This window comes from Acinetobacter sp. FY731, assembly GCF_059515905.1.
In genome coordinates, this window is sequence record NZ_JCAKNB010000005.1 from 173,015 (window position 1) to 217,320 (window position 44,306).

Annotated in this window: 43 protein-coding genes and 4 tRNA genes; 22 read left to right on the top strand and 25 right to left on the bottom strand. The window is 36.0% G+C overall.

Translation table 11 applies throughout. The features are described 5' to 3' along the window. The first annotated feature begins 43 nt into the window (after window positions 1-43). Window positions 44-793, top strand: a complete 750-nt coding sequence (locus tag AC5YC8_RS08890; RefSeq protein ID WP_496118785.1) for a YebC/PmpR family DNA-binding transcriptional regulator — start codon at window positions 44-46, stop codon at window positions 791-793. 428 nt (window positions 794-1,221) lie between these two features. Here AC5YC8_RS08890 and AC5YC8_RS08895 read toward each other — a convergent pair whose 3' ends face one another. Together AC5YC8_RS08895 and AC5YC8_RS08900 are read right to left on the bottom strand one after the other, a co-directional pair. Then, on the bottom strand, window positions 1,222-1,692 hold the full coding sequence (locus AC5YC8_RS08895) for an Lrp/AsnC family transcriptional regulator (protein WP_496118783.1): 471 nt from the start codon (window positions 1,690-1,692) through the stop codon (window positions 1,222-1,224). A 202-nt stretch (window positions 1,693-1,894) separates the two neighbouring features. Beyond that, complete coding sequence (locus tag AC5YC8_RS08900) at window positions 1,895-2,659, bottom strand: glutathione S-transferase family protein (protein WP_496164267.1); 765 nt, start codon at window positions 2,657-2,659, stop codon at window positions 1,895-1,897. 268 nt (window positions 2,660-2,927) lie between these two features. Between AC5YC8_RS08900 and ychF the strand changes: the two genes are divergently transcribed. Further along, the gene (gene ychF, locus AC5YC8_RS08905; RefSeq protein ID WP_496118740.1) at window positions 2,928-4,019 is read left to right on the top strand and encodes a redox-regulated ATPase YchF; all 1,092 of its coding nucleotides are present in this window, start codon (window positions 2,928-2,930) and stop codon (window positions 4,017-4,019) included. A gap of 157 nt (window positions 4,020-4,176) precedes the next feature. Beyond that, window positions 4,177-4,788, top strand: coding sequence for a superoxide dismutase (locus tag AC5YC8_RS08910; protein WP_496164268.1), 612 nt, complete (start codon window positions 4,177-4,179; stop codon window positions 4,786-4,788). Between the two features lie 172 nt (window positions 4,789-4,960). On the opposite strand, the gene AC5YC8_RS08915 is transcribed toward AC5YC8_RS08910, so the two are convergent. Further along, a complete protein-coding gene (locus AC5YC8_RS08915; RefSeq protein WP_496164269.1) occupies window positions 4,961-5,503 on the bottom strand; it encodes an Mpo1 family 2-hydroxy fatty acid dioxygenase in 543 nt (180 codons plus the stop codon). 100 nt (window positions 5,504-5,603) lie between these two features. On the opposite strand from AC5YC8_RS08915, the gene AC5YC8_RS08920 reads away from it, so the two are divergent. Further along, complete coding sequence (locus AC5YC8_RS08920; RefSeq protein WP_496164270.1) at window positions 5,604-6,311, top strand: Crp/Fnr family transcriptional regulator; 708 nt, start codon at window positions 5,604-5,606, stop codon at window positions 6,309-6,311. Further along, the gene (locus tag AC5YC8_RS08925) at window positions 6,308-6,928 is read left to right on the top strand and encodes a LysE family translocator (protein WP_496164271.1); all 621 of its coding nucleotides are present in this window, start codon (window positions 6,308-6,310) and stop codon (window positions 6,926-6,928) included. The genes AC5YC8_RS08920 and AC5YC8_RS08925 overlap by 4 nt, the downstream gene beginning before the upstream one ends. A 69-nt stretch (window positions 6,929-6,997) precedes the next feature. Here the strand turns inward: AC5YC8_RS08925 and AC5YC8_RS08930 are convergent, their stop codons facing one another. Beyond that, window positions 6,998-7,477 carry a hypothetical protein gene (locus tag AC5YC8_RS08930; RefSeq protein ID WP_496164272.1) on the bottom strand — a complete coding sequence of 160 codons (480 nt, stop codon included), beginning with the start codon at window positions 7,475-7,477 and terminating at the stop codon, window positions 6,998-7,000. A 123-nt stretch (window positions 7,478-7,600) separates the two neighbouring features. On the opposite strand from AC5YC8_RS08930, the gene AC5YC8_RS08935 reads away from it, so the two are divergent. From AC5YC8_RS08935 to AC5YC8_RS08960, 6 genes are all read left to right on the top strand, one after another. Continuing rightward, window positions 7,601-8,338, top strand: a complete 738-nt coding sequence (locus AC5YC8_RS08935; RefSeq protein WP_496118781.1) for an AzlC family ABC transporter permease — start codon at window positions 7,601-7,603, stop codon at window positions 8,336-8,338. Next, window positions 8,328-8,675, top strand: coding sequence for an L-valine transporter subunit YgaH (ygaH, locus tag AC5YC8_RS08940; protein ID WP_496164273.1), 348 nt, complete (start codon window positions 8,328-8,330; stop codon window positions 8,673-8,675). Before AC5YC8_RS08935 ends, ygaH begins: the two co-directional genes overlap by 11 nt. A gap of 154 nt (window positions 8,676-8,829) precedes the next feature. After that, complete coding sequence (gene purT / locus AC5YC8_RS08945) at window positions 8,830-10,044, top strand: formate-dependent phosphoribosylglycinamide formyltransferase (protein WP_496118729.1); 1,215 nt, start codon at window positions 8,830-8,832, stop codon at window positions 10,042-10,044. A gap of 28 nt (window positions 10,045-10,072) precedes the next feature. Next, on the top strand, window positions 10,073-12,739 hold the full coding sequence (glnD, locus tag AC5YC8_RS08950) for a [protein-PII] uridylyltransferase (RefSeq protein WP_496164274.1): 2,667 nt from the start codon (window positions 10,073-10,075) through the stop codon (window positions 12,737-12,739). Between the two features lie 24 nt (window positions 12,740-12,763). Beyond that, on the top strand, window positions 12,764-13,933 hold the full coding sequence (gene dapC / locus AC5YC8_RS08955; RefSeq protein WP_496118725.1) for a succinyldiaminopimelate transaminase: 1,170 nt from the start codon (window positions 12,764-12,766) through the stop codon (window positions 13,931-13,933). A 195-nt stretch (window positions 13,934-14,128) separates the two neighbouring features. Next, complete coding sequence (locus tag AC5YC8_RS08960) at window positions 14,129-15,898, top strand: oleate hydratase (protein ID WP_496118723.1); 1,770 nt, start codon at window positions 14,129-14,131, stop codon at window positions 15,896-15,898. Window positions 15,899-15,955: 57 nt separating this feature from the next. On the opposite strand, the gene AC5YC8_RS08965 is transcribed toward AC5YC8_RS08960, so the two are convergent. Further along, window positions 15,956-16,435 (bottom strand): glutathione peroxidase, encoded by a 480-nt coding sequence (locus AC5YC8_RS08965; RefSeq protein ID WP_496118721.1) that lies wholly within the window; start codon window positions 16,433-16,435, stop codon window positions 15,956-15,958. Continuing rightward, entirely contained in the window at window positions 16,432-16,851 is a 420-nt protein-coding gene (msrB, locus tag AC5YC8_RS08970) for a peptide-methionine (R)-S-oxide reductase MsrB (RefSeq protein WP_496118719.1), read from the bottom strand. Before msrB ends, AC5YC8_RS08965 begins: the two co-directional genes overlap by 4 nt. Before the next feature lie 228 nt (window positions 16,852-17,079). Between msrB and AC5YC8_RS08975 the strand changes: the two genes are divergently transcribed. From AC5YC8_RS08975 to AC5YC8_RS08990, 4 genes are all read left to right on the top strand, one after another. Beyond that, window positions 17,080-18,510, top strand: a complete 1,431-nt coding sequence (locus tag AC5YC8_RS08975) for a pyridoxal phosphate-dependent aminotransferase (RefSeq protein ID WP_496164275.1) — start codon at window positions 17,080-17,082, stop codon at window positions 18,508-18,510. A 194-nt stretch (window positions 18,511-18,704) separates the two neighbouring features. Continuing rightward, entirely contained in the window at window positions 18,705-19,763 is a 1,059-nt protein-coding gene (locus AC5YC8_RS08980; protein ID WP_496164276.1) for an asparaginase, read from the top strand. 119 nt (window positions 19,764-19,882) lie between these two features. Further along, on the top strand, window positions 19,883-20,614 hold the full coding sequence (gloB, locus tag AC5YC8_RS08985) for a hydroxyacylglutathione hydrolase (protein ID WP_496164277.1): 732 nt from the start codon (window positions 19,883-19,885) through the stop codon (window positions 20,612-20,614). A 375-nt stretch (window positions 20,615-20,989) separates the two neighbouring features. Then, a complete protein-coding gene (locus AC5YC8_RS08990; RefSeq protein ID WP_171501329.1) occupies window positions 20,990-21,193 on the top strand; it encodes a hypothetical protein in 204 nt (67 codons plus the stop codon). 164 nt (window positions 21,194-21,357) lie between these two features. Here the strand turns inward: AC5YC8_RS08990 and AC5YC8_RS08995 are convergent. The 5 genes from AC5YC8_RS08995 to AC5YC8_RS09015 form a co-directional block, all read right to left on the bottom strand. Next, window positions 21,358-21,442: transfer RNA gene (locus tag AC5YC8_RS08995), tRNA-Leu, on the bottom strand. A gap of 35 nt (window positions 21,443-21,477) precedes the next feature. Then, window positions 21,478-21,551 (bottom strand) — tRNA-Trp (locus tag AC5YC8_RS09000). 33 nt (window positions 21,552-21,584) lie between these two features. Further along, window positions 21,585-21,669 (bottom strand) — tRNA-Leu (locus AC5YC8_RS09005). Window positions 21,670-21,776: 107 nt separating this feature from the next. Then, complete coding sequence (locus AC5YC8_RS09010) at window positions 21,777-22,607, bottom strand: protein kinase domain-containing protein (protein ID WP_496164278.1); 831 nt, start codon at window positions 22,605-22,607, stop codon at window positions 21,777-21,779. Further along, the gene (locus tag AC5YC8_RS09015) at window positions 22,579-24,093 is read right to left on the bottom strand and encodes a DUF3336 domain-containing protein (RefSeq protein WP_496164279.1); all 1,515 of its coding nucleotides are present in this window, start codon (window positions 24,091-24,093) and stop codon (window positions 22,579-22,581) included. Before AC5YC8_RS09015 ends, AC5YC8_RS09010 begins: the two co-directional genes overlap by 29 nt. Window positions 24,094-24,260: 167 nt before the next feature. Here AC5YC8_RS09015 and AC5YC8_RS09020 point away from each other — a divergent pair, with 167 nt between their 5' ends. From AC5YC8_RS09020 to AC5YC8_RS09035, 4 genes are all read left to right on the top strand, one after another. Beyond that, complete coding sequence (locus tag AC5YC8_RS09020; RefSeq protein WP_496164281.1) at window positions 24,261-25,133, top strand: ATP-binding protein; 873 nt, start codon at window positions 24,261-24,263, stop codon at window positions 25,131-25,133. A gap of 215 nt (window positions 25,134-25,348) precedes the next feature. Continuing rightward, window positions 25,349-25,672 (top strand): ferredoxin FdxA, encoded by a 324-nt coding sequence (gene fdxA, locus AC5YC8_RS09025; RefSeq protein WP_152873250.1) that lies wholly within the window; start codon window positions 25,349-25,351, stop codon window positions 25,670-25,672. A 133-nt stretch (window positions 25,673-25,805) separates the two neighbouring features. Beyond that, window positions 25,806-26,519 (top strand): D-Ala-D-Ala carboxypeptidase family metallohydrolase, encoded by a 714-nt coding sequence (locus AC5YC8_RS09030; RefSeq protein ID WP_496118705.1) that lies wholly within the window; start codon window positions 25,806-25,808, stop codon window positions 26,517-26,519. A gap of 126 nt (window positions 26,520-26,645) precedes the next feature. Then, entirely contained in the window at window positions 26,646-27,311 is a 666-nt protein-coding gene (locus AC5YC8_RS09035; protein ID WP_496164282.1) for an O-methyltransferase, read from the top strand. A gap of 156 nt (window positions 27,312-27,467) precedes the next feature. Here AC5YC8_RS09035 and AC5YC8_RS09040 read toward each other — a convergent pair whose 3' ends face one another. From AC5YC8_RS09040 to hrpA, 12 genes are all read right to left on the bottom strand, one after another. Then, window positions 27,468-28,310, bottom strand: a complete 843-nt coding sequence (locus tag AC5YC8_RS09040; protein WP_496164284.1) for a universal stress protein — start codon at window positions 28,308-28,310, stop codon at window positions 27,468-27,470. 104 nt (window positions 28,311-28,414) lie between these two features. Beyond that, on the bottom strand, window positions 28,415-29,032 hold the full coding sequence (locus tag AC5YC8_RS09045; RefSeq protein ID WP_496164285.1) for an acyltransferase: 618 nt from the start codon (window positions 29,030-29,032) through the stop codon (window positions 28,415-28,417). Further along, entirely contained in the window at window positions 29,025-29,624 is a 600-nt protein-coding gene (locus tag AC5YC8_RS09050) for an IMPACT family protein (RefSeq protein ID WP_496164294.1), read from the bottom strand. Before AC5YC8_RS09050 ends, AC5YC8_RS09045 begins: the two co-directional genes overlap by 8 nt. 146 nt (window positions 29,625-29,770) lie before the next feature. Next, window positions 29,771-30,514 carry an LPS export ABC transporter ATP-binding protein gene (gene lptB / locus AC5YC8_RS09055; protein ID WP_496118697.1) on the bottom strand — a complete coding sequence of 248 codons (744 nt, stop codon included), beginning with the start codon at window positions 30,512-30,514 and terminating at the stop codon, window positions 29,771-29,773. Further along, window positions 30,514-31,083 (bottom strand): lipopolysaccharide transport periplasmic protein LptA, encoded by a 570-nt coding sequence (gene lptA / locus AC5YC8_RS09060; protein ID WP_496164286.1) that lies wholly within the window; start codon window positions 31,081-31,083, stop codon window positions 30,514-30,516. Before lptA ends, lptB begins: the two co-directional genes overlap by 1 nt. Continuing rightward, a complete protein-coding gene (lptC, locus tag AC5YC8_RS09065) occupies window positions 31,073-31,618 on the bottom strand; it encodes an LPS export ABC transporter periplasmic protein LptC (RefSeq protein WP_496164287.1) in 546 nt (181 codons plus the stop codon). Before lptC ends, lptA begins: the two co-directional genes overlap by 11 nt. 39 nt (window positions 31,619-31,657) lie before the next feature. Then, complete coding sequence (locus tag AC5YC8_RS09070; RefSeq protein ID WP_496118691.1) at window positions 31,658-32,197, bottom strand: KdsC family phosphatase; 540 nt, start codon at window positions 32,195-32,197, stop codon at window positions 31,658-31,660. A 3-nt stretch (window positions 32,198-32,200) separates the two neighbouring features. Then, window positions 32,201-33,178, bottom strand: coding sequence for a KpsF/GutQ family sugar-phosphate isomerase (locus tag AC5YC8_RS09075; RefSeq protein ID WP_496118689.1), 978 nt, complete (start codon window positions 33,176-33,178; stop codon window positions 32,201-32,203). A 199-nt stretch (window positions 33,179-33,377) separates the two neighbouring features. After that, window positions 33,378-33,453: transfer RNA gene (locus AC5YC8_RS09080), tRNA-Gly, on the bottom strand. A 62-nt stretch (window positions 33,454-33,515) separates the two neighbouring features. Then, complete coding sequence (gene cysS, locus AC5YC8_RS09085) at window positions 33,516-34,937, bottom strand: cysteine--tRNA ligase (protein WP_496164288.1); 1,422 nt, start codon at window positions 34,935-34,937, stop codon at window positions 33,516-33,518. A 155-nt stretch (window positions 34,938-35,092) separates the two neighbouring features. Continuing rightward, on the bottom strand, window positions 35,093-36,202 hold the full coding sequence (locus AC5YC8_RS09090; RefSeq protein ID WP_496164289.1) for a beta-ketoacyl-ACP synthase III: 1,110 nt from the start codon (window positions 36,200-36,202) through the stop codon (window positions 35,093-35,095). Window positions 36,203-36,232: 30 nt separating this feature from the next. Further along, complete coding sequence (gene hrpA, locus AC5YC8_RS09095; protein ID WP_496164295.1) at window positions 36,233-40,084, bottom strand: ATP-dependent RNA helicase HrpA; 3,852 nt, start codon at window positions 40,082-40,084, stop codon at window positions 36,233-36,235. A 491-nt stretch (window positions 40,085-40,575) separates the two neighbouring features. On the opposite strand from hrpA, the gene ahpC reads away from it, so the two are divergent. Further along, window positions 40,576-41,139, top strand: a complete 564-nt coding sequence (gene ahpC / locus AC5YC8_RS09100) for an alkyl hydroperoxide reductase subunit C (RefSeq protein ID WP_067767636.1) — start codon at window positions 40,576-40,578, stop codon at window positions 41,137-41,139. Window positions 41,140-41,349: 210 nt separating this feature from the next. Further along, window positions 41,350-41,556 carry a KTSC domain-containing protein gene (locus AC5YC8_RS09105; RefSeq protein WP_496118684.1) on the top strand — a complete coding sequence of 69 codons (207 nt, stop codon included), beginning with the start codon at window positions 41,350-41,352 and terminating at the stop codon, window positions 41,554-41,556. 41 nt (window positions 41,557-41,597) lie between these two features. On the opposite strand, the gene AC5YC8_RS09110 is transcribed toward AC5YC8_RS09105, so the two are convergent. Together AC5YC8_RS09110 and AC5YC8_RS09115 are read right to left on the bottom strand one after the other, a co-directional pair. Next, window positions 41,598-42,188, bottom strand: coding sequence for an O-methyltransferase (locus AC5YC8_RS09110; RefSeq protein WP_496164290.1), 591 nt, complete (start codon window positions 42,186-42,188; stop codon window positions 41,598-41,600). Between the two features lie 70 nt (window positions 42,189-42,258). After that, window positions 42,259-42,480 (bottom strand): DUF1653 domain-containing protein, encoded by a 222-nt coding sequence (locus tag AC5YC8_RS09115; protein ID WP_496118681.1) that lies wholly within the window; start codon window positions 42,478-42,480, stop codon window positions 42,259-42,261. Window positions 42,481-42,753: 273 nt separating this feature from the next. On the opposite strand from AC5YC8_RS09115, the gene ahpF reads away from it, so the two are divergent. Continuing rightward, a partial coding sequence (ahpF, locus tag AC5YC8_RS09120) for an alkyl hydroperoxide reductase subunit F (protein ID WP_496164291.1) occupies window positions 42,754-44,306 on the top strand: 1,553 nt, incomplete at its 3' end.

Consider the following 44,306-nt stretch of genomic DNA (forward strand, 5'->3'; position numbering starts at 1 on the left):
ACAATTCGATCGGCATACAGCCAATCTACAAGGAGCATTTCGCATGGCGGGTCATTCCAAGTGGGCCAATATTAAGCATCGCAAAGCAAAACAAGATGCGAGCCGAGGTAAACTTTTTACCAAATACATCCGTGAATTAACAACTGCTGCAAAACTAGGCGGCCCAGATGCAGGTAGCAACCCTCGTCTACGTGCTGTTGTAGAAAAAGCATTGTCTGTAAACATGACGCGTGATGTGATTAACCGTGCTATTCAACGTGGTGCTGGTGGCGAAGATAACGACGATTTAAAAGAAATTACTTACGAAGGTTACGGCGTTGGTGGTGTTGCAGTTATTGTTGAAACAATGACAGATAACTTAAACCGTACTGTACCTGATGTACGTCATTGCTTCTCTAAAACTGATGGTAACTTAGGTACCAACGGTTCTGTTGCTTTCTTATTTACAAAACGTGGTGAGATTACTTTTGAAGATGTTTCTTTAGAAGATCAAATCATGGAAGTTGCATTAGAAGCTGGTGCTGAAGATATTGAAGTTGATGAAGATGAAATCTTAGTTATTACAACACCAGAAGCATTTGGTGATGTACAAGATGCTTTATCTGCTGCTGGTCTTAAATCAGATAATGCAGAAGTAGTGATGAGTCCTTCTACGAAAGCTGAAATCACGGATATCGATCAAGCGAAAAAAATCATGAAAATGATTGATATGCTTGAAGATCTTGATGATGTTCAAAACGTATATACAAACGTTGAATTCACTGATGCCGTTCTTGCAGAATTAGATGCATAAAATTATTCAGTAAATAAAAAATGCACCTTAGGGTGCATTTTTTATATTGTTTAAAATATTGTAATCATTTTCAATGATATTAAAGTGACCACCTCATCGCAACATGAAAACTCAATATTGAAACCAAATAAATGGGTAATGTCAGAATCCAAAGAACAAAAGCAAGGACTAATCTAAATCCATATTTCTTAATGATTGTATACTGTTTAAATAATGCTTTACTTCCCCAAAGCCAGAATAAATAAGTCAGCAAATACCACAAAGTATCTAAATATTTGGAATATATATAAGGAACTTTGAAATAGACATAAAAAGTATCTAGGCCTATCCACAACAAGGCAATTAAAAGCTCAATGCTTAAAAATTTAAGAACTATTTTCATGAGTTTGATGTTTCAACCAAACTTCATTCTATACGTTCAGAAAAAATTAAACCCCACTCAACAAACCATTACAGTTAAATACATTATATTCTTTAATCACAAAGCTCGAATGTAACGCAACGACATGTTCAATTTTGCCAATTCTGCGTAATAACACTTCACTATAATTTTCCATATCCTTTGCGATTACTTCAACAATAAAATCTGCCGATTGCCCCGTCACTAAAAATGCATTAATCACTTCAGGAATATTTTCAAGTTCTTCTAAGAATTTTGCAAAAGTATCTGTGTCATGTTTACTCAGTGAAACTTGTAGTAAAACATGCAAACTAAAACCTAATTTTTGATAATTTATATCACGCTTTAAACCTGAAATAACTTTAGTATCAATTAAGTTTTTTATACGTCGATGTACCGAGCTGACAGATAGATTAATACGCTCAGACAGCTCATTTAAATTCACATCCTCATTGGTTAAAATTTCCAATATATGCTTGTCGTAACGATCTAACTCCATCATATCCTCCTGTTATTTTTTATGTTTGGAACAATGCGATAAGATTGATATTAGATATAACATAGATAATTGAAAAAAATTTCAATTATCTTGCTATTTATCGTATTTTTTATGATCAAAAGAGAACTTAAATAAAAAATTCCACATCTTTTCACTAAAATATGGAATTATTCTAAAAATTATTTATGACATTTTAATCACGTTAAACACCACGCCAATCTACTCGAGCGTTACGTTCTGTTTGATAAATTCGTAATACATATTGCCCTAGAGGCATATCCAACAATGCTACTTTAAACACTCTAAACGCTTCAGATGATATTTCACCATGCTCTTTTTCCCATGGTGTGCCTTCAATTTCCAAAATAGGTGCAAGCATTGAACATACGGCAATATCTGCCAAACCTAAACGATCCCCAACAAAATAACGTCCTTGTTGATCTACTAGTTTTTGATTTAACACCTGTACGAGTTCATCCATTTTAATTTTAGAATCTTGAATCTGTGCTTCATCTAATTTCAAGCCTTTGGAAACTAAGCTTTTCATTATGGGTTTCGAATATTTTTCAAATTGGCGTAAATAGCCTTTTTCACCAATTAAAAGATTAAGGGATTCTTCATCTTTAGAAAGCGCATGTGCCATTGTCCAACGTCGTACGTGTCGTCCTAATTCATTGGCTAAATCATTAATTTCTAAGGCTTCAATTCTTTGTAATTTTTCTGCACGTAATAATGTACGCTCTGGATAAACCTCATCTAAATACAACGCAATGTTAGTACTATCAGCAATCCATTGTTCTCGATCATGCAAAATAGGCAGTTTGTATTGCCCTGTTTTTAGTTTTGCAAATGCACGATGTACAATTGGGACTAAATTATGCGCCACATATTCCAGTTCTTTATGATCTAGCATCCAACGTGCTTTTTCACAAAAATGTGATAAAGGAAACTGGTACAAAGTTCGCATAAATTCTCCTAAATAGCTAAAAATGGTCCTATTTTTATACGACTCTACTTTAGTCATACGACATATAAATTACAATGTCGAAGCGGTTAAGTTGGTGATCAAATTCCAATTATTTTAGAACGCCACTCCCCCAATATAACATCTCCAAATACAAAGCCCCTTTATTCATCGTGCTTTTCAAAAAACTCAGAAGCCATGACCTGACTTTGTCATGGCTTTCATGTAAAATCATTCACAATTTTTCATATAACACTGTGTGAGTCATTTCATGGGTTTTAATTGCGGTATTGTCGGCTTGCCGAACGTTGGTAAATCTACACTTTTCAATGCATTGACTAAAGCTGCTATTGCTGCAGAAAACTTCCCATTCTGTACGATTGAACCAAACACAGGCATCGTTCCTGTACCTGATCTTCGCATGGACAAATTAGCAGAAATTGTTAAGCCGCAACGCGTTATTCCAACCTCTATGGAATTTGTGGATATTGCAGGTCTAGTTGCTGGCGCATCTAAAGGCGAAGGTTTAGGTAACCAATTCCTTGCAAACATTCGTGAAACAGATGCGATTGCACACGTTGTTCGTTGTTTTGAAGATGAAAACGTAATTCACGTAAATGGTAAAATTGACCCGTTAGATGATATTGCAACAATCAACACTGAACTTGCACTTGCAGACCTTGAAGCTGTTGCAAAAGCAATTACTCGTTTAGCAAAATCTGCTAAAAGTGGCGATAAAGAAGCAATTGCAACTAAAGCAATTTTAGAAAAAATTCAGCCATTACTTGATGAAGGTAAACCTGCTCGTGCAGCTGACCTTGATGATGATGAGCGTAAACTAGTACGTGGCTTTGGTCTAATGACTTTAAAACCAACCATGTACATTGCTAACGTTGCTGAAGATGGTTTCGAGAACAACCCACATTTAGATGCTGTTAAAAAATTAGCTGCCGAAGAAAATGCAATTGTTGTTCCGCTTTGCAACCAAATTGAAGCAGAGATTTCTCTTTTAGAAGATGAAGATCGCGCTGAATTCTTAGAAGCAATGGGCATGGAAGAACCAGGTCTGAACGTGGTTATTCGTGCAGGTTATTCACTTCTTGGTTTACAAACTTACTTCACTGCTGGCGTACAAGAAGTTCGCGCTTGGACTGTTAAAGTAGGTGCTACAGCTCCTCAAGCTGCTGGCGTTATTCACACTGACTTTGAAAAAGGCTTTATTCGTGCTGAATGTATTGCTTACGATGATTTCGTTCAATACAACGGTGAAGCTGGTGCGAAAGAAGCTGGTAAATGGCGTTTAGAAGGTAAAACTTACATCGTTCAAGATGGCGACGTTTTACACTTCCGTTTCAATGTATAAATTATATTGAAAAAAAAGCCCCGAATTCGGGGCTTTTTTATTATCTATCTATAAAATAAAAATAAATTACATATAATAATGATTATCATTTGTATTTACTAAGTGTCCTTATTCACCTACACTCACACATACAACATAAATTAAAAAGGAATTCTCTATGGCATATACTCTGCCTGCACTTCCATACGCATACGATGCACTTGAACCGTATGTTGATACAAAAACTATGGAAATTCATCACACTAAACACCATCAAACGTATATCAATAATATCAATACTGCTATTGAAGGAACAGAATGGGAAAAGTTAGATATTGAAAGCTTAGTATCTCGCGTAAATGATGTACCAAATCCTTTAAAACATACCGTGATTAACAATGCAGGTGGTCATGCCAATCATTCTCTGTTTTGGACAATTATGAGTCCACAAGGTGGTGGCAATCCAATTGGACAAGTTTCTCTTGCGATTGAGCAAGAGCTAGGTGGTTTTGATGCATTCAAAGAAGCTTTTACCAAAGCAGCGATTAGTCGTTTTGGAAGTGGATGGGCATGGTTATGCGTCACACCTGAAAAGAAACTTGTAGTCGAAAGCAGTGCCAACCAAGACTCCCCACTTATGCATGGTAATACCCCAATTCTTGCTTTAGATGTATGGGAGCATGCGTATTACTTACAGTACCAAAACCGTCGCCCTGAATATATTGCAGCTTTTTATGCCGTCATTGACTGGCAAGAAGTAAACCATCGCTACCTAACTGCAATCCAATGATTTTATCTACAACCGATACGCTTATGCCCTCTCTTAAAGTCATACGGTTTTATATCGGAATATTCATTTTATTATTTGGCTGTTTTCTTATTTTAAAATCGATTTAAGCGCTCATTAAAACTTATGATAAAAGCCCCTATTAATGGGGCTTTTATGTGTTTAAAGCATCAGATTAGTCTGCATTTACAGCTTTTAGAGATTTTTGATCCATCTCTTGGCGCATTTTTCGTGCTTCCTCAAGCATCCTTTTTTCTAAAGGCTTACGTAAACCCATTAAGAATACAAACTCTGCCAACACAAATAATGGTCCTATTGCTAAACCCACGATATCATCCATAAAAGCAGGTTTTTTCTTTTCATAAAAATGTCCAACAAACTGAAAAACCCACCCAATTACAAACACTGAAATACTCAATGTAAGCCAATGAGTAATAGACATTTCAGTAATCATGAGTGCATACGGATAAGCAATTGCAAAAATAGCTGCCATAATCACACCAAAAATGACATCTAAACTCAAATAATAAATGACACTTACAACAATAAGTAATAATGCTAACGTAATTGAAACACCACCTACAACAAAGCCAACTTTTGCGGTTAAACATAGAATAGAAAATACAATCAAAGGAATACCAATAAAATGTGTAAAGACATTTTTACGGTCTAAATGATAAGCAGCATATTGGCTTAATAATTTTTCTAATCGAGTCATAGCAATCTCCTTGCTTATATTATTCTTACAATATATAAGATATTAAATAGGCAAGTTGTCGGCTACCCGACAATTCCAATAAGAAGAAAAAGGATATTTCATGTTAGATCTAAACTATATAAAACAATTAGAAAATAATGTTTGGTTTTCTGAACTTCCGTCACTTTTTCAAAATTTTATTTTAGATAAGGCGCAGCTTTTACATATAGAAAAAGATCAAAAAATATTTCTTTCAGGAGATTTTTTTAACGGCATATACGCAGTTTTAGATGGTACAGTTAGCTTAGGCTATATTAATATTCAAGGTAAAGAAGCCATTGCTGCAATTGTAGAACCCATTATGTGGTTTGGTGAAATCTCTCTTGTCGATCAACAACCTCGCTCTCATGATGCTATTTCTGTTAAAAAATCAATTATTCTTCATATTCATGCACAAGATTTAATTCAATTATTAGAACAAAATCCTCAATTTTGGTTCTATATCGCAAAATTAACGAGTCAAAAATTACGCTTTGCATTTGTAGAACTCATTTCCATTCAAACACAAACTATTTCCCAACGGCTTGCTCAACGCTTATTGGTTATTTTAGGTGGATATGGAAATTTACGACAAATCAATCATAACGTCATCCATCTATCTCAAGAGCAACTTGCACAAATGCTTGTTTGTTCAAGGCAAACCGTTAATCAAGAATTACAAATTTTAGAAAAAAAAGATATTATTAGAATCGCATTCAAGAAAATTGAAATCCTCGATTATCAACAGTTGCAAAATATAGCTCATACCACCCGCGAACATCCTCAATGATTCTTTCTAACTTAGTCAGTTTTTCATTAATCTCTCTCATTATGGTTCTTTCCCCAGGACCAAATATGATTTACCTAATTTCTAGATCTATCTCTCAAGGCAAAAAAGCAGGTTTAATTTCATTGCTTGGAGTGGGGTTTGGCTTCTTTTTCTATATGATTTTGGCGTCATTAGGCATTACTGCTATTTTATTTAAGCTGCCCTATTTATATAACACCATTAAAATACTCGGGGCACTTTATTTATTATGGTTAGCTTGGAATGCGTTAAAACCCAAAGGTCATTCACCTTTTGAAGTTCACAACTTGCATCATGATTCCAATTTAAAACTTTTTAGTATGGGATTTATCACAAACATACTAAATCCTAAAATTGCGTTAATGTACCTTGCTCTTTTACCCCAATTTATAGATGTTAATTATTCTACATTTTTACAATCTATTTATTTAGGCTTGGTACAAATTGCTATTAGCCTATCAGTAAATGCACTTATTGTGATTTCTGCAGCAAGTATTGCCTTATTTTTACAAAAGAATTATTTTTGGGCTAAAGTACAAAAATACTTTATGGGGCTTATTTTACTTGGTTTAGCCTTAAAAATTTTAATCGACTCATAAGCTTAAATTTAAAAATTATAAAAAAAGCAAAACTAAATGTTTTGCTTTTTTATATGGCTTTATTAGAAATTAAACACCAATTTTTTTCGGATCTGTATTGCCTAATTCAGGATTATCAATTGCATCCTTACATTGTGCTTTATCACGCTCATAATCTGCTTTTTTCTGATCAACTGCACCTGACTTATCAATTACTTCTCGTGCCCAAATTTCTAGACTCGTTAAAGCCTTACGACACAAAGCATATTTACCTTCCGTCACAGAGTCTGTCATTTTTACATTGATACGCCAATCTGTACTTAATTTACGTGCAGGTTTACGCACTTGTTCTTCTAATTGATCAATATTATTAGCATAAACAAGCGGATCAACCTTATTAATAAACTCCCATGCTGAATGTGCATAAGTCGTTGCATCATTCGTCAGCTTTGGTGCAGGCTTAATTTCAACTGTTTGATCTTTCGAATCATTATTTCCACACGCTTGTAATAACAACCCACTGCTCAATAAAGAAACTATCAATAAAGAACGAACATTAAACTTCAACATTTTATTCATGCTACGTAAAACAATCAGGCACTATGCTAGTAAATTCAGCTAGAATACTCAATCTACATTTATTTATTTGTTTAATACTTTGTAAGGTGAAATGTGTCTTTGGGAAAAACAACAATTTTAAAACCCGCAGGATTCTGGCAAGGTGCTAAAGATAGCCAAGCCATTATTTTTACCTATCTTCCAGTTTCATTTGCATTTGGTGTATCTGCAACGCAATTTGGTTTTACTGCGTGGGAAGCCTTATTTCTTTCCTGTTCTATGTATGCAGGTGCAAGTCAGTTTTTAGTTGTCGCGTTATTAGGAAGTGGCACGTCTATTTGGATGACAGCTCTTACCGTTATTGCCTTAGATATTCGGCATTTACTATATGGTCCTGCTTTACAAAACTTAATTCAAAATAAACTCAACCTTAAAAAAACAGCAATTTGGGCTTGGGGCTTAACAGATGAAGTCTTTGCTTCAGGTATGATTAAACTTTCTCAAAGACGTCAAGAATGGTCTGAATCTTGGATGTTAGGTCTAAGTTTATTTAGCTGGATGTCTTGGGCTTTAGGCTCACTACTTGGCGGTTTATTTGCAGATCAAGTCAGTAACTTACCTCAATTTCTACAAGCTGCTTTAGACTTCTTACTACCTGCCTTATTCCTTAGTTTCCTATTGGCTGCTTTTGAGCGTAAACATACATTTATTGTGGCTATTACCATTATTGTATCTGCTATTTCTTGTTATTTTATCGACCTTTCGGCTGCAATTTTCATTGGTATTACATCTGGTATTTTTGCAGGCTTATTTAAACATTATGTGCTCAAACAACATGATGAAGCACTTGTAGGAGATCATCATGAATCTTGAGATTATCCTAATTGGTATTATTGTTGGTGTTGCTAACTTTGCATCACGATTTGGTCCATTTTATTTTATTCAAAAGCGCCTTGAAGGTAGTCAAAAACGTGGTGTATTGTGGGTAAAAATCGCATTGGGTAGTATTGGTATTGCCGCGATTAGCTCTATGCTTGTTGTTGCTACACTGCCACCATTATTAGAAACTCCTAATAAAAGTTTTGCCATGCTTGTAGGTTTCACCGTACTGACAGGCTTATATTTCAAATTTAAGCAAATTGTACCTGCAACACTCACTGCGGCTTTGGTATATGGGCTTGTTTATACATACTACCCAGTGCCGTTTTAAAATATAGACTCTAAAAAAACCTTAAATTTCAAAGATGATATTGTTGAATAAAGTTATAAAAAAAATTGTTAGACAATATCATTATTTTATGTGAATCCACACTTAATAGTTGTGCTAGTTCTGCTATGCTAAAAGTCCATAAAATCAAGCATGGATGATTTACATGAGCGTGACTATTGGTACCCCACTTCAATCTTCTGCTGTTAAAGTTTTACTTTTAGGTTCAGGTGAACTAGGTAAAGAAGTGGTGATTTCACTACAACGATTAGGTGTAGAAGTACATGCAGCAGATCGTTATGACAATGCACCTGCAATGCAAGTTGCACATCATGCTTATACAATTAATATGGCAGATGCCCAAGAATTAAAAAATTTGATTCATCAAGTAAAACCACATTTAATCATTCCTGAAATTGAAGCTATTGCGACAGAAGTACTGGTTGAAATTGAAGAAAAAAATATTGCAACCGTCATCCCTTCTGCCAAAGCCGTAAACTTAACGATGAACCGTGAAGGTATTCGACGCCTTGCTGCAGAAGAGCTAGGTTTACCTACTTCAGCTTACCGTTTTGCCAACACCTTAGAATCTTTCCGTGCTGCATGTGATGACATTGGCTATCCAAACTTTGTAAAACCTGTCATGTCATCTTCAGGTAAAGGTCAATCTCGTGTTAAAACTTTCGATGAGGTCGATGCTGCTTGGGAATATGCTCAAACAGGAGGTCGTGTAAATCAAGGAACAGTAATTGTAGAAGCGCAAATAGATTTCGACTTTGAAATTACTCTATTAACTGTACGCTCTAAAAACCCAGAAACAGGTGAAATTGAAACTTCTTTCTGCGATCCGATTGGGCATCTTCAAGATTCAGGTGATTATGTAGAAAGTTGGCAACCTCAAGTCATGACTCCCGCCGCTTTAGAAGAAGCAAAACGTATTGCCCATAAAGTGACTACAGCTCTTGGAGGATGTGGTATTTTTGGTGTCGAACTGTTTGTAAAAGCAGATAAAGTATGGTTTAGTGAGGTTTCTCCTCGCCCGCATGATACTGGCTTAGTCACACTTGCTTCACAATTTCAAAGTGAATTTGAATTACATGCTCGTGCCATTTTAGGCTTACCTGTAAATACTGCTCGCCATAGTGCTGCAGCAAGTGCTGTGATTTATGCAGGTGTCGATGATCACAATCTATCTTTTTCTGGCTTAGATCTTGCTTTAGCAAATCCAAATACAGACTTACGATTATTTGGTAAGCCAGAAGGCTTTAAACGTCGTCGTATGGGTGTTGCAACTGCACGTGCCGAATCTACAGATCAGGCACGTGAACTCGCAAAATTAACGGCAAGCTTAGTCTCTGTAAACCAAAACTAAGTTAAAGATATAACAACGGATACTGTTCATGATCAATACTTTACCTTTACAAGATTACGTTAAAAGCGACCACGATATTAAAGCACTTAATCAATGGCGTTCAGATGTAGAAAATCAACTACAAGCGTATTTTGATCAAGGACAGTCTATCCGTGAAGTGATTCTTGCACGTTCTAATTTAATTGATGAAGCACTGAAATTTTTATGGCAACATGCCGAACTTCAAAATACCAACTTAGGCTTATTTGCTGTGGGTGGTTATGGACGTCGTGAAATGTTGCCTTATTCAGATGTCGATATCATGATTTTATCTGAACATGAAATTACGAAAGAACAAGAACAACTTATTTCAACCTTTATTTCATCTTTATGGGATGTGGGCAATTTCAAACCAGGAATCAGTGTTCGCACCATTCAAGATTGTGTTACCCAAGCAACAAACGATTTAACCGTTGCAACTGCGCTAATTGAAGCACGACTTATTATAGGTAATGAGCATTTATCTAAATGGCCACGACGTATTGTTTCACAATCTTGGACAGACAGAACCTTCTTTGATGCAAAAATGGACGAGCAAGTAAGACGCCATGCTCAACATAACAACACAGAAAGCAATTTAGAACCCGATATTAAAAATGCACCGGGTGGAATTCGAGACATCAACCAAATTGGCTGGATTGCAAAACGCCATTTTCGTGTTAATCGTATTTACGACTTAGTACATTTAGGTTTTATTTCTGAATTTGAATTAGGTGTTTTAGAAGAAGCTGAATGTTTCCTGTGGGAAATTCGCCACTACTTGCATCGCTTAACCAAGCGAGATGAAAATCGCCTCTTATTCGATTATCAACGTGATATTGCAGCATTCTTTGGCTATGAACGTGAAGAAGGTCAATCGGCAAATTATCCAATTGAACAATTCATGAAGCGTTATTACAGAACGGCTCAACAAGTCACAACGCTAAATGAAATGCTTTTAGCCTACTTCAATGAATCTGTCATTACCCCTCGCTTGCCCGATTACGAACGAAACATTGAAGAAATTAACGAAAATTTCAAAATTGTAGATGGTAAGCTAGCAGTTCAACATCATAAAATTTTTTCTGAAAAACCAAGTGCGATTTTAGAAATTTTCTATTTATTGGCAAATCGAACAGATATTGATGGTATTCGTGCACGTACTTTGCGTTTACTTACTTTAGCTGCAAAACGTATTGATCAAGATTTTAGAAATAATCCCGAACATCAAGCATTATTCATGTCAATTATTCGATCACCAGATCGTTTATACGAAACAATGAATGCTATGAAACGCTACGGTGTTTTAGGCAATTATATTCCTGCTTTTGGACAAATTATGGGACTCATGCAATATGATTTGTTCCATATTTATACCGTAGATGCTCATACCCTATTATTACTTCGTAATTTAAACCGCTTTAAAGCACCTGAATTTGCAAAAGATTTTCCTGTCGTAAGTTCAGTATTTCAACGTCTAGTCCGCCGTGACATTGTTTATCTTGCTGCCATTTTCCATGATATTGCCAAAGGTCGTGGTGGTGATCACAGCGAACTTGGCGCTTCAGATGCTATTGAGTTCTGTAAAGCACACGGATTGACCGACCGTGAATGTAATCTTGTTGCATGGCTTGTCAAAAACCATCTTGGCATGTCTGTCACAGCACAAAAAAGAGATATTTCTGACCCCAATATTGTGAAGCTTTTTGCTGAAAAAATGGGAGATATGGAGCATCTCGACTACCTGTACGTGCTAACAGTTGCAGATATTAATGCAACTAACCCAACACTTTGGAATACTTGGCGTGCATCACTTATGCGTCAACTTTACACCCATGCAAGAGATGTAATTCGTTCAGGTTTAGGACGTCCTGTGGATTATCAAATGCTCATTGAAGATACCAAATTTGCAGCTAGCGAATTATTGGTCAATGACTTTGCCTTATCTGATGTCGAAAAAGTTTGGCAAGAATTGGGCGATGAATATTTCATTAAAGAGTCAGCAGATGAAATTGCATGGCATACTCGTGCCATCTTACAGCACAGCGATAATACAGCTCCGCTTGTTCTCATGCGAGCTCATCGTAAATATGCACAAGATGCAGTACAGATCTTTATTTACACACAAGATCAACCCAACCTATTCGCCACTACAGTTGCCGTACTTGACCGTATGAATTTAGACGTTCAAGATGCACGCATTATTACAGCAAGTACATCTTTTAGTTTAGACACTTACGTTGTACTTGACCGCTTTGGTACACTGCTAACAGACCCTGAGCGTGAAAAAACAGTAATTGAAGCTTTAGTCAAAGCACTTAGTCATTCAGATCAATATCCCGGTTTAATGCAACGTCGTATTCCACGTCAATTACGACATTTCGATATTGAAAATACTGTGGACATTACGTTAAATGAAGTGCTTCAACAAAACATGGTTGAAATTGCAACTCTAGATCATCCAGGCTTACTGGCACGTGTCGGTGGTTTGTTTATGATTCAAGGCTTAGACATTCACTCTGCGCGTATTGCGACTTTGGGTGAAAAAGCTGAAGATATTTTCTATGTCACCAAGAAAGATGGCATTCCAATGACTGAGGAAGAAGCTCAAACTTTTGCTGCCCAACTTAAAGCAGCATTAGATGAAGCTTCTAATCAAGTTTGTGTACAACATTAATCTAAGTTAATCGGTATTTGCTCCATGAACTCTAGTTTGTCTTTATTACATCCGTATCCATTTGAAAAGTTAAATAAACTTTTTCAGGATGTGAAAACTGCGGATCTCCCTTTGATTCCACTTTCAATTGGTGAACCTAAACACCCTGCACCGGAGTTTGTAAAACAAGCGATTATCGACAACTTTAAACATCTTTCTACATACCCAAATAGTAAAGGTTTACCTGAACTACGTGAAAGTATTGCAAATTGGCTATCTCGTCGTTTTAAATTAAATTCTATAAGTGCTGAAACTCAAGTTTTACCTGTTTCAGGTACACGTGAAGCCATTTTTTCTTTTGTTCAAGCCTTAGTAAATCGAGATGATGCACCTTATGTGGTCATGCCAAATCCGTTTTATCAAATTTATGAAGGTGCGACGCTTTTAGCTGGTGCAAAACCATATTTCATCAATTGCACAGAAGAAAATAATTATTTAGGCGATTTCGATGCTGTTCCTGCTGAAGTTTGGGAAAAAACTGCATTATTATTTGTATGCACACCAGGCAATCCTACAGGTGCAGTATTATCGAAAGAACAATTTAAAAAGCTTATTGCACTTTCAGATCAATACAACTTCGTCATTGCATCTGATGAATGCTATTCAGAACTTTGGTTCGATGAAGCACCTGTTGGCTTATTGGAAGTTTGTGCTGAAATGGGGCGTAATGATTATAAAAATTGTGTCGTTTTCCATTCCCTTTCTAAGCGTTCAAACTTACCGGGTATGCGTTCTGGCTTTGTTGCAGGCGATGCAAACTTACTTAAACCCTATTTGCAATACCGTACTTATCATGGTGCTGCAATGCCTGTTCAACATCAACTTGCTTCAATTGCAGCTTGGGATGATGAAGCACATGTTGAAGAAAACCGTAAGCTTTACCGTGCTAAATTTGAATTATTCCAAAATGAATTGGGACATTTACTTCCATTACAAAAGCCCGATGCAGGTTTTTACTATTGGTTAAAAGTCGATAATGATGAAACTTTTGCTAAATTACTTATGGAAAAAGCACACATTAAAGTATTACCAGGTCGTTATTTATCACGTGAAACTGAACAAGGTAATCCTGGTGAAAACCACGTACGTATGGCTTTAGTTGCAGATATTGCTCAATGTGAACAAGTCATCCAACGCTTAAAAGCAATTTTATAATTTAAACACTTGGTTGATCCACAATAAAAGGATGTGATTTTAAATATAAATCACATCCTTTTTTTAGAAAAATTAAACTTATTTTTTAAATATTTTCAATAAAAACAAAAAATTACAAAGAAGCACCGAACATAAAAACTGAGCGCTAAAAAACGTGCTATTTATAATATTTAAATGATAATAAAAGGATCGAAAATGTACTATAGCAACGGGAACTACGAAGCTTTTGCTCGCCCACGAAAACCTAAAAATGTAGATAACAAAAAAGCTTGGTTTGTTGGATCTGGCTTAGCCTCATTAGCCGGAGCAGCATTTTTAATCCGTGACGGACAGATGTCAGGTCATAACATTACCATCTTAGAAGAACAATCACTCCCTGGCGGCGCACTAGATGGAATCAAAGAACCAGAAAAAGGCTTTGTGATTCGTGGCGGTCGAGAAATGGAAAATCATTTTGAGTGCTTATGGGATTTATTCCGCTCAATTCCATCTTTAGAAATTGAAAATGCTAGTGTACTTGATGAGTTTTATTGGTTAAATAAAGACGACCCTAACTATTCTTTACAACGTGCGACAATTGAACAAGGCAAAGATGCCAAAACAAACGGATTATTTACCTTAAGTGAAAAAGCCCAAAAAGAAATTATAAAAATATTCTTATCTACTCGTGAAGAAATGGAAAATAAGCGTATTAATGAAGTCTTTAGTACGGAATTTTTAGAAAGCAATTTTTGGCTATATTGGCGAACAATGTTTGCATTTGAAGAATGGCATTCAGCTTTAGAAATGAAGCTATATCTACATCGCTTCATTCATCACATTGGTGGACTTCCGGACCTATCAACACTTAAGTTCACAAAATATAATCAATATGAATCTCTTGTTCTTCCAATTGTCACATGGTTAACGAGTCACGGCGTACAGTTCCAATATAACACTGTCGTAAATGATGTCGATTTTGATATTACACCAACAAGTAAGCAAGCAACATATATTCATTGGACAAAAGATGGGGTAAATGGCGGTACCGCTTTAACTGAAAATGATCTTGTGTTTTTAACCATCGGTTCACTAACTGAAAATTCAGACTTAGGTGATCATCAAACACCAGCAATTATAAAAGATGGCCCAGCACCTGCTTGGGATTTATGGAAAAATATTGCAAAAAAAGATACAAATTTTGGACGTCCTGAAAAGTTTTGTTCAAATATTGCCGAAACAAAATGGGAGTCTGCAACAGTAACCACGCTTGATAAACGCATTCCTGAATATATTCAAAAAATTTGTAAAAGAGATCCTTTTAGTGGAAAAGTTGTTACAGGCGGGATTGTGACAGCAAAAGATTCATCTTGGTTACTTAGCTGGACAGTGAATCGTCAACCTCACTTTAAAAATCAATCTAAAGATCAAATTGTTGTATGGGTTTATTCTTTATTTGTTGAAAAACCTGGAGACTTCATTAAAAAACCAATGCAAGACTGTACAGGTGAGGAAATTACCCAAGAATGGCTCTACCATCTAGGTGTACCCGTAGAAGAAATTCCAGAGCTTGCTCGAACAGGTGCTAAAACTGTTCCCGTGATGATGCCCTATGTCACATCCTTTTTTATGCCACGCCAAGCAGGTGATCGTCCAGATGTTGTGCCTAGTGGTTCTAAAAATTTTGCATTTATTGGACAATTTGCCGAAACAAAACAGCGAGATTGTATTTTTACTACAGAATATTCTGTACGTACGCCAATGGAAGCCGTATATACACTACTCGACATAGAACGAGGAATACCTGAAGTATTTAACTCTACATACGACATACGTTGTTTATTAGCTGCAACTGGCCGCTTAAGAGATGGGGAAGAAATTGATATTCCTGGACCAAAATTTTTACGTCACCTACTTTTAAATAAACTAGACAACACTCAAATTGGTTCATTACTCAAAGAGTATAAAATTTTAACGGATAAATAAGTATTCAAACACAAATAAAAAAAGCACTTAATGTGCTTTTTTTATTTGTTTAATATTTCATTTCAATGCTTTTTCAATTTCTTCTTCTAATGCTTCGGGTTTTGTCGTAGGTGCAAATCGATCAAGCACAGTGCCATCTTTAGCAATCAGAAATTTTGTGAAATTCCATTTAATCCCATTACCTAAAACCCCTTTGCTATTATTTGTTAGATAGCGGAATAAAACATGTGCTTCCGCACCTTTCACATCTACCTTGTTAAACATAGGGAACGTTACACCATAGTTTTTTTGGCAGAACTCACCTATTTGCTCACTCGAACCTGGGTCTTGACCACCAAATTGATTACAAGGAAATCCTAAAATAAGGAACCCTCGATCTTTATATTTTTGATACAGTTTTTCTAAACCCGAAAATTGTGGTGTAAAACCACATTTGCTAGCTGTATTCACAATCAATAAAACCTTTCCTTCATAATCTGAAAAAGATTTATTTTGACCATTTAATAACTCAGCATCGAATTGATAAACATTTGTCATGGATAAGTATCCTCATCATTTTTTTCTTGTGATTTTAATTCTAATGATGCCGAATTTACGCAATAACGTAGTCCTGTCGGCTCTGGTCCATCTGGGAAAACATGTCCTAAATGTGCATCGCAATGATGACAAGTAATTTCTGTTCGAATCATCCCATGCGATACATCTTGCTGTTCTTCTATTACTGAAGTCGTTATTGGCTTATAAAAACTTGGCCAACCACAACCGCTGTCAAATTTTGTTTCAGACGTGAACAATGCCTCCCCACAACAACGACAGAAATATGTTCCAGATTGGTGAGTATTCCAATATTTACCCGTAAAAGGTGCTTCCGTGCCTTTTTGACGTGTTATACGAAATTCTTCTGGTGATAACTCTCTTTGCCATTCTCTGTCTGTTTTATTGAGTTTTCCCATGATTACGTACCTTTCTATCTTGCAGTTTTAAATAGGATAATCCTATATTTACGTGATTCATATTAAAATTTCTAGTCTTTATTTTTACAAGTTACAAAAGACCTATAATGATCAAAAAAGCAAAAAGTAAGCAAAATCACAAATAAAAGTGAGCAACTAAACTACTTATTGCTTTTTTGTAAGCAAAATTAGTGGTAGGCTTAACCATATTCTTACTCAGGATAAAAAATGTCGCAAAAAAAGAGCGTTCTTTTTAAAAATCTACTCCCTGTTATTAAGCAATATCAACAGGCAGGATTTACGCATGAAAAAATAGTTACATTACTCAAAGATGAACATCATCTCGATCTTGTAACCACAGAGACATTTAAAAGCTATTTATACCGTTATGCAAAAGTGACTACCACTCATTCCGAGAACATCAAAATGTCGAACACTCTACAATCCCGTCGTGAAATTAAAAAATCATCAAAACTCGAGCATGTATGCTACGACATTCGCGGACCTGTGTTACGAGCGGCCAATGAGATGGAAGAAGCGGGTCACAAAATTATTAAATTAAATATTGGCAACCCTGCTCCTTTTGGTTTTGAAGCACCACAAGAAATTATTAATGATGTTGCACTAAACTTACCAAATGCAGTTGGTTACACAGACTCAAAAGGTATTTTCCCTGCACGTAAAGCCATTTGTCAGTATTACCAACAAAAAGGCATTCTCAACATGCATGTCAATGACGTGTATATTGGTAATGGTGTATCTGAGCTCATTGTGATGGCAATGCAAGGCTTATTGGACGATGGCGATGAAATGCTTGTTCCAATGCCAGATTACCCACTATGGACAGCTGCAGTTAATCTATCTGGCGGTACAGCAATTCACTATAAATGTGATGAAGAAAATAGCTGGTATCCTGACATTGCAGATATGGAAAGTAAAATCACACCCAATACACGTGGTATTGTGATTATCAATCCAAACAACCCAACAGGCTCTGTATATCCACGCCATGTTTTAGAGCAAATTGTTGCGCTTGCTAAAAAATACGACCTTATTTTGTTCGCAGATGAAATTTACGACAAAATTATTTACGATGGTATTGAGCACGTATCGGTTGCAGCACTTGCAGGCGATCAACTTTGCGTTTCATTCAATGGCTTATCTAAAGCATATCGTATTGCAGGTTACCGCTCTGGTTGGATGGCAATTACAGGCGACAGATCACGCGCTTTAGACTACATTGAAGGTCTAGATATGTTGGCATCTATGCGCTTATGTGCAAATCATCAAGCGCAATACGCAATTCAAACAGCGCTTGGTGGATACCAGTCTATTAATGATTTAATCCGCCCAGGTGGACGCCTATACGAACAGCGCAATATTGCTTGGGAAATGCTCAATGAAATTCCGGGTGTTTCTTGCGTTAAACCCGAAGGTGCAATGTATTGCTTCCCTAAGCTTGACCCGAATATTTACCCTATTCAGAATGATGAACAACTGATGCTCGATTTGCTTCGTGCAGAAAAAGTGTTATTGGTTCAAGGTACAGGCTTTAACTGGCCAACCCCAGACCACTTCCGTGTTGTGTTCCTTCCTGCTGAAAATGAATTACGTGAAGCAATTACTCGCTTAGGTCGCTTCTTAGCGAAAATGCGTTAATTTATTATTTTTGAAAACTCAAGCCAAGTGTTCACACTTGGCTTTTTTATTGCATTACCTTTGATATCAACATTCATCATTTTAAATGATGCTTTGCACTTTGATATTTCGTTTTGACTATATCCCGAGCAGTTTTCTTTAGTTAAATTAAACATTCAGGATGTTTTATAAATGACAACAAATAAGGAAATGTAATGAAAAAAACATTAACCACGTTAGCTCTTTCTCTTAGCTTAATTATTCCAATTTCATCTTTTGCTAAAAATAATGTTGTCGTTGTTGCAACAGGCGGTACCATTGCGGGTGCAGGTGCAAGCTCAACCAATAGTGCAACCTACACTGCTGCTAAAGTCCCAGTAGACGATTTATTAAATGCCGTTCCACAAATTCAAAACTTAGCCAATGTCACAGGTATTCAAGCACTACAAATTGCATCTGAAAGCATTACAGATAAAGAACTTCTAAGCATTGCACGTCAAGTAAATGACTTAGTGAAAAAACCATCTGTAAATGGCGTTGTAATTACACATGGCACAGATACAGTTGAAGAAACTGCATTCTTCCTTAGTCTTGTTGTTAAAACAGATAAGCCTATTGTACTTGTTGCATCTATGCGTCCACCTTCAGCACTCTCAGCAGATGGCCCACTCAACCTTTACAGTGCAGTAGCACTTGCAGCATCAGATAGTGCCAAAGGTAAAGGGGTCATGATTCTCATGAATGACAGCATTTTTGCTGCACGAGATGTATCAAAAACCATTAACATTCATACCAATGCCTTCCAAAGCCAATGGGGAGCACTAGGTACAATTGTTGAAGGCAAACCATATTGGTTCCGCAATGTCGCAAAACGCTTCAATAACTCATCAGAGTTCAATATTGAAAATATCAAAGGTGATGCTTTACCACTTGTACAAATTGTTTATGGTTCAACAAATATGTTGCCAGATGCTTATCTTGCTTACCAAAAAGCAGGTGCTAAAGCGATTATTCATGCAGGTACAGGTAATGGCTCAGTAGCAAAATACCTTGTACCTACACTTAATCAATTACAAGCAGAAGGTGTACAAATTGTTCGCTCATCTCGTGTACCGCAAGGCTTTGTTTTACGCAATGCAGAACAACCAGATGACAAATATGGATGGGTTGTTGCACACGACTTAAATCCTCAGAAAGCAAGAATCCTTACTGCTTTAGCTTTAACAAAAACCAAAGATGCAAAAGAAATGCAACGCATGTTCTGGGAATATTAATCTAACACATTAAAATTAAATGAAAAATGCGCCCAATATGGCGCATTTTTTTAATACACATCCCTTTCGGAAATATGTAATATGAACATTAACATTCAATTAAATTTTGGTGAGTAGGTATGACCTATAAAGTTCATGTTATTGACGTTAAAAACCAGCTTCAGAACTATATATGGTTAATTGAACATACACCATCAAATGACGTAATTTGCGTAGACCCTACAGATGCAAAACTTGTCGAAGATTTTTGCATAGAACATCAATTTAACTTAGCGCAAATATGGCTCACGCACTGGCATAAAGATCATATTGGTGGTGTACCCGATCTCATCAAAAACAGAAACATCCCCATATATGGTCCGACTGATGAACTTAGAAAAATCCCATTCATCAACCACCCACTATCACATGAAAATAATTTTCAATTTCACGATCTAAATATTAATGTCATTGCCGTTCCCGGGCACACACTTGGGCATATTGTGTATTTTATTGATACTTTAGACACACTATTCTGTGGCGACACACTATTTGCAATGGGTTGTGGGCGTGTTTTTGAAGGTACATTTGAACAAATGTACCATTCGCTCAATCGACTTGCTGCACTCCCTCCCCGCACAAAAGTATACTGCACTCACGAATACACTCTTTCCAATGCAAAATTTGCCTTACATGTAGAGCCAAATAATCTAGATATTATTCAACGTGCAAATGAAGTAGAAAACTTACGTCTGCTAAACCAATGCACACTACCAAGCACAATAAGCGTAGAACTAAAAACAAATCCTTTTTTACGTGTAAATAACGTTCAAGAATTTCAAAAACTTCGAGAATTAAAAGACAATTTTTAATTTAATCAAAGCTTGATACGTACTTACTGACGTATCAAGCAAACCTATTGTCTCACTCAATAATTACAATAAAAGTCACATATAAATAAAATTACCAAAGTTCTGCATGAACTCTTGTTGAATATTTACAAAATATTTCAGGCTTACATGTTTTAACATCAGATAAAAACAACTCCAACTATTCAAAAAAAATATTTTATTTTTATTTTCAGCAACTTAACAAAAATAAAAGCTGCAAAAACCCTACGTTATCAATATTTTTCACGAAATATGGAAAATAAAAAATCAACATAATTCATTTTTATTTAATTCTATCCTTTAAAAAGATTTATCCATCCCTATTAATATATTTAGGGATAAACAAGGAGCTTTCTCGTGAAAAAAGTAGTTAAGGCAAAAAATTTAATCGCATTTCGTATTTGGTTGGAAAAGTTAGGATATTCAGTAAAAAATTTAACAGATAATCGTGGTTTTACATTTAGCTTCAAAAAAGAATATGGTTTAGTCACTTGTGAACTTGCAGGTAACGCCCTTGCTGTTCAGCTTGGCGAAGAGTTTGAAGATCATTTAAAGGCTTAATTTTTTTTCAAATTAAAACTGAATCTTCACACGAAAAAGTGAAAATGGATTTTCATGTGCCCATTTTTTAATGGGCATTTTTATGCCTAAGAAATACTACTTATTTATATTTGTTAAATTTCAGGCAATAAAAAAGCAAGGACTATGCCTTGCTTTAATTATGATGGTGGGGACGGAGAGACTCGAACTCTCACACCTTGCGGCGCTGGAACCTAAATCCAGTGCGTCTACCAATTTCGCCACGTCCCCATCATAGGGTACTAACATAATGTTAGATTTTAAGTTGGCAGAGGATCAAGGACTCGAACCTTGACGAACGGTTTTGGAGACCGTCATGCTACCATTACACCAATCCTCTATTGCCTAATTACCAATATCACTCAGTAATTATTGGTGGGGACGGAGAGACTCGAACTCTCACACCTTGCGGCGCTGGAACCTAAATCCAGTGCGTCTACCAATTTCGCCACGTCCCCAATGGCTGTGTATATTATAGAGATCACTTGATGATGACAAGCCCTTTTTATTAAAAAACACATCGTTTGTTTAAATAAAAAACAAAACACTATTTTTTGATTTTTTCTTATACATTTTCAATAATTAAGTACTTTTTTAATGCTGAAATATCAGTCAATCTATGTTGTTTTTGCTTATTTAGCATGACTTTTAATATCCTTTTGAAACATAAATATCTATCGGGCAATTCAATTTCTAACTTTTGGCAATGTAAAATAGCCCAGTCATAATAGCTTCTTGCTAAAAATCGCTCTTGTTTTAACCACTCATAAAAAATAATACCTAAAGCATAAATATCACTTGCAATGCTTTTTACTTCTGCATGAAATAATTCAGGTGCCATATAACGTGGTGTTGCAGTTAAAGTTATATTTTTTGCAATATCTTTCATTTTTATGCTTTGCTCAAAATCAATAAGTTTTACTGTTTTTGCATACTCAACAAAATGCTCCTTTTTTAAATCTGCATGCACCCACCCTGCTTCATGCAAATTTTCTAATACCGAAAGTGCCTGAATCATTTTATGTTTAATTTGTTCAGTAGTAAGCGTATACGGACTTTCTGCAAATAAACTTTTCGCATGCGGTAAAATAAGTAGTGGCATCGCTAGCTGAAAATCATCGATTAATTTTGAATGATTCAATACTTGAAAAGGCAATGTAATCTTTTGAGCTTGCTCTTGGGTTAAAGCTAAATAAAAATCTAGCTCAGACTGAAAAGCCGCTTCTAGCGCTCCATTCATTTGTAAAGTATGCGTTTTCAACCAATATTGTTGTTGATCTTCAAAAAAATAAAATACACGGCGCCCTAAAGCCAGACTTTGGGGCTTTGTTGCACATCTCAGTTCTTTAGTACAAAAATCATCAATACTAAATTTGAATAAATTGGGAGCCAGCATGTTGAGTTTTATCTTTCTGATAAATAAGAAGCTCCAAGCAGTGCTGAATAGTTTTACCCACACGTGCATGAACTTCAATTGAAGATATTTTTGGCCATGTTGCGCGCTCGCCTTCACGTTGCAACATTTTAAATAGATGTTCTTTAGGATTTTGTAGCATATAACCATAATGGCGTAAATTAAAATGTCCTACGATATTTACATCGCCATAATAACGCTGATCTATTACTCCATAGCCATGATCAAGTAAGCGCCTAACCGCAGGAACGCTTCCTACACGTTCGCGAGCAAAATCCATCACCCCTCTAGAAATAACCTTTCCTTGGCGACGAACAATGCGCTCAGGCCAACTCAGCATATCTTTGCGAAAGCGATCTTCATCGCTTTGCATAAATGGGACAACATGCGGATTTACTTGACTAGCAATAGTGTAATTTAAGTTATATAGGCGTGCCATTTTCTCTTGCGGAAAATCACTACGCACACTGCCATCGACCCAAGTAGTTGTTGCCATATAAGGCGTATATTTACCATCTTGACGTTTACTGGTTAAACGGACAGGTGGAAATAACACAGGAACAGCACAAGAAGCCAATACGGCGCTCCAAACCAACAAATCAGGTGATGTATAGGTATTCATAATACGCGCATCTTGGGAGGCATCATAAGGTGCAACAGCAACATTTATGTGTAAGCCCGATTGTTCATACGCTTCTGCAAAAGTTAAGTCACCTAAATTTGCCTTTAAAAACTGTTTTAAAAACTTAACATCTGCAAGACCACCATTGCCTTTTATAATTTCACGCCAATCTCGAAATTTAAATGCCTCATTAAAAAAACTATCGCCATTTAAAATATGTTGCATGTCTGATGGTTTTGCAACACCAAGCATAGCCGCCATAATCGCCCCAGCACTTGAACCCGACATAACTTTGGGCATAAGGTCTTGCTCAAGTAATGCCTTGCATACTCCTGTATGAAACAAACCAAGGGTTGCTCCACCAGAAAACATCAATGCAGGTTGACCATAAGCTTTTTGACACGATTGAAAAAACGTAATTTTCTGTTCATGACTCATCGTTTGGCATTGGTCAGATGCCACAAAAGCCAAACTATTGCTTACCTCGGCAACATAATCTTCAATAATTTGTTTTGTTCCAACCATAGTGGCTGTAAACAGCAAGGGATGTGCGATATTGGCAATATCATAAGTTAATCCTTCACGTAATATATGCATTAAATCTGGAATACGGTTTTGCGACCGATAACGACGCAATAGAATTAACCGATGTGCAATAGTTTCAGCATCAAAATAAGGGGATGAATTGTCATATTTCCAAGCTTGTGCGCCTGTTTCCTCATCTATTTTAAGTGCTAAATCTTTCCACTCTTCATAAGACTCAGCCGTTTCTATTTGTTTTTTTAATGTTTTAATTCGCTTAGATTGGTGTGGATTCATGCTATTTCCAAAATCTTTAAACAACATTATGTCCCTCTGCTGTTATTTATTATCCATACATTTGAACTATGCAGAACTTCTTTCAATAGTTCAATAATTAAAACGTGTTTTACTTGGCAACACTCGAATGTTTGGTATACATTCATTTAAGCAACATTTTGCCTTTTCTATATGGACATATAAGCTGAAAAATCATGGCACTAATCGATTTACCCGAAAATATTCTTAAGTTAATGACCACTGTACTTCAACAAGTGCAACAAACTTTACCCGAACTTCGTAACAACACCGATTTTTCTACTTCTGCATATAAATGGCAAAACAAACAACTCAAACCCATTCAACAAGCAAAAAAAATACACTTAGAAGATTTAAAAGGCATTGAACGCCAAAAAGAAAAGGTCATTCAAAATACCTTACAGTTTTTAAAAGGCTTACCTGCCAATGACGTTCTTTTAACAGGCTCTCGTGGTACAGGGAAATCATCAATTGTACGTGCCCTACTCACAGAATATGAATCTCATGGCTTAAGACTTATTGAAATTGAACGTGATGATTTATCTGATTTACCACTCATTCAAGACATGATTAAAGATCGACCTGAAAAATTTATTGTCTATTGTGATGATCTTGCTTTTAATGCAGAAGATGAAAATTATCGTAGCTTAAAAAGTGTATTAGATGGCTCATTACAATCAGGCTCAGGTAATTTTATTATTTATGCGACCAGTAACCGTCGTCATTTATTACCTGAATTTATGCATGAAAACACACCTATCATGCGAGCAGATGTGCCTCAACACAAAGAATTGCATCCTCAAGAAGCGATTGAAGAAAAAATTTCGTTATCTGACCGTTTTGGTTTATGGCTTTCTTTTTACCCTATGGATCAGAACTTATACCTAGAAATTGTTGAAAGTTATCTGAATAAAGCCAACATAGAAATGAATAATGACGTACGTGCTGAAGCTTTAAGATGGTGTCAATCTCGAGGTCAACGCTCAGGGCGAGCAGCTTACCAATTTTCAAAACACTGGATTGGTTCACAACAACTAAAAAATAGCTAAGTTTTAAAATTCACTTAGCGATATAGAGCTTTATATGTCTTACAAAGATACATCGCTAAGTGATATTAATTATCATTTATCAAGAAAAATCATATCATTTCCCCTTTTCATAGATTTAAATAATAAATATCAATAAAAGGAATTGTTTGTTTGATGTGTTTTTGCCTAAAATACGTCATTAGTTATTAGACCAAATTTTTTAGGTAGCCGTCGCCATGACATTTGTTGTCACAGAAAATTGTATTAAATGTAAGTATCAAGACTGCGTTGAAGTTTGTCCTGTTGATTGTTTCTACGAAGGTCCAAACTTCCTTGTAATCAATCCAGATGAATGTATTGACTGTGCACTATGTGAACCTGAGTGCCCTGCAAATGCAATTTTCTCTGAAGATGAATTGCCTGCGGGTCAAGAAGTCTTTATTGAGCTCAATGCAGAGCTGTCTCAAACATGGCCAAATATCACTCAAATCGGCGATCAACCAGCTGACCGTGAAGAGTGGAATGGTAAAGAAGATAAATTACAATATCTTGAAAAATAAGATTAAAAAAAAGATCAGCACATGCTGATCTTTTTTTATCCACAAAATACACATTTCATTTCAATATTTTATAAATAATTCTCAATTTTTAGATTATTATATTTCTGATTTTAATAAACTTCTGATTTAAATAATGAAGCATTTTTTGAAAGCATTGCTTTCGTTTAGTTGTATCCCACTTATCATGATTGGATGTTCATCTAATCCCAATCAAGGTTCCACATCTCAGCCGGGTAAAAGAATTTTCATCCCTCAAGAAAATGTAACCTTTGATCGAAAAGTCCCTCCTAAAGTTATTCCTTATACCTATAACTCTTGGACAGCTGTAAGTGACAACTTAAAACAAATCCGAGATTATGAAATATTCTTAGAAAAAAATGATGTCGGTAATATTATTCCTAGCTATGAATTATTACGTACAGCTCGTGATTGGCAAAAATGTGGTCGTTCTGAATATATGGTTCCAAATCGTGAATTATGGGCAAATCAAGTCCCTACTTTACGAATCTTTAAATACCTTATTGCCTCAAAGGTACTTACAGACTTTACTGTGACATCTGTATACCGAGACTTAGCTTTAAATCAATGTGCTGGTGGTGCAAGCTCATCACGCCATCTATTCAATTCTGCAATTGATTTTCGTATTGGTCCTGCTGTTCCACAACCTGAAGATTATGCTTATATTGAATATACTAAATTCAGACTTTGCCAATTCTGGTCACAGTACGGCAGCAGCTTAAATATGGGGTTAGGCTTATATTCATCAGGTCAAATTCATATTGACTCTCAAGGTTTCCGTACTTGGGGACCCAATTTATCTCGTAGCTCCTCAATGTGTAATTATTAAATTAAAATCTTAAAAAGAGGTCTATAGACCTCTTTTTTTATCGCTACAATTTATTTTTAACTTTTAAAATTGCAGTCTGAGCATAAAGGTATAAAATGCACGCAACGCAACAAAGGTAAATGAACTATGCAACAAATGTGGACAGAAATTGATAGCTATATCGAGTCACATTTAATTCCTGAAGATCCTATTTTGACTCAGACTTTAAAGAACACTGATGATAAAGGTTTTCCAGATCATTTAGCTGTTGCGGCAAACCAAGGCATGCTATTGCAAATGTTAATTCAAATGAACAATTGCAAACGTGTACTTGAGCTTGGAACTTTTGCTGCCTATAGCACAATGTGGCTGGCACGTGCGCTTCCTGAAGATGGCTACATCTTAACAATGGAGGGTCGTGATACACATGCTGCTTTAGGTCAAGAAAACATCGATAATGCTAAGCTAAAACCCACTGTTGAATTGAAGTGTGGTCGTGCTGCTGATATTTTACGTGCGCTTCCTGACGATACAGAACCATTCGATTTCATATTTATTGATGCAGATAAACAAAGCTACCCTGAATATTTAGAATTAAGCTTAAATCTTTCACATTCAGGCACTATTATCTTTTTAGATAACGTGATTCGTGCAGGTGAAATCCTAAATCCTGAAAATCAAAAACCAAGTATTGAAGGTATTCGAGATATGTTTAAAGCGATGCAAAATCATCCTAAAATTTTATCTTGTACGGCGCTTCAAACAGTGGGTAGTAAAGGACATGACGGCTTTGCTCTTGCTATTGTTAAATAATCTTTTAACACAGAACAAAAAACAACCTTAGTTTTTTATTTTTTATTTTTTATATAGTTACATACACTGTCCATATAGTTATCCACAATAAATGAGGATAACTATGGACAGAATTAACTCAGTTTAGATTAACTACTCTAAACAGTCTATATGACATTATTTTACAACCATTAACGGTACTGTTGAATTTCTAAAAATAGCTGTTGTAATACTCCCCAAAAAGAATTGCTTAATTTTACTGTGGCTAAAAGCACCCAACAAAATAAGTTGAATACCATGTTCCTTTTGATATCCTAGAATATTCTCAGAAACATCACCATATCGATATTCCGTAACCACATCTAATCCAGCTTGTTTCAAAAACTGCTCAGGGTCTTTGAGCACTTCAGGATGATCGCCTACATATAATAAGTGGCATTGTAAAATTCTTAGTAAATCGCTTTTCGCAATTCGATGCATCATCTTCACACAAGTCGGTGAGTATTCATAAGCAAAAATAAATCGTGTTGGTGGCTTAAAGGTTTCGCCTACAGTCATTACGGTACAATTTGCACCTCGAATAAAGTTTTCAACATTGCTGCCTATTGGCTTTTTACGCTCAGCAGAACGTTCACCTAAACGCCCAATCAGCGCGATATCATCTTCTTGAAGAACATTAAAACTTTGCTCTAAAAAATCACCTTTTTCTTGTATTCGCGTAGGAACAATACCGTGTTTTTCTTGAATTAATTCTGAAATATGATTAAGCAAATTATTACTATAATCGAGTGCTAATTCACTTTGCTTTTGTTCAAGTTCAGCAAGCTCCTTTAAAAGCATTGCATTACTTTCAAAACCAATCACACCGCTAATTTCCCCCAAATGATAACTTGCTGGGTAATAATCGAGAACTTGTAAAAGCACCAACTCTCGGTTGGTTTTCTTAGCAATCCAAGCGGCAGCCTCTGCTAACGCATTAATACAAGGGGATGAATCAATACAAGCCACTACACGTTTCATAAAGCCCTCCTCATGTCCCACATTTTTAATTCATTGTTGTTATTTTTAAATTAGCACATCTTTCTTATAATTTTCATCAAAATATGTAAGCTAAAACGTATTCTCTATTTTCTATAACGTATAAACCTTGCAGGATTCCCAGCGACAATTTCATTTTCAGCAATATCTTTCGTGACCATACTATTCATACCTACCACTGCATGATTTGCAATTTTCACACCATCTTTGATCCCAACATGCGCACCTAACCACACATCTTTACCAATTTCGATGCCTTGTGAACGTACAGCTTGTTGGTAAATTGGTGCATCAAGCTCCATACCATGATCAAAAGCATATAAATGGCAATAAGCAGCAATACGAACTTGATCATGCAACTTAATCCCCACTCGCCCACCATCTAAAATACAGTGATGATTAATTGCAACTTCACTACCTATTTCTAAAGGTCCATGCAAAGTACAGTCGGCAGCAATAAAGGTATTATCACCAATAATAATTTTACGACCAGGTTCTGCAAAAATATGGGCTAATGGCGAAATAAAACAGTTTTCACCTATTTCAACCGTTTCCATAGACATCAAATATTCTTGATATTCTTTCTGCCATGCCTCTGCCCATACACGATTTTTGGGCTTAAGCGTCCAATACAGCCAAGGCATATAATTCAAACGATGTTTGTGTTGTTCACGATATTTTAATAATGGATCGATATCAGTCATCAGATGGCTCCTCAATCATTTTGAGTTGTGCACGCCCTCGTGTTAAATCTTGAATTTTATTTGCTAAAGGTTCTATTTGATGAACTTGTACAAGTGCATTTACAGCCACACCTTCGGCTGTATAGTCTTCTTGGTATTCAATATCGCCTTGTTTTAATTCATATTGCAAAATTGACCATTCATTGAATAAACATTCAAAATAAATTTTTTGCTTTTTAATCAGTTCTATTTTTTCAGCAAGTAATAAACATTGTCCAGCACTACCACCATAAGCACGGACTAATCCACCTGTGCCTAGCTTTACACCACCATACCAACGATTCACCAATACTAGTACATTAGTAAGTTCATTTCCTTCTATAGTTGCAAGTATAGGACGCCCTGCTGTTCCCGAAGGCTCACCATCATCATTGAATCGTACATCATGACCAATTTTCCACGCCCAACATTGGTGTGTTGTGGTGTGATCTTTATTGGCTTCTAGAAAATCCTTTACAGCTTGTTCATTTTCAACAGGCACAGCTATTGCCTGAAAACGACTTTTCTTAATATCTTCTTCAAATTCTACGGGTTCGGCTATAGTAAAAGGCATAAATGAAAAAACATAAGCAATTGGCTTATTATAGCGTGATTTCACGTTTAAATTTAGCAATAAAAAAACCTCTTCGAAAAGAGGTTTATCGCTGTATTATTAAGACTCGCATAAATTATATGCTATCGAATAACTCAGCACTTCGATTAAACTTTAAAGTCATCACCTAAATAAACTTGGCGTACAGTCTCATTAGATAACACCTCTTCAGGTGAACCTTCGGCAATAACAGAACCTTCACTTACAATATAAGCTCGCTCACAAATTGCAAGTGTTTCACGTACGTTATGATCTGTAATTAATACACCAATTCCACGATTTTTAAGCGTACTGATAATATCTTTAATATCACCTACTGAAATTGGATCTACCCCAGCAAAAGGTTCATCTAACAGCATAAATTTAGGATCTGCAGCCAAAGCACGTGCAATCTCTGCACGACGTCTTTCACCACCAGATACACTCATACCTAAAGAGTCTTTAATATGGGTGATTTTAAAATCTGCCAATAATTCAGCTAAACGCTCTTTACGCTGTTCTTTATTTAAATCTTTGCGTGTTTCAAGAATTGCCATAATATTTTCAGAAATAGAAAGTTTTCTAAAAATAGAAGCTTCTTGTGGTAAGTAACCAATACCCTTTTGAGCACGCTCATGCATTGCTAAATCAGATAAATCTAAATCATCTAAATGAATTTCACCCTTGTCCATACGCACAAGACCAACAACCATATAAAAACTCGTTGTTTTTCCAGCACCATTTGGACCAAGTAATCCTACAATTTCGCCACTTTTCATTGTAAAAGATACATCTTTCACAACCCAACGCTTACTATAGTTTTTAGCTAAATGCTTAATGCATAAAGTTTGTTGTTTTTGCATTTGATCCATTAATCACGCGCTCCAGGGAAAGTTTTAGAGCCCGTTGGTGGAATCACAATTTGTACACGACCGTTGGCTGAACCCGAAGCATTTGGTGTACCAATTGCTTCAATATCGCCCTTATTCATACTGTATCGTAATGTTGCACCACGAATACTTGAACCATTTTGTTCTAAAAGTGCATTACCCGTTAATGTAATGATGCCTGTTTGAGCGTTATACACAATTTTTTGTGCTTGTCCTTTTGCCAAACCTTTTGCCGAATCAAGCTTTTGTTGGAATCGAGCTGGTCCACCATTTGCAGTAATCAAACTAATTTGTCTACTAACATCTAAATTAGCCACAATTGAATTCGCTTGGAGCTTCATTGTTCCCTGTTCAATAATGACATTGCCTGAATACGTCGTAACACCCGTTTTTTCATTAAACGTTGCTCGGTCTGCAATCAAAGATAGTGGTTGTTGACGGTCTGAAGGTATTGCATAAACCGCACTTGAAAATGCAACAGCTAAGCCAGCAGCTAATAAAGATTTTTTAGCTAAAAATTTTAATGTACTACTTTTAGAGTTATCGTTCATAAGTGCCTCGAATATTAAAGAATTCGTACTGTCCGTTGTTAAAGTTTGCTTTCATACCATGACTAATAAAATTAGCCTGCGGAGATTCAACGGTAATTTGCTTATCTGTTTGCAACTCTTGTGTTTTCGGAAAACCCGTTAGTTCGGTCGTCTTAAACACCATTTTGTCACCACTTTCCAATAATCGTGTTGCAACAACTTCATCAGACATAATCACTTTGGCATTATCATCATACGAATTTGCTACTTTTGCATAAAAAGTGCCATCAGGTCTTGCATTCTTAAACGTATACGCATGCAAATTATCTAGATGCGAAGTATGCTTTTGCATATCTTGCTCTAAACGATCGGCTTGCGCTTTTAAAGATACCAAGCCTTGTTCATCAGTTTGTGTCAAATTAATCACTTCAGCAGAATAGATCATACTTTTAGAAGAATCGACTTCTAATTTTTTACCTTTTCCGCCCAAATAATAATAGCCACTACTTATAGCTACAATAATTAAAGCTGCGACGTATAATTTTTTTGTATCCATAAGTATGATTTCAACTCAAGCTTTTGAATGTATATAACATTATTGTGGAGCAGATGCGTATTTTTCGAGTAACTGTGTGTATACGCCCTTAGACATTAAAATCATATCGCAAATTTCACGCACAGCACCACGACCACCCATTGCCTGAGTGACTAAATCTGCACGACGACGAACTTCTACATGTCCATTTGGCACAGTCACTTTCATTCCTGCAATTGCAAATGCAGACAAATCTGGCCAATCGTCACCCATGTATAAACAATCTTCAGGTAATAAATTAAATTGTGCACATGCTTCTTTGAGTGCAACACCTTTATCTTCTCGACCTTGAAACACTAAATCTACACCTAATGCAGACATGCGTGTTTCTACAATATTGCTTTTACGTCCTGTGATAATAATAACTTTAACACCTGCTTGTTGCACAAGCTTCATGCCTAAGCCATCACGAATATCAAAAGATTTAATTTCATCGCCCGTATTCGTGAGCGTTACAAAGCCATCACTTAAAATACCATCAACATCTAGAACCAAAGCCTGAACATGACGTGCTTGTTCTAATAAAACATATGATGCCATTATTTATTTTACCCCAGCTTGAATTAAATCATGCATACCAATTACACCAATCACTTTGTTATCTATATCTACCACAACAAATTGATTAATTTTATTTTCATTCATTTTATCTAAAGCAACGACTGCACGTGAGTTCTGCCCAATGGTCATTGGATTTTTTGTCATAACTTCAGACACTTTCAAATTCACATCAAAGCCTTGCTGTTGATCAATCAGTCTACGCAAATCACCATCGGTAAAAATACCAAGCAAAGCATCATTTTCATCAACAATTGTCGTTAAACCAAGACGCTTACTAGAAATCTCATACAAGACTTTATTCATTGGTGTATCTGGTGATACTTTTGGTAATTCATCGCCTGTATGCATTAAGTTTTTAACATCTAAAAGTAGACGTTTACCTAAAGCTCCCGCAGGATGTGAGCGCGCAAAATCATCTGCTGTAAAACCACGAGCTTCCAATAAAGCAACTGCTAAAGCATCACCCAAAGCCAATGTTGCTGTTGTGCTTGATGTAGGTGCTAAGCCAAGTGGACACGCTTCTTGAATATTACCTAATGTAAGTGCAACATCTGCATTTTGTGGCATTGGACCTTTATTGTCACCACTAATGGTAATTAAAGGAATACCCAGATGCTTAACCAAAGGCACTAGCATCATAATTTCATCGCTCTTACCAGAGTTAGAAATTGCAATCAGAACATCACCACGAACCAGCATGCCTAAATCGCCATGCCCTGCTTCACCTGGATGCATAAAAAAGGATGGCGTTCCTGTTGAGGCAAAAGTTGCTGCCATTTTGCGACCAATATGACCAGATTTACCCATACCCGTCACAACTAAACGTCCTTTGCACTGCAAAATAATTTCACATGCTTGTGCAAAACGCGCATCTATTTGAGAAGCAAGAACTTGTAAGGCATGCTCTTCTATTTTTAATGTTTCTAAAGCAACATTTTGAAAATTAATTTGATTTGGCATGTTTTCTGAATTCAACTTTTAAGACCTTGCTCTATAAGAGCCATTCATCTGCATTTATGCTTAATTTTCGCAATTTTAACATATCTATTCAATGGCAACGTTTCTAAATGTATAAGAAAACTTAATTTTACAAATTCAATTTACTTTTATTTCGCCATAAAAAAAGCCTTTATCTTTCGATAAAGGCTTTTTCGTATTCTGGAGCGGGAAAGGAGACTCGAACTCCCGACCCCAACCTTGGCAAGGTTATGCTCTACCAACTGAGCTATTCCCGCAATGAGGTGCATTATAGAGAGTTTTATGCCGATGTCAACTCTCTATAATTTTGTTTGCTTAATTAATCAGCACGACGCCAAATTGTGCCCTGACGTGTATCTTCCAAAACTACACCTTGATCGAGTAATGATTGACGAATTTCATCTGCTCGAGCAAATTCTTTTGCTTTTTTTGCATCTACACGTTGTTGAATTAAATCTTCAATTTGCTCAGGTGATAAACCTAAAGCTTCTTGACCAATATCAGATTTCAAGAAGTCATCTACATTGTGCTGAACCAAACCAAGAATATTGGTCAAGTGACGTAAAGTTGCATAGTAAACAGCAGCCTGATTTGTCTGCTCTTCTTTCACTGCACTATTTAATGCTTTATTAATTTCAAACAAAACAGCAATTGCTTCTGATGTATTGAAATCATCACGCATTGCAGCATTAAAGCGTTCAACTAAAATTTCATCATAAGCAGCAACAATCTCTGTACCATAAGTTTGTTGATATGCTTTAAATGAATGATAGAAACGTGACAATGTATTTTTCGCTTCTTTTAATGCAGCATCTGAGAAGTTTACAGGGCTACGATAATGCGAAGATACAATGAAATAACGAATCACTTCAGGATGAAATTTATCCATCACATCACGAATGGTAAAGAAGTTGCCTAAAGATTTAGACATTTTTTCGCCATCAACATTAATGAAACCCACATGCATCCAATAGTTTACATATTGTTCATCTGTTGCTGCTTCTGATTGTGCAATTTCATTTTCATGATGTGGGAAAGTTAAATCTGAACCACCACCATGAATATCAAAATGATTACCTAAGCAACACGTCGACATTGCTGAACATTCAATATGCCAACCCGGACGACCACTACCCCAAGGTGAAGCCCAAGACGGTTCATTTTCTTTTGCATGTTTCCACAGTACAAAATCAAACGGATGTTTTTTCTCAACTTCTACATCTACACGCTCAGATGCACCTGCTTGCATATCTTCAAGTTTACGACCTGATAAACGACCATATTTTGAAAATTTTTCAACTTCAAAATACACATCACCATTTGCAGATGGATAAGCTGTGCCTTTATTAACAAGCGTACCAATCATATTTTGCATTTGATCGATATAATCTGTCGCACGTGGTGCTTCATCTGGTTCAGTACAGCCCAAAGCAGCAGCATCATCATTCATTGCTTTAATAAAACGATCTGTTAAAGCCGTAATGCTTTCGCCATTTTCATTGGCACGTTTAATGATTTTATCGTCAATATCTGTAATATTTCGAACGTATTTTACGTTCCAACCTTGGCTACGTAAGAAGCGAATAATATAGTCAAATGCAACCATTACACGAGCATGACCAATATGACAGTAATCGTAAACTGTCATACCGCACACATACATGTCGATATGTCCTTCTTTACGTGGAACAAATTCAACTTTTTTACGTTGCTCTGAATTGTATAGAACAAATGGTTGCATAGGTTTTCATAAGTGCTTTTATAAATGATGGCTCATCTTAACCTAAGCACTATTTTTCATAAAGTTCTCAATAATATTTTTATATATAAAAAATCCCCAACCAAGGTTAGGGATTTGTATTTTTACTTTTTCAATCTAATTTTAAAGCAAATGCTTTATTTTTTCTGTACCAAAACAGAACCTACTGAATAACCTGCGCCAAATGAACAAAGCACACCGTATTCACCTGTGTTTACTTCATTCGCTGTACGGTGTAATGCAATAATTACCCCAGCAGATGATGTATTTGCAAACTCATCAAGAATAATTGGTACAAGTGCTGGATCTGCTTCAGCAACTTGCTTACCTACAACCAATTTCAAAATTAATTCATTCATGCTTGCATTGGCTTGATGCAACCAGAAGCGTTTAACATTTGTCGCTTCAATTTCATTTTTCACTAATTGCGCTGAAATCATTTTTGCAACAAGCGGACAAACTTCTTTAAATACTTTACGACCATCTTGACTGAAACGCTTGTCATCAGCATTCGTAATTTCACTTGGATTTAAGAAACCAAAATTATTACGAATATTATTTGAGAATTGCGTAAATAAGCTAAAATCTAATATTTCAAAACCAGATTTACTTTCTGTTTCTTCAATAATAGAAGCCGTTGCAACATCACCAAAAATAAAATGACAATCACGTGAACGGAAATCTGTATGACCTGATGTAATCTCAACATTCACAAGTAATACACGACGTGCACCTGCCTTAATTGCATCATAAGCTTGTTTAAGACCAAAAGTTGCAGCCGAACATGCAACGTTCATATCATAAGCATAACCTTGAATGCCAAGTGCTGTTTGAATTTCAATTGCTACTGCAGGATATGCACGCTGTAAATTAGAACACGATAAAATAACAACATCGATATCTTCAGCAGTTACGCCTGCATTTTCCATCGCCTGTTTTGCAGCAGTTACGCCCCATTCAGCCTGAATTGATAACTCATCATTTGAGCGTTCACGTAAATTCGGACGTAAACGATTAATATCTAAGATACCTGTTTTTTCTGCAACATAGCGACGTTTTACGCCAGAAGCTTTTTCAATAAACTCAGCGCTAGAGCCACGACGCTCTTCTAGCTCACCTGCTGCAATTTTTTCAGCGTTATCTTCGTTATAACGTTCCACATAAGCATTTAAACTATCGACCAATTCTTCGTTGGTGATAATGTCTTCTGGATGATAAAGGCCAGTACCTGTAATGCGGATGCCCATGTAAAACTCCTTTTGGAAATTACCTATATATTAACTGATTCCAAGCTTATCCCATACTTTTTGTATGCGTGTTGGAGAAATTGGCATTTTTGTCTTCATTGGTTGAGCAAATAATGAGATTCTTAACTCTTCAACCATAAAGTAAACTTCTTTCAAACGTGTATCATTTTTATATTTAAAAAGTTTTTCCATCCAAGGATCAACTTCTACAATGGCTGCGTTATCTCGTGTTAAGTTATTTGGCAAACGCTCTAAGCGCTGTACCAAAGCCTTCAAATAGCGTGGAAATTCTTGCCAAACATCTGGTGATTTTTCATAAACAAAATTAGACAACATCATTAAATCGAGCTGATCTTCAACATCATCAATATTTTTACCAAAAATTGAATCATCTAAAACCAATAATTTTCGACGAATATCCTGCCACTGAATATAAATATCACTCATCAAACCTAAAGCTGTTTGACCGTGCGTTAAGAAATTCTTTTTCACATCTAAAATCAGTTTTTGGAATTCTTCAGCATTTACAGGAAGTGATTGAATCGACATTTGTAATGTTGCATATACCAGCATTTGCTCAAGTTTTGCTTTATCACCCAAAGGTGAATAAGCTAGTGCAAGAGGCTTTGAAATTTGCTTTTTAAGCTGCCGCGTTAAATCACCTAATTGCATATAAATAAGGCGAATTATCCCTTCACGATGTTGCTTAATTGCCTCAAACTGATCATTAAAAGTTTGAATCACCACGCCCGATTCATCTTTCTGTTCAATACTAGCAAAATCTTTACTTGGCACTAAAGCTTGATATTGTTTTACCACCACACCTGTTACTTTTTGCGATGCTTCAAATACAAAGCTTTCAGGGAAAGCTTTAAACTCACCTTTTAACTGTTTTACAGGACTATGTGTTTCCGTTCGGCAACGTGCTTTTAATTCTGATAAATCACGCCCTTGTTCAATGACACGACCTTTATCATCAACGACTTTAATAAAAGGTAATAAATAATCTTCTACACGTTCAAATGAAAAATCTTTTTCTGTAATTTGGTCGCCACGTAACTGAAATGCCAAGAAATTAAAAATATGCTGATTTAGATGCATAGCATCTACACGCGACATAAGCTTACGTGCTGTATCTGGAATTGGAACCAAGTTACGTCGTTTATCTTTAGGCAAAGCTTTTAATAATGCTTCTATCAACTCTAAACGCCAACCCGGAATACCCCAAGACCAAATCCCTTCATCTACTTGCGGAAGTGCTTGCACAGGAATTTTAACTGTTGCACCATCTTGATCGTGACTTGGGTCAAAACGATACGTTGCCGCCAAGCGTAATTCACCATTACGTAAATAATCAGGGAATTGTTGTGTTGTTGGACGATCATTCATCCAAAGTGCATCATCTTCGACAAATAAATAACGTGGATTTTGCGGTTCGACCGTTGCTCGCCAATCTTCAAAACTACGTCGGCTTGCTACTTCAGCAGGAACTTTTGCTGCGTAAAATTGATAAATCGTTTCTTCATCCACCACCAAATCACGACGACGCAACTTATCTTCAACACGTTCTACTTCTTCCAGTTTAAGTAAGTTGTGCTTTAAAAATGGCGGTGTAATACCTAAATTCCCTGTGGTTAAAGCATCACGTAAGAAAATTTCATGCGCAGCAGGTTGATCTACCTTTTCATAATTAATTGGTCGCTTAGGTTCAACAATTAAACCAAACAATGAAATTTGATCATACGCGTTCACTACACCTGATTTTTTAGACCAATGCGGTTCAAAATAATGATGTTTGAGCAAATCACCTGCTGCAAGTAAAATCCATTCAGGTTCAATTTTTGCAAGCGTACGAATATAAACTTGAGATGTTTCAACCATCTCAAAAGCCATTACCCAAGGCGTATTGGTTTTATGTAATGCCGATGCAGGGAAAATTCGTGCTTTTTGCTGACGCACCGCCATAAAGACGTTTCGCTCATCTGTTTTATTCGCAATAAAAGACAATAAGCCTGTTAACAGCGCGCGATGTAAGTTTTCATAATTGGCTTTCTTTTCATTAAATGAAAGATTTAAACCTTTGGCTAAATCGACCAATTGTTCATGCGTTTTTTTCCATTCACGCAAACGTAACCAACTCAGAAAATGATTTCGTGCAAATGTACGACGTTTATTTTCGCTCATCTCACGATTAGCAACTAAGGTTTCCCAAAGTTTAATGTAGAACAAAAAGTCTGAATCTTCTTCACGAAATAATGCGTGTTTCTGATCGGCTTGCATTTGTTTATCGGCAGGACGTTCACGCGGATCTTGTACCGCCAAAGCTGCAACAATAATTAAAACTTCGTTTAAAACACCAAAATGTGCCCCACCCAAAATCATTCGTGCAAGACGTGGGTCAATTGGCATTTTCGCCATTTGCTGACCAATTTTGGTTAGAGAATCTCCCCCAACCCCTCTTTCTGAAAGAGGGGCTTTACTCTTCTCTTTCATTGCTCCAAGCTCAATTAAAAGCTTGCGACCATCATTTACTAAACGATGATCTGGTGGTTCAATAAAATCAAAATCATCGAATGTGCCCAAACCCAAACTTTGCATTTGCAAAATTACAGAGGCTAAGTTCGTGCGCTTAATTTCAGGTTCTGTAAATTCAGGACGACCTTGAAAATCATCTTCCGAATACAAACGAATACAAACACCTGGTGCAATACGACCACAACGACCTTTACGTTGATTTGCAGATGCTTGCGATACCGCTTCAATAGGTAAACGCTGTACACGAGAACGATAGTTATAACGTGAAATACGCGCAAAACCGCTATCAATAACATAACGAATATTCGGTACAGTTAATGCTGTTTCAGCCACGTTTGTAGCGATAATAATACGTCTTCCACCACCCGATGGATTAAAGATTTTTTGCTGTTCTGCTAACGCTAAACGTGCATATAAAGGCAAAACTTCGGTATGTCTAGGACCAAATTTTTGTAATGTTTCTTGAAGCTCACGAATTTCTTGTTCTGTACTTGCAAAAATTAAAATATCTGCATGTTCTGGATGCCCTTTTTCTTGAGCATCTTGAAAACACTCTTCTACTGCTGCAACAACAGCACGAGGCAAATTTTCTTCAAAATCATCAAACTCATCATCATCGCTACCTACAATGCTCATTTCTGAAATTGGACGATAACGTAATTCAACAGGAAAACTACGTCCTTCAACCTCAAAAATTGGTGCACCATTAAAGTAATTCGAGAAGCGATTTACATCTAATGTTGCTGACGTAATAATGACTTTTAGATCTTTACGACGTGGTAAGAGCTGTTTTAAATAGCCCATGATAAAGTCGATATTGAGTGAACGCTCATGTGCTTCATCAATAATAATCGTATCGTATTTTGTTAAAAAACGATCATTGGCAAGTTCAGCAAGCAAAATACCATCTGTCATTAAACGGACAATAGAATCTTGAGAACCTTGTTCATTAAAACGAACTTTAAAAGAAATAGATTCCCCAAGTTTTTCACCTACCTCTTCGGCAATACGCTGAGAAACGCTACGAGCTGCCAAACGACGTGGTTGTGTATGTCCAATTAAACCTGTTAAACCACGTCCTGCAAGCATCGCAATTTGTGGTAATTGCGTTGTTTTACCCGAACCTGTTTCACCTGCAACAATAATCACTTGATGCTTTTGAATTGCTTCAATCAATTTGTCCGCAGATTGAGTTACAGGCAAATCTTGGTTTAGTCTTATATTAGGAATACGTTCAATACGTTCACGAACTTTTAAATTAGATTTTTCAAATAATTCTTGATGTTGTGTTTCGTTAGCATCTTTACCTTTTTTCAGTCGATTTAAACGGTGACGGTCACGTGCCATCACAAGTTGATCTACATTTAAATGACTTGCCACAGATGCTTAACCTTCAAAATAATTGGATTTCGTATTCTAAGCGCTCTATGGATAGAGATAAAGCTAAACAACACTTTGACTGCAATTTCTAAATATTTTTATTTTGAAACATGTTCATTGCCTAAACCTAATTAATCAAAATATCAAATTAGATTCTATTTTTGATGAATTAATCATCGAATATGTGATATTTAAAGTTTATTTCCTTTTAGCCCTTGAATTTTAACTCTTGAGGCATCATGTTTATTAAAGAATGACTTTTAAAGTAGGCTGTCATTTTTATTTAATTTTTTAAATGTATAAATGTACAAAACCGCTTAATTACATGAAATAGTTAACAAATAAGTTACTAGTTCGGTTTTTCCGATTTCTGTAATGTAAAAATACTATTTCAGCAACATAGAAGAATTCGTTAATCTATCGGAAATTAAATACAAACCTCAATCATGGAGACAATGATGAGCTTAATTAATACTGAAGTTAAACCATTTAAAACAACTGCATTCCAAAACGGTCAGTTCATCGAAGTAACTGAAGCTGACCTTAAAGGCAAATGGTCAGTAGTATTCTTCTACCCAGCAGACTTCACTTTTGTTTGCCCAACTGAACTTGGCGACCTTGCTGACAACTACGAAGAATTCAAAAAATTAGGCGTTGAAATCTACTCAGTTTCTACTGACACTCATTTCACTCATAAAGCTTGGCACGATTCTTCAGAAGAAATCAAAAAAATCCAATACGTAATGGTTGGTGATGCTAACTGGACTCTTGCTAAAAACTTTGACGTATTAATCGAAGCTGATGGCCTTGCTGACCGTGGTACTTTCGTTATCGATCCTGAAGGCAAAATCCAAATCGTTGAAATCAACGCTGGTGGTATTGGCCGTGATGCTTCTGAACTTCTTCGTAAAGTTAAAGCAGCTCAATACGTACATGCTCACCCAGGTGAAGTTTGCCCTGCTAAATGGAAAGAAGGCGACGCAACTCTTGCTCCTTCAATCGACTTAGTTGGTAAAATCTAATTTAAATTAGATTGAACTGATTCAAAAAAACCACGCTTTTAGCGTGGTTTTTTTATTACATTTTTCAACCTCTTATCATAAAAATAATAAATATAAATCTTACATTTATATATTGATTGATTTCACATTTATGATATACATAAATGACCTAGTTGATAAAAAAGTAAACCATCTCCGCATAATATAAATACGAAAATAATGAGGTTGCTTATGGAAAAAACTATTGTGGTTACCTTTTTCAAATACAATGCAACATCCAGATATTTAAAAATTTTTTACAATGATGGATCTGCAGATTTATTTCACCCAGTGCCTGAGTTTATTTATAATAATTTAGTTCGATCTAGTGATAAAACGTCTTTTATTCACAAATATTTAGAATATGATCTCAATTTTAAACGTGTTTCCATGCAATAAATAATAAAGCCATCTTAAAGATGGCTTTTCTTTTATCTATTTTAAGCCACTCGTGTCACTATAAATAGTCCTGCACCAACAGCTAAGGTTGTACTCATAAATAAAGAATTTTGTTTTACATGTGCTATAAAACTTTCAACTTCCTTTGCATGAGAAATAACATTATCAACCACCATCAACCCGCCATTGGCTTTTAACAACCTTTGCAAATCGAACCAATAATCACAATAAGCATCACGCTCAGCATCAACTAAAATAAATTCGAACTCATCTTTACACTCATGCAAATAAGCTTTTGCATCTGTTACTTTAAAATCAATAAAGTCATCCAATTTCAAATTTTCTGCATTTTTCTTAGCAATTGCCGTTCTATCTTTATCTATTTCTAATGTTGTTACAGTACCACCTATATCTTTTACTGCATTTGCCAACCATAAAGTTGAATAACCCGTAGATGTACCTATTTCTAGAATATTTTTGGCTTGTTTACTACGTATCAAAATATTCAGTAATTCAGCAGATTCAGGCTCTATATTTCGATAACGTGCTAGACGATTCGACTGTGAGGCATCATACCGCTTAAACTCTTGATATATTTTTGCTACTTCCTGAATAAATACATTGTGCTCCATGAAACATCCTTGTTGATAAAATTAATTTTTAAAATATATCGCCAACTTCAAGCAAAAATAAAAAACTCTTTTATTCAGTTTCCTGGATTAACTTAAAGCGTTCCATTTCACGATCATCAGCTGTTGTAATTGTTTCAGTAAACATCACTAATGGTCGAACCCACATTGAATAATCACCATAGAGGCATTGATACACTACTAATTTCTCACCTGTTTCACTATGAGTAGCAACATGAAAGACCTGATACAAATTGCCCTTGTAGTGCTGATAAATTCCTCTTTTTAAGCTCATGATAACCTCACATTTCAAGTTTTCAATATCATAACTTGATTCAATTTTTATGATATATATTTTGATTTATTTCCGTAAATATTCATTGAAATTTCACATTTTGTCCCAATATCTATTGGTATAGACAGTTATATATATCTGATTAAGTTTAGTATTTTTACAATTATCTAAAAAACCGATCATATATATAAAAACAAACTGTTTCCTCTATTTTATTGTTTGTTCTATGATTCTTTCATCAAATAAATATTTACTCCTTTGGAGACGTTAGCAATGTTAGACCAAAATACTTCAGCTCAATTAAAGACACTTCTTGAACGCCTTGAAAGCCCAATTGAAATTGTTGCGACTTTAAATGGTTCTGATAAATCAGACAAAATTAAAGAACTTGTGACTGAAATTGCTGCACTTTCTAATTTAGTCACTGCTCGTTTTGACGGTACTAATTCTCGTGCGCCAAGCTTTGGTATTGCTAAAGTAGGTGAGCAACCTCGCGTAAACTTTGCTGGTTTACCAATGGGACATGAGTTCACTTCTTTGATTCTTGCATTGTTACAAGTATCAGGTTATGCACCTAAAGTTTCTGATGAAGTTCTTGCTCAAATTAAAGGTTTAAACCTAACTGCTGACTTCGATGTATTTGTATCTTTAAGCTGCCATAACTGTCCTGACGTTGTTCAAGCGCTTAACTTAATTGCAATTAACAATCCAGGTACAACTGCAACTATGATTGATGGTGCATTCTTCCAAGACGAAGTTGAAGAACGCAAAATTATGGCAGTTCCAATGCTATTCCAAAATGGTGAGCACATTGGTCAAGGTCGTATGACTTTGGAAGAAATTATTGCAAAGTTAGATACAAATTCTGCTGTAAAAGATGCTGAGAAGTTAAATGCAAAAGAAGCATTTGATGTATTGGTAATTGGTGGTGGTCCTGCAGGTAACACTTCTGCAATTTATGCTGCACGTAAAGGTATTCGTACAGGTATCGTCGCTGAACGCATGGGCGGTCAGGTGATGGATACTATGGATATTGAAAACTTTACATCAGTACAAAAAACTCAAGGTCCTAAATTTGCTGCTGAAATGGAAGCACACGTTCGTGAATATGGTGTAGACATCATGAACTTACAACGTGTATCTGACATTAAAGGTGCAGATCAAACAGCAAATGGCTTAGTTGAAGTCACTTTAGAGAATGGTGCAAAACTAGAATCTAAAACAGTGATTCTTTCAACAGGTGCACGTTGGAGAGAAATGAATGTTCCTGGTGAGCAAGAATACCGTACTCGTGGTGTTGCTTACTGCCCACACTGTGACGGTCCATTATTCAAAGGCAAACGTGTTGCTGTGATTGGTGGTGGTAACTCAGGTGTAGAAGCAGCGATTGACCTTGCGGGTATTGTTGAACACGTAACATTGGTTGAGTTTGATACTAAATTACGTGCTGACCAAGTGCTTCAAGATAAATTGAACAGCTTGCCAAACACAACAGTCATCAAAAATGCGTTATCTACAGAAGTGGTGGGTGATGGTTCACAAGTAACTGCACTTAAATACAAAGACCGTGCAACAGATGAAATTAAAACGGTTGAGCTTGCTGGTATCTTTGTACAAATTGGTTTGTTACCAAACACAGACTTCTTAAAAGAAACTGCTGTTGAGCTTTCAAACCGTGGTGAGATTATAATTAACGACCGTAACGAAACCAATGTAAAAGGTGTATTTGCCGCAGGTGACTGTACAACTGTTCCTTACAAGCAAATTATCATTGCGACAGGTGAAGGTGCTAAAGCTTCTCTATCTGCTTTTGATTATATTATTCG

What these genes read in the sequence shown, in the direction of transcription:
- AC5YC8_RS08890 (WP_496118785.1), top strand. Translation starts at nt 44, where the DNA reads ATGGCGGGTCATTCCAAGTGGGCCAATATTAAGCATCGCAAAGCAAAA.
- AC5YC8_RS08895 (WP_496118783.1), bottom strand. Translation starts at nt 1,692, where the DNA reads ATGGAGTTAGATCGTTACGACAAGCATATATTGGAAATTTTAACCAAT.
- AC5YC8_RS08900 (WP_496164267.1), bottom strand. Translation starts at nt 2,659, where the DNA reads ATGCGAACTTTGTACCAGTTTCCTTTATCACATTTTTGTGAAAAAGCA.
- ychF (WP_496118740.1), top strand. Translation starts at nt 2,928, where the DNA reads ATGGGTTTTAATTGCGGTATTGTCGGCTTGCCGAACGTTGGTAAATCT.
- AC5YC8_RS08910 (WP_496164268.1), top strand. Translation starts at nt 4,177, where the DNA reads ATGGCATATACTCTGCCTGCACTTCCATACGCATACGATGCACTTGAA.
- AC5YC8_RS08915 (WP_496164269.1), bottom strand. Translation starts at nt 5,503, where the DNA reads ATGACTCGATTAGAAAAATTATTAAGCCAATATGCTGCTTATCATTTA.
- AC5YC8_RS08920 (WP_496164270.1), top strand. Translation starts at nt 5,604, where the DNA reads ATGTTAGATCTAAACTATATAAAACAATTAGAAAATAATGTTTGGTTT.
- AC5YC8_RS08925 (WP_496164271.1), top strand. Translation starts at nt 6,308, where the DNA reads ATGATTCTTTCTAACTTAGTCAGTTTTTCATTAATCTCTCTCATTATG.
- AC5YC8_RS08930 (WP_496164272.1), bottom strand. Translation starts at nt 7,477, where the DNA reads ATGTTGAAGTTTAATGTTCGTTCTTTATTGATAGTTTCTTTATTGAGC.
- ygaH (WP_496164273.1), top strand. Translation starts at nt 8,328, where the DNA reads ATGAATCTTGAGATTATCCTAATTGGTATTATTGTTGGTGTTGCTAAC.
- purT (WP_496118729.1), top strand. Translation starts at nt 8,830, where the DNA reads ATGATTTACATGAGCGTGACTATTGGTACCCCACTTCAATCTTCTGCT.
- glnD (WP_496164274.1), top strand. Translation starts at nt 10,073, where the DNA reads ATGATCAATACTTTACCTTTACAAGATTACGTTAAAAGCGACCACGAT.
- dapC (WP_496118725.1), top strand. Translation starts at nt 12,764, where the DNA reads ATGAACTCTAGTTTGTCTTTATTACATCCGTATCCATTTGAAAAGTTA.
- AC5YC8_RS08960 (WP_496118723.1), top strand. Translation starts at nt 14,129, where the DNA reads ATGTACTATAGCAACGGGAACTACGAAGCTTTTGCTCGCCCACGAAAA.
- AC5YC8_RS08965 (WP_496118721.1), bottom strand. Translation starts at nt 16,435, where the DNA reads ATGACAAATGTTTATCAATTCGATGCTGAGTTATTAAATGGTCAAAAT.
- msrB (WP_496118719.1), bottom strand. Translation starts at nt 16,851, where the DNA reads ATGGGAAAACTCAATAAAACAGACAGAGAATGGCAAAGAGAGTTATCA.
- AC5YC8_RS08975 (WP_496164275.1), top strand. Translation starts at nt 17,080, where the DNA reads ATGTCGCAAAAAAAGAGCGTTCTTTTTAAAAATCTACTCCCTGTTATT.
- AC5YC8_RS08980 (WP_496164276.1), top strand. Translation starts at nt 18,705, where the DNA reads ATGAAAAAAACATTAACCACGTTAGCTCTTTCTCTTAGCTTAATTATT.
- gloB (WP_496164277.1), top strand. Translation starts at nt 19,883, where the DNA reads ATGACCTATAAAGTTCATGTTATTGACGTTAAAAACCAGCTTCAGAAC.
- AC5YC8_RS09010 (WP_496164278.1), bottom strand. Translation starts at nt 22,607, where the DNA reads ATGCTGGCTCCCAATTTATTCAAATTTAGTATTGATGATTTTTGTACT.
- AC5YC8_RS09015 (WP_496164279.1), bottom strand. Translation starts at nt 24,093, where the DNA reads ATGTTGTTTAAAGATTTTGGAAATAGCATGAATCCACACCAATCTAAG.
- AC5YC8_RS09020 (WP_496164281.1), top strand. Translation starts at nt 24,261, where the DNA reads ATGGCACTAATCGATTTACCCGAAAATATTCTTAAGTTAATGACCACT.
- fdxA (WP_152873250.1), top strand. Translation starts at nt 25,349, where the DNA reads ATGACATTTGTTGTCACAGAAAATTGTATTAAATGTAAGTATCAAGAC.
- AC5YC8_RS09030 (WP_496118705.1), top strand. Translation starts at nt 25,806, where the DNA reads ATGAAGCATTTTTTGAAAGCATTGCTTTCGTTTAGTTGTATCCCACTT.
- AC5YC8_RS09035 (WP_496164282.1), top strand. Translation starts at nt 26,646, where the DNA reads ATGCAACAAATGTGGACAGAAATTGATAGCTATATCGAGTCACATTTA.
- AC5YC8_RS09040 (WP_496164284.1), bottom strand. Translation starts at nt 28,310, where the DNA reads ATGAAACGTGTAGTGGCTTGTATTGATTCATCCCCTTGTATTAATGCG.
- AC5YC8_RS09045 (WP_496164285.1), bottom strand. Translation starts at nt 29,032, where the DNA reads ATGACTGATATCGATCCATTATTAAAATATCGTGAACAACACAAACAT.
- AC5YC8_RS09050 (WP_496164294.1), bottom strand. Translation starts at nt 29,624, where the DNA reads ATGCCTTTTACTATAGCCGAACCCGTAGAATTTGAAGAAGATATTAAG.
- lptB (WP_496118697.1), bottom strand. Translation starts at nt 30,514, where the DNA reads ATGGATCAAATGCAAAAACAACAAACTTTATGCATTAAGCATTTAGCT.
- lptA (WP_496164286.1), bottom strand. Translation starts at nt 31,083, where the DNA reads ATGAACGATAACTCTAAAAGTAGTACATTAAAATTTTTAGCTAAAAAA.
- lptC (WP_496164287.1), bottom strand. Translation starts at nt 31,618, where the DNA reads ATGGATACAAAAAAATTATACGTCGCAGCTTTAATTATTGTAGCTATA.
- AC5YC8_RS09070 (WP_496118691.1), bottom strand. Translation starts at nt 32,197, where the DNA reads ATGGCATCATATGTTTTATTAGAACAAGCACGTCATGTTCAGGCTTTG.
- AC5YC8_RS09075 (WP_496118689.1), bottom strand. Translation starts at nt 33,178, where the DNA reads ATGCCAAATCAAATTAATTTTCAAAATGTTGCTTTAGAAACATTAAAA.
- cysS (WP_496164288.1), bottom strand. Translation starts at nt 34,937, where the DNA reads ATGCAACCATTTGTTCTATACAATTCAGAGCAACGTAAAAAAGTTGAA.
- AC5YC8_RS09090 (WP_496164289.1), bottom strand. Translation starts at nt 36,202, where the DNA reads ATGGGCATCCGCATTACAGGTACTGGCCTTTATCATCCAGAAGACATT.
- hrpA (WP_496164295.1), bottom strand. Translation starts at nt 40,084, where the DNA reads ATGGCACGTGACCGTCACCGTTTAAATCGACTGAAAAAAGGTAAAGAT.
- ahpC (WP_067767636.1), top strand. Translation starts at nt 40,576, where the DNA reads ATGAGCTTAATTAATACTGAAGTTAAACCATTTAAAACAACTGCATTC.
- AC5YC8_RS09105 (WP_496118684.1), top strand. Translation starts at nt 41,350, where the DNA reads ATGGAAAAAACTATTGTGGTTACCTTTTTCAAATACAATGCAACATCC.
- AC5YC8_RS09110 (WP_496164290.1), bottom strand. Translation starts at nt 42,188, where the DNA reads ATGGAGCACAATGTATTTATTCAGGAAGTAGCAAAAATATATCAAGAG.
- AC5YC8_RS09115 (WP_496118681.1), bottom strand. Translation starts at nt 42,480, where the DNA reads ATGAGCTTAAAAAGAGGAATTTATCAGCACTACAAGGGCAATTTGTAT.